The sequence below is a fragment of the Candidatus Pantoea carbekii genome (assembly GCF_000971765.1).
Lineage (GTDB): Bacteria > Pseudomonadota > Gammaproteobacteria > Enterobacterales > Enterobacteriaceae > Pantoea_A > Pantoea_A carbekii.
Genome location: NZ_CP010907.1, coordinates 710172 through 767842 on the forward strand (window position 1 = coordinate 710172; position 57671 = coordinate 767842).

General features: G+C 31.5%; 38 protein-coding genes, 5 tRNA genes and 2 pseudogenes (2 of these 45 cut by a window edge). 20 read left to right on the forward strand and 25 right to left on the reverse strand.

The features are described from left to right. The 12 genes from glmU to mnmG all read right to left on the reverse strand — a co-directional run. Window positions 1-450 carry the 5' portion of a bifunctional UDP-N-acetylglucosamine diphosphorylase/glucosamine-1-phosphate N-acetyltransferase GlmU gene (gene glmU / locus BMSBPS_RS02510; RefSeq protein ID WP_022564028.1) on the reverse strand. Its footprint begins 921 nt before the window's first position, so only the first 450 of its 1371 coding nucleotides appear in the window; it begins with the start codon at window positions 448-450; the stop codon falls past the left edge of the window. 170 nt (window positions 451-620) lie between these two features. Beyond that, window positions 621-1040: a F0F1 ATP synthase subunit epsilon gene (locus tag BMSBPS_RS02515; protein WP_044169927.1), complete on the reverse strand. Its 420-nt coding sequence runs from the start codon at window positions 1038-1040 to the stop codon at window positions 621-623. Beyond that, the gene (gene atpD, locus BMSBPS_RS02520; protein WP_022564030.1) at window positions 1031-2443 is read right to left on the reverse strand and encodes a F0F1 ATP synthase subunit beta; all 1413 of its coding nucleotides are present in this window, start codon (window positions 2441-2443) and stop codon (window positions 1031-1033) included. Before atpD ends, BMSBPS_RS02515 begins: the two co-directional genes overlap by 10 nt. Before the next feature lie 31 nt (window positions 2444-2474). Further along, entirely contained in the window at window positions 2475-3344 is an 870-nt protein-coding gene (gene atpG / locus BMSBPS_RS02525; protein ID WP_022564031.1) for a F0F1 ATP synthase subunit gamma, read from the reverse strand. 36 nt (window positions 3345-3380) lie between these two features. After that, complete coding sequence (gene atpA, locus BMSBPS_RS02530; protein ID WP_022564032.1) at window positions 3381-4922, reverse strand: F0F1 ATP synthase subunit alpha; 1542 nt, start codon at window positions 4920-4922, stop codon at window positions 3381-3383. Between the two features lie 14 nt (window positions 4923-4936). After that, entirely contained in the window at window positions 4937-5473 is a 537-nt protein-coding gene (atpH, locus tag BMSBPS_RS02535) for a F0F1 ATP synthase subunit delta (protein WP_044169928.1), read from the reverse strand. A gap of 12 nt (window positions 5474-5485) precedes the next feature. Beyond that, entirely contained in the window at window positions 5486-5956 is a 471-nt protein-coding gene (gene atpF, locus BMSBPS_RS02540; RefSeq protein WP_044169929.1) for a F0F1 ATP synthase subunit B, read from the reverse strand. A gap of 135 nt (window positions 5957-6091) precedes the next feature. Then, window positions 6092-6331, reverse strand: coding sequence for a F0F1 ATP synthase subunit C (gene atpE, locus BMSBPS_RS02545; RefSeq protein ID WP_022564035.1), 240 nt, complete (start codon window positions 6329-6331; stop codon window positions 6092-6094). A 50-nt stretch (window positions 6332-6381) separates the two neighbouring features. Next, the gene (atpB, locus tag BMSBPS_RS02550; RefSeq protein WP_046201149.1) at window positions 6382-7200 is read right to left on the reverse strand and encodes a F0F1 ATP synthase subunit A; all 819 of its coding nucleotides are present in this window, start codon (window positions 7198-7200) and stop codon (window positions 6382-6384) included. Between the two features lie 23 nt (window positions 7201-7223). Next, window positions 7224-7598 (reverse strand): ATP synthase subunit I, encoded by a 375-nt coding sequence (locus BMSBPS_RS02555; RefSeq protein ID WP_022564037.1) that lies wholly within the window; start codon window positions 7596-7598, stop codon window positions 7224-7226. Window positions 7599-7947: 349 nt separating this feature from the next. Next, window positions 7948-8577, reverse strand: coding sequence for a 16S rRNA (guanine(527)-N(7))-methyltransferase RsmG (rsmG, locus tag BMSBPS_RS02560; protein WP_046201150.1), 630 nt, complete (start codon window positions 8575-8577; stop codon window positions 7948-7950). A gap of 45 nt (window positions 8578-8622) precedes the next feature. After that, window positions 8623-10506 (reverse strand): tRNA uridine-5-carboxymethylaminomethyl(34) synthesis enzyme MnmG, encoded by a 1884-nt coding sequence (gene mnmG, locus BMSBPS_RS02565; protein WP_022564039.1) that lies wholly within the window; start codon window positions 10504-10506, stop codon window positions 8623-8625. A gap of 1038 nt (window positions 10507-11544) precedes the next feature. On the opposite strand from mnmG, the gene murB reads away from it, so the two are divergent. Further along, entirely contained in the window at window positions 11545-12582 is a 1038-nt protein-coding gene (gene murB, locus BMSBPS_RS02570; protein WP_046201214.1) for a UDP-N-acetylmuramate dehydrogenase, read from the forward strand. Further along, the gene (gene birA, locus BMSBPS_RS02575) at window positions 12579-13550 is read left to right on the forward strand and encodes a bifunctional biotin--[acetyl-CoA-carboxylase] ligase/biotin operon repressor BirA (RefSeq protein ID WP_046201151.1); all 972 of its coding nucleotides are present in this window, start codon (window positions 12579-12581) and stop codon (window positions 13548-13550) included. Before murB ends, birA begins: the two co-directional genes overlap by 4 nt. Before the next feature lie 85 nt (window positions 13551-13635). Here the strand turns inward: birA and coaA are convergent, their stop codons facing one another. Continuing rightward, complete coding sequence (gene coaA, locus BMSBPS_RS02580; RefSeq protein ID WP_044170053.1) at window positions 13636-14586, reverse strand: type I pantothenate kinase; 951 nt, start codon at window positions 14584-14586, stop codon at window positions 13636-13638. Window positions 14587-14973: 387 nt separating this feature from the next. Between coaA and BMSBPS_RS02585 the strand changes: the two genes are divergently transcribed. From BMSBPS_RS02585 to rpoC, 12 genes are all read left to right on the forward strand, one after another. Beyond that, window positions 14974-15046: transfer RNA gene (locus BMSBPS_RS02585), tRNA-Thr, on the forward strand. A 16-nt stretch (window positions 15047-15062) separates the two neighbouring features. Then, window positions 15063-15144, forward strand: a tRNA-Tyr gene (locus tag BMSBPS_RS02590). Between the two features lie 207 nt (window positions 15145-15351). Then, window positions 15352-15423, forward strand: a tRNA-Gly gene (locus tag BMSBPS_RS02595). 20 nt (window positions 15424-15443) lie between these two features. Then, window positions 15444-15516, forward strand: a tRNA-Thr gene (locus tag BMSBPS_RS02600). Between the two features lie 1202 nt (window positions 15517-16718). Further along, a complete protein-coding gene (gene secE / locus BMSBPS_RS02605) occupies window positions 16719-17102 on the forward strand; it encodes a preprotein translocase subunit SecE (RefSeq protein WP_022564044.1) in 384 nt (127 codons plus the stop codon). A gap of 1 nt (window position 17103) precedes the next feature. Then, complete coding sequence (nusG, locus tag BMSBPS_RS02610) at window positions 17104-17649, forward strand: transcription termination/antitermination protein NusG (RefSeq protein ID WP_022564045.1); 546 nt, start codon at window positions 17104-17106, stop codon at window positions 17647-17649. 126 nt (window positions 17650-17775) lie between these two features. Beyond that, window positions 17776-18207, forward strand: a complete 432-nt coding sequence (gene rplK / locus BMSBPS_RS02615; protein ID WP_022564046.1) for a 50S ribosomal protein L11 — start codon at window positions 17776-17778, stop codon at window positions 18205-18207. A 4-nt stretch (window positions 18208-18211) separates the two neighbouring features. Continuing rightward, complete coding sequence (gene rplA, locus BMSBPS_RS02620) at window positions 18212-18916, forward strand: 50S ribosomal protein L1 (RefSeq protein ID WP_022564047.1); 705 nt, start codon at window positions 18212-18214, stop codon at window positions 18914-18916. A gap of 379 nt (window positions 18917-19295) precedes the next feature. Further along, window positions 19296-19784: a 50S ribosomal protein L10 gene (rplJ, locus tag BMSBPS_RS02625; RefSeq protein WP_022564048.1), complete on the forward strand. Its 489-nt coding sequence runs from the start codon at window positions 19296-19298 to the stop codon at window positions 19782-19784. Between the two features lie 75 nt (window positions 19785-19859). Continuing rightward, on the forward strand, window positions 19860-20228 hold the full coding sequence (gene rplL, locus BMSBPS_RS02630; RefSeq protein WP_022564049.1) for a 50S ribosomal protein L7/L12: 369 nt from the start codon (window positions 19860-19862) through the stop codon (window positions 20226-20228). A 342-nt stretch (window positions 20229-20570) separates the two neighbouring features. Then, window positions 20571-24599, forward strand: coding sequence for a DNA-directed RNA polymerase subunit beta (gene rpoB / locus BMSBPS_RS02635; protein ID WP_022564050.1), 4029 nt, complete (start codon window positions 20571-20573; stop codon window positions 24597-24599). Between the two features lie 87 nt (window positions 24600-24686). Continuing rightward, window positions 24687-28928 carry a DNA-directed RNA polymerase subunit beta' gene (gene rpoC / locus BMSBPS_RS02640; RefSeq protein ID WP_046201152.1) on the forward strand — a complete coding sequence of 1414 codons (4242 nt, stop codon included), beginning with the start codon at window positions 24687-24689 and terminating at the stop codon, window positions 28926-28928. A gap of 130 nt (window positions 28929-29058) precedes the next feature. On the opposite strand, the gene thiE is transcribed toward rpoC, so the two are convergent. The 3 genes and pseudogenes from thiE to BMSBPS_RS02655 form a co-directional block, all read right to left on the reverse strand. Continuing rightward, window positions 29059-29727, reverse strand: coding sequence for a thiamine phosphate synthase (gene thiE / locus BMSBPS_RS02645; RefSeq protein WP_022564052.1), 669 nt, complete (start codon window positions 29725-29727; stop codon window positions 29059-29061). An 80-nt stretch (window positions 29728-29807) separates the two neighbouring features. Then, window positions 29808-31604: pseudogene (gene thiC, locus BMSBPS_RS02650) on the reverse strand (phosphomethylpyrimidine synthase ThiC); the annotation flags it as partial. Window positions 31605-31982: 378 nt separating this feature from the next. Then, window positions 31983-32477: an Rsd/AlgQ family anti-sigma factor gene (locus tag BMSBPS_RS02655; RefSeq protein ID WP_022564054.1), complete on the reverse strand. Its 495-nt coding sequence runs from the start codon at window positions 32475-32477 to the stop codon at window positions 31983-31985. A gap of 2166 nt (window positions 32478-34643) precedes the next feature. On the opposite strand from BMSBPS_RS02655, the gene BMSBPS_RS02665 reads away from it, so the two are divergent. Then, window positions 34644-34916: an HU family DNA-binding protein gene (locus tag BMSBPS_RS02665; RefSeq protein WP_022564056.1), complete on the forward strand. Its 273-nt coding sequence runs from the start codon at window positions 34644-34646 to the stop codon at window positions 34914-34916. 1629 nt (window positions 34917-36545) lie between these two features. Here the strand turns inward: BMSBPS_RS02665 and purH are convergent. Further along, window positions 36546-38138, reverse strand: coding sequence for a bifunctional phosphoribosylaminoimidazolecarboxamide formyltransferase/IMP cyclohydrolase (gene purH, locus BMSBPS_RS02670; protein ID WP_022564059.1), 1593 nt, complete (start codon window positions 38136-38138; stop codon window positions 36546-36548). Between the two features lie 519 nt (window positions 38139-38657). On the opposite strand from purH, the gene BMSBPS_RS02675 reads away from it, so the two are divergent. From BMSBPS_RS02675 to polA, 3 genes and pseudogenes are all read left to right on the forward strand, one after another. Further along, window positions 38658-38733: transfer RNA gene (locus BMSBPS_RS02675), tRNA-Ile, on the forward strand. 776 nt (window positions 38734-39509) lie between these two features. After that, the gene (locus BMSBPS_RS02680) at window positions 39510-40148 is read left to right on the forward strand and encodes a DsbA family protein (RefSeq protein WP_044169932.1); all 639 of its coding nucleotides are present in this window, start codon (window positions 39510-39512) and stop codon (window positions 40146-40148) included. A gap of 242 nt (window positions 40149-40390) precedes the next feature. Next, window positions 40391-43199, forward strand: a pseudogene (gene polA / locus BMSBPS_RS02690) (DNA polymerase I). A gap of 29 nt (window positions 43200-43228) precedes the next feature. Here polA and yihA read toward each other — a convergent pair. The 3 genes from yihA to glnA all read right to left on the reverse strand — a co-directional run bounded on the left by yihA (window position 43229) and on the right by glnA (window position 47063). Further along, window positions 43229-43834, reverse strand: coding sequence for a ribosome biogenesis GTP-binding protein YihA/YsxC (gene yihA / locus BMSBPS_RS02695; RefSeq protein ID WP_326972810.1), 606 nt, complete (start codon window positions 43832-43834; stop codon window positions 43229-43231). Between the two features lie 883 nt (window positions 43835-44717). Then, window positions 44718-44897, reverse strand: a complete 180-nt coding sequence (locus BMSBPS_RS04820; RefSeq protein ID WP_407638116.1) for a sigma 54-interacting transcriptional regulator — start codon at window positions 44895-44897, stop codon at window positions 44718-44720. A 753-nt stretch (window positions 44898-45650) separates the two neighbouring features. Further along, complete coding sequence (glnA, locus tag BMSBPS_RS02700) at window positions 45651-47063, reverse strand: glutamate--ammonia ligase (RefSeq protein ID WP_022564064.1); 1413 nt, start codon at window positions 47061-47063, stop codon at window positions 45651-45653. A gap of 389 nt (window positions 47064-47452) precedes the next feature. Between glnA and typA the strand changes: the two genes are divergently transcribed. Continuing rightward, on the forward strand, window positions 47453-49270 hold the full coding sequence (gene typA / locus BMSBPS_RS02705; RefSeq protein WP_022564065.1) for a translational GTPase TypA: 1818 nt from the start codon (window positions 47453-47455) through the stop codon (window positions 49268-49270). Between the two features lie 1607 nt (window positions 49271-50877). On the opposite strand, the gene spoT is transcribed toward typA, so the two are convergent. From spoT to BMSBPS_RS02730, 5 genes are all read right to left on the reverse strand, one after another. Then, window positions 50878-52977 (reverse strand): bifunctional GTP diphosphokinase/guanosine-3',5'-bis pyrophosphate 3'-pyrophosphohydrolase, encoded by a 2100-nt coding sequence (spoT, locus tag BMSBPS_RS02710; protein WP_022564066.1) that lies wholly within the window; start codon window positions 52975-52977, stop codon window positions 50878-50880. Between the two features lie 15 nt (window positions 52978-52992). Then, entirely contained in the window at window positions 52993-53259 is a 267-nt protein-coding gene (gene rpoZ / locus BMSBPS_RS02715; protein WP_022564067.1) for a DNA-directed RNA polymerase subunit omega, read from the reverse strand. A 55-nt stretch (window positions 53260-53314) separates the two neighbouring features. Continuing rightward, window positions 53315-53938, reverse strand: a complete 624-nt coding sequence (gene gmk / locus BMSBPS_RS02720) for a guanylate kinase (RefSeq protein ID WP_022564068.1) — start codon at window positions 53936-53938, stop codon at window positions 53315-53317. 968 nt (window positions 53939-54906) lie between these two features. Then, the gene (locus tag BMSBPS_RS02725) at window positions 54907-55512 is read right to left on the reverse strand and encodes a trimeric intracellular cation channel family protein (protein WP_044169935.1); all 606 of its coding nucleotides are present in this window, start codon (window positions 55510-55512) and stop codon (window positions 54907-54909) included. A gap of 363 nt (window positions 55513-55875) precedes the next feature. Next, window positions 55876-56739 carry a YicC/YloC family endoribonuclease gene (locus tag BMSBPS_RS02730; RefSeq protein WP_022564071.1) on the reverse strand — a complete coding sequence of 288 codons (864 nt, stop codon included), beginning with the start codon at window positions 56737-56739 and terminating at the stop codon, window positions 55876-55878. A gap of 637 nt (window positions 56740-57376) precedes the next feature. Here BMSBPS_RS02730 and pyrE point away from each other — a divergent pair. After that, on the forward strand, window positions 57377-57671 hold the start of the coding sequence (gene pyrE / locus BMSBPS_RS02735) for an orotate phosphoribosyltransferase (RefSeq protein WP_022564072.1). 347 nt of this gene lie beyond the right edge of the window; the window shows 295 of its 642 coding nt (coding positions 1-295); it begins with the start codon at window positions 57377-57379; its stop codon lies off the right edge, out of view.

A 57671-nucleotide genomic window follows, 5' to 3' on the forward strand; every position in this document is an offset into this window, starting at 1 on the left:
TACATCACCATGGTTACGTATAATACGACCGTATCCAGCCGGACTATCGACTATGGCAGTCAATAAACTAATACCACCATCAGGTTTCTCTTCGTATAATCGTTGTAATGTTTTTTTAGATATTAACGGTACATCACCGTAAAGAATTAAGATATCTTCATCATCAAAAAAAAAAGGCGCAGCTTGTTGAATTGCATGCCCGGTACCACGTTGTTCTTTCTGTAATATCCAATTTAATGATACATTTCTTCCCAGCGTTTCTTTAAGTAAATCCCCACAATAACCATACACAAGATGAATTTGTCGTGCGCCTATACATATAGCCGTATCAATTACATACTGTAATATGGGTTTACCTGCTAGAATATGTAATACTTTAGGAACATCAGAATATAAACGTCTACCTTTTCCTGCTGCTAAAATAACTATACTTATATTGCTTATAGACATAAAAATCCTGATTTTTTCATTGTATTATATAATTTATAATTATTCACATTACTAAAAACAATTAATTTTAAATTGCGTTACATACATTAATCACTTCCAGTGATAATAAAAAATTTCAGTATAAAATGCTAATTTTTCAATCCACATACTATTAATCGTATTCATATTCATTACATTGCTTTCTTTAATAATTCAATAACGCGCAGTTTTGCAATGGCTTTTGCCAACTCTGCAGCTGCTTGAGCATAGTCAAGATCTCTACAACTATTAGTGATATTTTTTTCTGCTTTATTTTTAGCTGCTAATGCTTTTGCTTCATCAAGATCTTGACCACGAATTGCTGTATCAGCTAATACAGTTGTATTATAGGGCTGTACTTCTAAAATACCGCCTGATAGATAAATATATTCATGTTCATTATTTTTTTTAACGATGTAAATCATTCCGGGTTTAATAGTAGTCAACAAGGGTGCATGGCCTGAATGAATACCTAAATCACCTTCACTACCTGATATTTGAATTCGCTTAACTAGACCAAAAAATATTTGTTTTTCTACACTGACTACATTTAAATGGAAAGTCATAATGATACCATAATATTTTTTGCTTTTTCCGTTGCTTCTTCGATTGATCCGACCATATAGAAAGCCTGTTCTGGCAAATGATCAAATTTACCTTCTAAAATACCCTTAAAACCATAGATAGTATTCTTTAGTGTGACGTATTTCCCTGGAAAACCAGTAAAAACTTCAGCAACAAAAAAAGGCTGAGATAAAAAACGCTGAATTTTGCGTGCCCGTGCTACTAATAATTTATCTTCTTCAGATAATTCATCCATACCAAGAATTGCAATGATGTCTTTCAAATCCTGATAACGCTGCAATATAGCTTGTATACCACATGCTACATTATAATGTTCTTGACCTACAACCAATGGATCTAATTGACGGCTAGTAGAATTAAGCGGATCAACAGCAGGATAGATACCCAAAGACGCAATTTGACGACTCAATGTAACGGTTGAATCTAAATGCGCAAAAGTAGTTGCAGGAGACGGATCTGTCAAATCATCTGCAGGTACATACACAGCTTGTACTGAAGTAATGGAACCCGTTTTAGTAGAAGTAATTCTTTCTTGCAATACTCCCATTTCTTCCGCCAATGTAGGCTGATAACCTACTGCAGAAGGCATACGACCTAATAATGCTGATACTTCTGTACCTGCTAAAGTATAGCGATAGATATTATCTATAAAGAGCAAAACATCACGTCCTTCATCGCGAAATTTTTCTGCCATGGTTAGACCAGTCAATGCTACACGTAAACGATTACCCGGTGGTTCGTTCATTTGACCGTATACTAAAGCTACTTTATCAATTACATTAGAGTCAATCATTTCGTGGTAGAAATCGTTGCCTTCGCGCGTACGTTCACCTACACCCGCAAAAACTGAATAACCTGAATGTTCAGCTGCTATATTACGGATTAATTCCATCATATTTACAGTTTTACCTACACCTGCTCCACCAAATAAACCAACTTTACCGCCTTTAGCAAATGGACAAATTAAATCAATTACCTTAATACCTGTTTCTAGTAACTCCTGAGAGCTTGATTGTTCTTCATAAGAAGGTGGTACACGGTGAATAGAGGATACCTCTACTTCACTTCCATCTTCTGCTTTTAATGCTCCTTTCATATCTATCGGTTGGCCTAATACATTCACTATACGGCCTAGCGTTGCTTTACCCACCGGAACTTGAATGGGTTTTTTTAAGTCAACGACTGTCAAATGACGTTTTAAACCATCTGAAGAACCCATAGCAATAGTACGAACTACACCACCCCCCAACTGTTGCTGCACTTCTAATATTAAATGCACAGCACCATTTTTAACTTCAAGAGCGTTATATACATGTGGTACTGAGTCCTGAGGGAACTCCACATCAACTACAGCACCGATAATCTGGACAATTTTTCCAGTTGTTGCCATATTTGAATCCTCTAGCTCATTCTATTACTAATCAGACTGCCGAGGCTCCTGAGACTATCTCGGTAATTTCCTGAGTAATGTTAGCTTGACGAGCTTTATTATAAACTAACTGTAAATCTTTGATTAAAGATATGCTGTTATCAGTTGCAGCTTTCATTGCTACCATACGCGCAGCTTGTTCACTAGCTAAGTTTTCTACAAGAAATTGATACACTTGAGATTCTATATAACGACGTAATAGAACATCTAGCAATGGTTTTGAATCCGGTTCATATAAATAATCCCATTTTTTAACTTTTATTTTTTCTGCTTCGCTTTCTGTAGATGTTAATGGTAATAATTGAGTAATCACTGGAATTTGAGACATTGTATTATTAAATTTATTACTGATAATATATAATTTGTCAGTAATACCTTCATCGTAAGATTTTAACATTATTTTTATCGGTCCAATTAAATCAGACAGAGTAGGCTTGTTACATATACCTGTCACTTGAGCAACAATATTAGCACTAATAGAACTAAAAAATGAAACACCTTTTGAACCGATTAAAGTTAAATCACTCTGAACGCCTTTAATAGACCATGTTTGCATTTCCAAAAGTAATTTTTTAAATAGATTAATATTTAAGCTACCGCAAAGTCCACGATCTGTGGAAATAACTAAATAACCAATACGTCTTACATCACGATTATGAAGATAAGGATGCTTGTATTCTAAACTACCTAGTAACAGATGATTGATTACTTTACGAATGGCATAAGAATACGGACGACTAATTGCCATATGTTCTTGCGTTTTACGCATTTTTGATGCTGCAACCATTTCCATTGCTTTAGTAATTTTTTGGGTATTTTTTACACTATCGATCTTAGTACGTATTTCTTTTACACCAACCATTCATTCTAACTCCTTAGAACTCAAGAATTTCAAGTATTACCAAGAACAGCTTTCCTTAAACGCTTCAAGCAGATTTTTTAGTTGAGTTTCAATGTGATCATTGAAGTTACCTTCGTAATTAATTTCTTCTATTAAAGAAGAATATTGTTGCTGCGCAAATTTTAATAACGCATCTTCAAAACTAGCAATTTTTGATAATTCAACATCATTTAAAAAATTATACTCAGCAGCAAACAAAATTAAACTTTGTTGAGCGAGAGACATAGGTGCATATTGTTTTTGTTTAAGTAAATTAGTTACTTTTTGTCCATATATTAATTGTTTGCGCGTAGTATCATCTAGATCAGAAGAAAATTGAGAAAATGCAGCTAATTCGTGATATTGTGCTAATGCAGTACGAATTCCCCCGGACAATTTTTTAATAATTTTGCTTTGGGCAGCACTGCCTACTCTAGAAACTGAAATACCTGGGTTAACAGCCGGACGAATTCCCGCATTAAAAAGATTAGACTCTAAAAAAATTTGGCCATCAGTAATTGAAATGACATTAGTAGGAACAAATGCAGAAACATCACCAGCCTGTGTTTCAATAATTGGCATAGCAGTGAGTGAACCAGTTTTACCTTTTATTGTACCATTAGTACAACGTTCAACATAATCAGTACTAACACGAGATGCTCGTTCTAAAAGACGAGAATGAAGATAAAAAACATCTCCTGGAAAAGCTTCTCGACCCGGGGGTCGACGTAACAATAAAGAAATTTGCCGATAAGCAATAGCTTGTTTAGATAAATCATCATATACAATTAGTGCGTCTTCACCACGATCACGAAAATATTCGCCCATCGTACAACCAGCATAGGGCGCAAGATACTGTAATACTGCAGATTCCGATGCAAAAGAAACGACTATAATAGTATTAAATAATGCACCATGCTCTTCTAATTTGCGTACAACCTGAAATATAGTGGATGCTTTTTGACCAATAGCTACATAAATACATTTAATATCGGTATTACGCTGATTTATGATGGTATCAATTGCCATAGCAGTTTTGCCGGTTTGACGATCTCCGATGATCAGTTCACGCTGGCCACGACCAATAGGAACCATCGCATCTATAGATTTGTAACCGGTCTGCACAGGTTGTCTTACTGATTCACGATCAATGACACCGGGTGCAATAACCTCAACTGCAGAAAAACCATCATGTTCAATATTCCCTTTACCATCGATAGGTATTCCTAAAGTATTTACTACACGACCTAATAAACCACGACCCACTGGTACTTCTAAAATACGGCCTGTACACTTTACTTTCATACCTTCTACAAGGTCACTGTAAGGACCCATTACTACCGCACCGATAGAATCACGTTCAAGGTTTAATGCAATGGCATAGCGGTTACTTTTTAAACTGATCATTTCGCCTTGCATAACATCAGTTAGGCCGTGTATACGAATAATACCGTCACTCACAGAAACAATAGTACCTTCGTTATAGGTTTCACTTGCGACATTAAACTGAGTAATACGCTGCTTAATCAGTTCACTAATTTCGTTAGAATTCAGTTTCATATGCCTTAGTCTCCTTAAGACTGCAAGACGTTTTTTAAACGCTCAAGACGGTTACGCACGCTGCCATCGATCACTAAATCATCTATGCGGATAATTATACCTCCTATGATAGACTGATCAAATGTACAATTTAATTTGATTTTACATGATAAATTTTTTTGCATAGAAAGATAAATGTTCTTTAACTGTCTATTACTTAACATATGAGTAGAAATCACATTAACTTCAATGATACCTTCATATGTATTTCGCAATTGAATAAATTGTTGTAATATAATAGGTAAAATTGATAAACGTCGGTTTTCTGCTAAAATTTTAATTAGATTTTGACCATTTTGATCAAGATAATTACCGCAAATTAAATTGAAAAGAGAAGATAAGGGTTCAGCTGCTACTAAAGTACCTGATAGATACGTTGCTATCTGTTGGTCAGAGGAAACAGCTGAAGCAAAAGTTAGCATGCATTGCCAGTGATCCACATTTTGATGTTCCACAGCAAAGTTAAAAGCTGCTGTAGCATAAGGGCGAGCTACAGTAATTAATTCAGACATCACCTACGATTCCTATAACTTAGAGATGAGTTTATCAATAATATCGCTGTCTATCGTTTCATCCATAGAACGTTCGATGATTTTATTAACACCAGTTAACACTAGCATTGACACTTTTTTATGTAATTCTTCACGCACACGCAACAACTCAACTGTAATTATTGATTGAGCCTGCGCAATAATACGCATACGTTCAGCTTCAGCTTCAATTTTAGCTTCATGCAAAATTTGAAGACGACTTTGATTTGCCTGTTCGGTAATCAGCAGAGCTTGATTTATTGCTTTATTTACTTTCTCGATTGCATCAGCATTTGCACGTTGTAAGTCTTTTTTTGCACGTTCAACAGAAGCAAACTCTTCAGCAATTTCTTTTTGACGTTTTTCGATGGCTGCCATAATAGGTGGCCATATATACTTCATACAGAATGCCACAAACAGAACAAATGCGATGGCTTGACCGAAGATTGTTGCATTAATATTCAAAGCAAAATACCTCACTTCTTAAATTAATTTAACTTCTTGCTATCTGAGTATTAGCGGAAAATTATAGAAACATGTTAAGAAAAGATTTTTAAGATTACTAATACTTGTTAAGTACCGCTCTGCTATGACAAAATATCAAGAAACAGCAAACATCAGATACATACCTAAACCAACAGCAATCATTGGAATAGCATCAACTAACCCCATTACAACAAAAAATTGTGTTCGAAGTAGAGGAACGAGATCGGGCTGACGCGCTGCACCTTCTAGGAACTTACCTCCCAGAAGACCAATACCAATTGCAGCACCGATTGCTGCCAACCCCATCATTACAGCGGCAGACATGTACAGTAAATCCATATTCACGTTTCCCATGACAGTCTCCAGTATTATTCTAGTTAAAAAAGCTTTAATATGTAAAACAATCAATGTACTTCAGATGTCATTGATAGATAAATAATTGTAAGGATCATAAAAATAAAAGCCTGTAACGAAATGATCACGATGTGAAAAATGGCCCATGGTACACTTAACATCCATTGTGACCACCAGGGCAATAAACAAGCAATAAGAATAAATATCAGTTCACCTGCGTACATATTACCAAATAATCGTAAAGCAAGTGAAATAGGTTTTGAAAACAAACTCACAATTTCTAGAATTAAATTTATAGGAATAAACAGCGGATGGTGAAAAGGCTGTAAAATTAATTCTTTAATAAAAACATTTAACCCCTTGATTTTTATGCTATAGAATAAAATTAAAGAGAATACACCAAGCGCCATAGATACAGTGATGTTCACATCGGCAGAAGGGACAACGCGCAATGCCGGCAGATCTAACAAATACTTTCCAGTAAAAGGCAATAAATCAATAGGCAATAAATCCATAAAATTCATCAAAAAGACCCAAACAAAAATTGTTAGAGCTAATGGAGCTATGATCTTAGATGTACCATAATACATCTCACGTACATTACTATCAACAAAGTTGACAATTAATTCAATAGCTGTTTGTATTTTATTAGGTACATTTGTTGTGATTTTTTTTGCTGATATATTGAATATTAATAAAAATATCCCTCCTAAAAATATGGAAAAACACATAGAATCTAAGTTTAATATCCAAAATTTTGAAGAAGAAATAGGTGAAATTAGTAGTTCAAAGGTACGAAGATCTAATTGCAGATGTTTCAGGTGATGATTAATATATAATTGTGGTGTTAAGATTTCTCTTGTAGCCATTTACTTTTTACCTTTATCAATTATTAATTGCGGCTGAATGCAATAATTTGTACTACGATCACTGATAGCCAAGTAATTACAAGTGGCCAAAAAACCGCTTTAAAAACACCTAGCATTATACCTAGAAAAATAAAGGTAATAATTAACTTGATAGTTTCATATAAAACAAAGTTCCATACAAAATATTTTTTTATGAACATCTGTGTTTGTAAACGCCACGCTAAACACATAAACAACATATTTGGTAGCCAAGCTGTTATGCCACCTGCTAACGCAGAAGTAGCCCAAGTAAATTCTTTTAAATTAAAGAGAAATCCGCTTGTCAAAAATGTAACTGGTTGAAATAAAAATACTATTCGAATGAATTTCATTTGATCATTATCGAGCAATGCTGACATGGCGTTTTAAATTCTCCGATCCGCAAACATGTTCAGATAATTTTTTATATTTGTTCATTTTACTAAGTTGTCGCAAGTAAGTCAAACAACGTGATATCATGAAATTATACGCATTACTAGTATAATTTCAATTGTTAAATGAGTGAGTTTTTTCAAAAATTCAATTTTTTATATGGTTTATCCCTTATATGAAAATAAATGAACTAGCGCTAAATCTCTAATACAAAAATTATAATTAATTTTTAGGGTATTATAATTTTGAAATTTAAAAATCAACCAACTCCATTGAAAAATGCATCGAATTTTATTCAGGTTATGTACATAGCTAAGACTAACAACAAAGTGTGGATTACTTAATTTCATTACTGCGTTTTATAATAATTAAATGACGCTCTGCATTTAATTCAGGAACCTGTAACGGGTGAATTTGTTCAATAACAAATGCACCGGATAACTTAGCGAATAAATTATATGTACATATACCTTTCAGCGCATAAAAACGGCCATGATCAGATAGTAGGTGATGACATAATTTTATCATATTCTCAAGAGGCGCAAAAGCACGACTGATTATTCCATCAAAAGATAATTGTGTAAAAAATTTTTCTACACGATTGTTTATAATATTAATATTATTAAGTGCTAGTTCATATTCAACTTGATAAAGAAATCGCACTTTCTTAGCGCGACTATCTAATAAAGTAAAATTTGCTTGTGGATGTACAATTGCTAATGGAATACCGGGTAAACCTGGTCCGGTACCAACATCAATAAAAAAATTGCCTTTTAAATAAGGTTTAACTACGATACTGTCAAGAATATGCCGTACTAAAATTTGTTGAGGATCGCGGACCGACGTGAAATTGTATAACTTATTCCATTTGCATAATAGTTCAATGTAAGTAATTAATTGTTGTTTCTGTCGGTCTGAAATGAAAATATTTATTGCTTTTAATAATGCAGAAAGTGTATTTAACATTCTTTAAAATTAATATTTAGAATATAGCAAGATATTGTAGTATAATCATGCAATCGCTAAAGTTTTTTTAATATGTATTAATAAAATAGAAATCGCGGCAGGTGTAATACCGGCAATACGGGACGCCTGACCAATTGAAGTTGGTTTATGAATATTAAGTTTTGCAATTACTTCATGCGACAGTCCTGCGATGTCATTGTAATTAAAATTAATTGGCAGTATAGTCTCTTCATTTTTTTTTTGACGTTCAATTTCTTTTTGCTGAAGTGTAATATATCCTTGGTATTTCACTTGAATTTCAACCTGTTCTGCTACTTCTTTATCTACAATAGCTGGACTGTACTTGTTTAGGGAAGTTAATAACCTATAGTTCATTTCAGGACGTAATAATAGATCTTCACCATTTACTTCTTTTGTCAATGGCGTTCTAAGTATCTTGTTCACTTCTTCTACATAACTTGATTGCGGATTTACCCATATGTTACGCAGACGCTGACGTTCTTTTTCAATCAATTCTAATTTTTTGTTATAACGCACCCAACGTACTTCATCTATCAATCCTAGTTTTCGCCCTATTTCAGTTAGACGCAAATCTGCATTATCTTCACGGAGCATCAAACGATATTCAGCACGTGAAGTGAACATGCGGTAAGGTTCTTCGGTACCTAATGTACATAAGTCATCAATAAGAACTCCAATGTAAGCTTGATCACGTCGTGGCATCCAACCTTCTTGGTCCAAAGACTGGCATGCAGCATTAAGTCCGGCTAATAAACCTTGAGCAGCAGCCTCTTCGTAACCTGTAGTTCCATTGATTTGCCCTGCAAAAAATAAACCGTGAATAACTTTGCTTTCTAACGTTTTCTGCAGATTACGCGGATCAAAAAAATCATATTCTATAGCATAACCCGATCGAATAATATTTGCATTTTCTAATCCTGTTATTGACCTAACAATTTTTATTTGCACATCCAATGGTAGACTAGTGGAAATTCCATTTGGATAAATTTCATTGCTATTTAAACCTTCAGGTTCAAGAAAAATTTGATGTTTATTGCGCTCACTAAATCGTATTACTTTATCTTCAATTGAAGGACAATAACGTGGACCTAGACCTTTAATTGCACCGTTATACATTGGGCTAAGATGAAGATTTTCAAGGATAATATTGTGTGTTTTCTCATTAGTATGCGTGATCCAACACGGTATTTGCTTAGGGTGTTGCGATATATCTCCTATAAATGAGAAGATTGGTACTGGTATATCTCCATGCTGTGAACAGAGAATATTAAAATTAACGCTTTTTGCATCAATACGCGGAGGAGTACCAGTTTTCAAACGTTTTGTAGGAGATGGCAATAATGAATGTAAACATTTAGCTAAAGCAAGCGATGCCGGTTCGCCTGTACGTCCAGCGCTATAAGTATCTAAACCAATATGAATCTTACCGTTTAAAAAAGTACCTACCGTAAGAATAACTGTTTTAGAAAAAAATTTTACTCCTATATCAGTGATAACGCCACAAACATGATGATTACGTATAATCAAATCGATTACTTCTTGCTGTAGTATGATTAAATTTGGCTGATGTTCTAAAAATGTGCGCATAGCTTGACGGTACAAATTGCGATCAGCTTGAGCACGAGTAGCACGTACTGCTGCTCCTTTACTAGAATTTAGAACTCTAAATTGAATACCAGCTTGATCAATAGCTTGTGCCATTTTTCCACCTAAGGCATCTATTTCTTTTACTAAATGTCCTTTACCGATGCCTCCAATTGCTGGATTACAAGACATTTGTCCAATTGTATTAATATTATAAGTTAACAGTAATGTTTTACGGCCCATCCGAGCAGCAGCCAGTGCAGCCTCTGTACCTGCATGCCCAGCACCAATTATAATAACGTCAAAAGGATTTGAAAAGAACATAGAAACCTCAAAAGTATTTACACAGATAAAAAACTAGAAAATTAATTCTGATTGCTAGTGCTATACATAAAAATTACAATAGTAACAAATAATTCGTAAGAAATATTTTCTGTTGATCAGCAGTGATTTTAATTATTAAATCTGCAATTCTATTACATATCTGTACATAAATTTTTACATACTCTGCCCATAAATGATATACAATTCATTTTTAGCTCTAATAATTAAGAAGTCCTTACATAAATAAACTAAGCCTAATTTATCCAGAGGCATTATAGATAAAATTAAATATGGAATCATAACTAAATTAAATTTAGTTTAATATAGTATTAACTAAACATAAATTAACTATCGATTATTTCGATTGTAACTATTGAAAATAAATGTAGTTAAATAACTTTGATAGTTTATAATTCCGAGTGTTTATTTATAAAATTTTTTTAAAATGAATAACAATATAATTATAGCAATTACCTTTAATCATTTTGTGTTTAGAAATGATTAAAGGTAACAATTTTAAATCTGGTACAATAAACATGCTATAAAACAACATAAATGACTTTATTTTTTTAAGTAATAAAATAATTTTTATTAACTACATATACAATTTATTATAGTTTTATTTTCAATAAAACTAAAGAACAATATTAATAAGCATAAATTTTTACGCGTAACGATTTTTAATACATTATAATTTTTAGATATTTGAAAATATGATTCAATGTTTTTGCTTAGATTCTTAATATTTTCAAATTTTATCATTATCTAACCTATAATATGCTTTTAAATTAACAACTGATTAAATGTTAATAATTTCTAAAGTTAAAGAAAAAAGAGTCTATTTTGGATACAGAAAATTAAATGCCTAATATAGTCAAATAAAGTTATTTAAATTCAATAAATTGATTGGCATAATCATTAAAGTGAATTTTTTTGAAAATTAAATTTGAAACACTATCATACATACAAGTAGTGTTCAATTTTACTTTTAGAATGAGATATAAAATACGCCTGGATTTAATCATTAAAGGCCGTCAAATGTATGTTTTTGATATATCGCTAAAAGCATTTAACACTTTTCACCTTGAAATCTTTACAAACAAACTTACTATAGTTCATTCATTTAATAGTATCATAGAAGCTTGGCGATTAAGCCAAGAAATTAATATGCCATTTATGATGTTAGGTGAAGGAAGTAATGTTTTATTTCTTGAAGATTTTAGTGGTCAGATAGTTATTAATGCACTTAAAGGTATTCATCTTGATGAACATGATGAGGAATGGCATATACATGTAGGAGCAGGCGAAAATTGGCACTCGTTAGTTAAATGGACTTTAAAAAATGGTATCGCAGGACTAGAAAATCTTGCATTTATTCCTGGAATGGTCGGTTCAGCAGCTGTTCAAAATATTGGTGCGTATGGAGTTGAATTTAAAAATTTTTGCAAATACGTTGATACATTACATCTTCCTACTCAACAGACAATGCGCTTATCTCGTCCAGAATGTCAATTTGGTTATCGTGATAGTATTTTTCAACATGCCATGAGAAATGAATACGTTATTGTTGCAGTCGGTCTATGTATTGAAAAAAGCTGGTTGCCAAAACTGAGCTACGGAGATCTTGTAAAACTTAATCCAGCAGAAATATGTGCCACGGACATTTTTAATGCCGTATACTATATGCGACAGAGTAAACTACCTGATCCCAAGATAATAGGGAATGTTGGGAGTTTTTTTAAAAATCCTATTGTTGGTCAAGAGAAAGCAATTACTTTACTGACTAAATGGCCAAGTATGCCATATTATCTTCAATCTAATGGTACAATCAAATTAGCTGCTGCTTGGTTGATCGAACAATGTAATTTAAAAGGATACAGTATTGGCGGTGCGGCTGTACATCGTAAACAAGCCGCAGTATTAATTAACAAAAATCACGCAACTCCGAACGACATTGTAATATTAGCAAGTAAAATAAGAAACAAAGTAGGTGAAAAATTTCATATTTGGCTAGAACCAGAAATTCGCTTTATCGGCGCTCAAGGCGAATGTAATGCCATTGAGGTATTATCATGAAAAATCATATTATACCGTTAAAGCTAGTAGCTCTTTTAGCTGATGGAAAATTTCACTCAAGTCAGCAATTAGCACATATATTAGATATCAGTAGAGCTGATGTTAATAAACATATCCAAACCCTCAAAAGTTGGGGATTGGATATGTATACTGTATATGATAAAGGTTATAGCCTGTCTACTTCTATTCAATTATTAGATCAAAAAAAAATATTTTCATATTTAAATCAACCCAATGTATCAGTCATTCCCGTTATTAATTCTACTAACCAATATCTTCTTGATCGTATAGATCAACTTTCTTCTGGCGATGCTTGTATAGCGGAATATCAACAAGCAGGACGAGGACGTCGTGGAAAAAAATGGCTATCTCCTTTTGGTACGAATTTATATTTATCTATGTACTGGTATTTTAAGCAAAAACCAGTTGCAACAATGGGTCTTAGTGTAGTAATTGCTATCGTTATAGCACAGATAATTCAGTCATTGGGTGCATCTGATGTACGTATAAAATGGCCTAATGACCTTTATCTTGATCACCGAAAATTAGCTGGTATTCTAGTTGAATTAACTGGTCAAACAACTGATTCAGTACATATTGTAATAGGTGTTGGTATGAATCTCTTCATGAATACACTAAATAATTTGAAAGTTAATCAGAATTGGATCAGTTTGCATGAAGTAGGTATGAACATCGATCGCAACGCATTAGCTGCAAAAATGCTTAATAGTCTTCGACAGACATTACCGATTTTTGAACAAAATGGCTTAAAACCTTTTATGATGCATTGGGAATCTTTAGATGATTTTATGAATCAACCTATAACATTGTTAATTGGTGAGAGTGAAGTACATGGTATTGCACGTGGTATTAATGAGCAAGGTGCATTACTGTTAGAAGAAAACGGAAAAATAAATTCTTGGATTGATGGAGAAATTTCTCTAAATGCAAGATTTGATATTAATTAAATTAGTTTCTTCATTAAAGACAAAAAACTATTTATAATTTTATTTCAACAATGTTTAATTGCAATAAGCTAATTTTAAAGAAAAATTATTTTCTTAAACGTATGCTTTGTACAGCATGATCGGCTGATTTAGTCATAATCAGGTTAGCCCGCTCACGTGTTGGTAGTATATTTTTTTTTAGATTTAGCCAATTAGTCTGCTTCCATAGCGATCGAGCGATATTAGTTGCTTTTTTTTTATGTAATTTAGAATAATTATGAAAATATGAATTGGGTTGACTGAATGCACCTTGACAGAATTTTAGAAAACGATGGATATACCAGCTTTCTAGTAAGGTTTCAGGAGCATCAACATATATTGAAAAATCCACAAAATCAGATACAAAGACGCGATGTGGATCGTGAGGATAATCCATGCCGCTTTGTAGAACATTCAATCCTTCAAGAATTAAGATATCTGGCTGATAAATAATTTTATCGCCACTAGGAATGATATCGTACATTAAATGTGAATAAGTCGGTGCAGTTACTTGACTAGCACCTGATTTCAAATCAGACAAAAAGTTAACTAAACGATGCATATCATAAGATTGTGGAAAACCTTTTTTTTTCATTAAACCGCGTTTTTGTAAAACTGAATTAGGATGTAAAAATCCATCCGTAGTAATTAACTCAACTTTACGATGTTCAGGCCATCTACTCAGTAATGCTTTGAGTACACGCGCAGTAGTACTTTTTCCTACTGCTACACTACCAGCAATACTAATAATATAAGGAATTTTTTGTTTATTTGTGCCTAGAAACTGCTCTAGTGCTGCTTGACGACGCAAATTAAAACTGATATAAAAATTAAGTAGACGTGAAAGAGGTAAATAAATCTCAGCAACCTCTTTTATAGAAAGGTCTTCATTGATTCCACGTAGTTGATCAATTTCATTTTGTGTTATAGTCATTGGTACAGAATCACGTAGTGCTGCCCATTGTTGGCGATTAAAGCGTAAATAACGTGTTGTTAAAAAAGTTGTTTTTTTAATCATAGGTAAATATTTAACCATAAGTTTTAGTTTCATTTACACATTGTAAATGTATCTTATAAAGCAACAACTAATTGAATACAGTTGTAGATTTCTTTTATAAGACTTGATTCATTTAAGTATTGAAAAGGTTATATAGAAAGAACAGCACTGCAGAAGGGGATAAAATTAGTAAAATTTTAAATAAAGTTGGGGTATAAAATAGGACTATGCGAGTATTTATAACATATAATATTTTTTGCATATTAAAACTGAACATAGTATAAATTTTCTAAATATACGAAAAATTAGTGCAGTATAGTATGTATAATACATCAGTGTACTTGCTAAGTATTTTTTAATAATATTTTCTTGCATCTTTTCTTAATATTTTATATAATCATGATTTTTGCCGGCTTAGCTCAGTTGGTAGAGCAACTGACTTGTAATCAGTAGGTCACCAGTTCAATTCCGGTAGCCGGCATTGTGATCAAATTCAAGGTGGGATTCCCGAGTGGTTAAAGGGAGCAGACTGTAAATCTGCCGTCATAGACTTCGAAGGTTCGAATCCTTCTCCCACCATCAAAATTTTTATTTTTCTAAAACAAGTTTTAAGCGACGTGTTTCTTAAATGTTTTAAGTAATTCAGTTTTTTGTTAAGATAAATCAAGGTATTTTTTTGATTTCTATGAATTTGTATTTCTACTTGAATAATTTTAATAAAACATTTATCTCGAGATAAAAATTTTTATTGTTTAGATAAACAAAGATATAGTTTAATGTCAGTATGCGGGCATGGTATAAAGGCTATTACCTCAGCCTTCCAAGCTGATGATACGGGTTCAATTCCCGTTGCCCGCTTTATTATTCATACTGCTGATGCTGATATAGCTCAGTTGGTAGAGCACACCCTTGGTAAGGGTGAGGTCCCCAGTCCGATTCTGGGTATCAGCACAATGTTTATGTTTTATCAGTTTGTCAATTCATTAGTTGCCGTAGATACAATTAGATTGTTAATTCAATGTGCTAATGTGGTGTCGGATATTTTAGATAGTTCAAAACACAAAAATCATTATAATGTAAAATTGTACGTGAATTTAGATAGTCATGCATTAGTGTATGTACACTATAATTTAATAAATATCGTATAGACTGTTACTATAGCCATTGGATGTATTTTTAAGTGTTTGTCTTAATTATAAGATTTTATTGATTTGATTATATATTATAATAATACTTTGGAATATCAAAACGTATAGAATTGCTATCAGTGCTTCTTAACATGCTGAATATGCAAATGCCACGAAATAATATTTTAAATATAAATTAGTTAAATAAACTAACCTTGATTTATTTTATTTAACTGCAGTATAGAATCATACTACTTAAATAACGATGCATGTTAGTTGCAGATTATAAATTCAGTAAGTCTTAAAGTAACAAGCGTCGATCAATTATATTATTATTAAATGCACAACGTAATTTATAGCGAAAACATAATCGAGTTAATATCAATATTAATACTTGTCAAAGTATGACTGTTAATGCAGATAAAAATTGTTGAATTTAATGGTGTATAATCTATTAGGTACTCTTTGGTTGAATTGAGATATATTACAAGTTCTACATGTCGTGAAGTAATAATATAGTTATTGACCTTATGGAAACAAACATATTTTAAGTCAATCATAAAATATTTAAAGTGTTAGCCGTCGATCATCAATTTTTGACGTAGAAAAAAATGTTTGCAAATTTTTAAATAATCTTAAACAGATGACAACTATGGAATTCTATATATATCATCACTAAAAGTTTCTAAAGAGAGATGGTATAAACAAATATTAACTAAACCGCATTTAAATAAATCGCATGCTAGATTTATCTCAACAGTGTAAAATTTTATCAAAAATAAAGACGATCGTACCGTTATTGATGTAGATCTACTTTCTAACATGTCCATTTAGTTTAATTTTCATAATTATTAAAATAATGTCTATATTATTAAATAATTTCAATTTTAATTCTTATATTTAGAAGTATAATTAATATATAAAAATTCAATGTTAAATTTTGATTATGGCTAACAATTCGTTCGGTTATAAGGACCTATGTTAGTAGGTGTAAAAATAGTTTTGAATTATTGTGGTGGTTAGTTTATGAGTGCAAATACCGAAGCACGTAAGAATACATATGGCTTGGAAATAATACAATGGTTCATGGTCATTATATTATTCATAGCAGCAATCGTTGGCAATTATATCTATCGTGATATAGTATTGCCTTTGCGACTGTTAGCTGTATTGATCTTAATTACCGTAGCATTAAGCATTGCTTTATTAACGAAAAAAGGTAAAGCAGCTGTAGCGTTTATACGTGAAGCAAGAACGGAAATGCGTAAAGTAATCTGGCCAACTCTTCAGGAGACATTAAATACTACGTTAATTGTAGCGATAGTTACTGCCGCCGTATCACTAGTTCTATGGGGGTTAGATGGTATGTTAGTACGTTTGATATCAGTTATTACTAACTTGAGGTTTTGAGATGTCTGAATCTCTAAAAAAACATTGGTATGTCATTCAGGCATTTTCTGGTTTCGAAGCTCGTGTAGCAAAGTCATTGCAAGAGCATATTAAACTACACAATATGGAAAAATTATTTGGCCAAGTTATTGTACCAACTGAGGAAGTAGTTGAAATTCGAGGTGGTTTTCGTCGTAAAAGCGAACGTAAATTTTTTCCAGGTTATGTGTTGGTTCAGATGATTATGGATGATTCTAGCTGGCACTTAGTTCGCAATATACCACGCGTGATGGGATTTATTGGTGGTACATCTGATCGTCCCGCGCCGATTAGTGATAAAGAAGTCGATGCTATCATGAATCGTTTGCAACAAGTAGGAGATAAGCCCAGACCTAAAACCCTTTTCGAACCTGGGGAAATAGTTCGTGTTAATGATGGTCCATTTTCTGATTTTAATGGTATGGTTGAAGAAGTAGATTATGAAAAAAGTCGCGTTAAAGTTTCCGTATCGATTTTTGGCCGTGCAACCCCTGTAGAGTTAGATTTTGCACAAGTAGAAAAAGGCTAATATTTTAAGTTTACATGTTAGTTTTATCTTCACATACTGACTACTAAACTGTAGTAGCAAAAAATAAGCAAATGATTATTTTAATGGGAAGCTTGTTTTAAGCATTCAACCCGCTCGAGGAAATATATGGCTAAAAAAAAGGTACAGGCCTACGTTAAATTACAAATCCCGGCCGGTATGGCTAATCCCAGTCCACCCATTGGCCCAGCTTTAGGTCAACAAGGTGTCAATATTATGGAGTTCTGTAAAGCATTTAATGCAAAAACAGAATTTTTAGAAAAAAGTTTACCGATTCCTGTAGTCATTACAGTATATAATGATCGTTCCTTTACATTTATTACTAAAACACCTCCGGCTGTTATTTTGTTGAAAAAAGTAATAGGTATTAAAGTTGGTTCTAGCAAACCAAATAAAGATAAAATCGGTATAGTAACGCGTTCTCAAATAAGAGAGATTGCACAAATTAAAGCGGAAGATATGACGGGTATTAATATAGAGTCTATGATTCGCTCTATCGAAGGTACAGCTCGTTCTATGGGTGTAATAGTAGAGGATTAAAGGAATGGCTAAGTTAACTAAACGAATGCGTGTCATTCATGATACAATTGACACAACTAAGCATTATGATATAAATGAAGCTATCTTTATTCTTAAAGAACTAGCTACTAACAAATTTGTAGAGAGCATAGACGTTGCTGTTAATCTTAGTATTGATGCTCGCAAATCAGACCAGAACGTACGCGGTGCAATCGTACTTCCACATGGGACTGGTCGTTTAGTACGAGTAGCTGTTTTCACGCAATTAGTCACTGCTGAGATTGCTAAAGCTGCCGGAGCCGATTTAGTAGGCATGGAAGATCTTGCTGAGATCATAAAAAAAGGTAATGTAAAGTTTGATGCTGTTATTGCTTCGCCAGACGCAATGCGCATTGTTGGTCAGCTTGGACAAATATTAGGACCACGTGGACTAATGCCGAACCCTAAACAGGGTACTGTAACTTCTAATATCGCTGAAGCTGTTAAAAATGCCAAATCTGGTCAAATTCGTTATCGTAACGATAAAAATGGCATAGTTCATGCTACGATCGGAAAAATAAATTTCAGTACTGAAAAATTGAAAGAAAATTTAGAAACTTTATTAAATGCATTGAAAAAAACAAAAGTAATACATTCAAAGGGTCCCTATATCAAAAAAATTAGTGTTTCTAGTACCATGGGGGCTGGTCTTACTATCGAACAAAACTCTTTAAATATAGTAGCAAGTTAATTTATTTATTGTAAATTTAAAATAATTTATTTAGAATAGATCTTCTTTTTTGCTTGAATACTCAAATATAGAAATCAAATTTATAGTAGTCTTTCTTATAAAACTTAAATATTCTACAATTCAGTAATTGAGGTTTTAGCTAGGGCTCTATCTCGTCCTAGCTTTGATATCTGAGTTTGCAGGAAAAATACTTATTTTTTTAGATACATTGCTAATGGCGTATATTGATTTAAATATTCTGCGTAGCTGGTAATAATACTAAAATAAGGTTCATTTCCTGCCTGGATCTGCTTACCTTGTAATTAAAGCTTGTTACTTTAAATAAGTGACAGATTTAAAATTTAAAAATTTTTCCTATTAAATCCAGGAGATCAACCGAATGACACTGAACCTTCAAGGTAAACAAGCAATAGTTGTTGAAGTTAGCGCAGTAGCTAAAGAGGCGGTTTCAGCAGTTATCGCCGATTTTCGTAGCGTCAGTGTTAATAAAATGACAGAATTACGTAAAGCGGGTCGTTCAAAAGGCATCTATATGCGTGTTATTCGTAACACGCTATTAAATCGGATTGTTCAAGGAACTTCGTTTGAATGTCTACAAGATACCTTTGTTGGTCCAAGCCTCATTGCATATTGTATGGAACATCCTGGTGCTGCTGCTCGTTTGTTCAAAGAGTTTGCTAAAACAAACGAACACTTTAAGATTAAAGCCGCAGCTTTTGAAGGTAAGCTTATCTCTGCTGAACAAATTGACCTTTTAGCAGCATTACCAACTTATGAAGAAGCAATCATACGTCTATTAATGACAATGAAAGAAGCAGCTGCAGGTAAACTTATTCGTATGCTGGTGGCTGTGAATGATGCTAAATAAATAACTTAATACTAGGTTTTTCTTAATTTACTTAGATAAAAGTATACCTTCTACCGAATTTTAGGAACAATTGTCATGTCTTTAACCAAAGATCAAATTTTGGAAGCTGTAGCTGCTATGTCTGTCATGGAAGTAGTTGAGCTAGTTTCTGCTATGGAAGAAAAATTTGGTGTTTCTGCTACAGCGTCCGCAGCTGCTGTAGCGACTGGTTCAGCTGAACCAATAGAAGAAAAAACTGAATTTGACGTTATTTTGAAAGCTGCTGGTATGAACAAAATTGCAGTAATTAAAGCTGCACGCAGCGCAACTGGTTTAGGTCTAAAAGAAGCTAAAGACTTAGTTGAAGCAGCACCTGTTGCTATTAAAGAAGGAATTAGTAAAGAGGATGCAATAGCTTTAGAAACTGTTTTAAAAGCAGCTGGTGCGGAAGTGGAAGTTAAGTAAGACAACTTATTTTTTGAAACCTGAGTAATCAAGAATTAATGGCTGGTGGCTAGAAATCACCAGCCTTTTTCACTAATAAGAAAAAGAGCTTTTTTATTACTTTTATCTTTTTGATATCTTTGTATTATAAATGAATTAATTTGTATTTTTTTATCAAAGAAGTGTTGATTTATATGAGGATTTTCAAAACGAGGAAATAATAGTTAAGAGGTATGATATTAAACAGATCTTATTTAAAGACAGTTATAGATTGGAACGAAAATTAAATACTGTTAGTGTTGCATGCACTGTCCCTGCAGAATGGACAGTCTAGTTCAACTTGTCAGTTAACTGAGGAACCCTATGGTTTACTCCTATACCGAGAAAAAACGTATTCGTAAAGATTTTGGTAAACGTAAACAAGTTTTGGATTTGCCTTATCTCTTGTCTATCCAGCTTGATTCATTCCAAAAATTTACTGAGCAAGATCCAGATGGTCAATATGGTCTAGAAGCAGCTTTCCGTTCTGTATTTCCAATTATAAGCTATAACGGTAACTCTGAATTGCAGTATGTAAGCTATCGTTTAGGTGAGCCTGTGTTTGACGTTGCTGAATGTCAAACTCGCAGCATCACATATTCTGCACCGTTACGTGTAAGATTACGTCTAGTGATTTATGAGCGTGAAATACCAGATAGTACTGTCAAAGATATTAAAGAACAAGAAGTATATATGGGTGAAATTCCGCTCATGACTGACAACGGTACTTTTATTATTAATGGGACTGAACGTGTGATAGTTTCTCAATTGCATCGTAGTCCTGGTGTATTTTTCGATAGTGATAAAGGTAAAACACACTCGTCAGGTAAAATACTGTATAACGCACGTATCATACCTTACCGCGGCTCATGGTTAGATTTTGAATTTGATCCGAAAGACAATCTTTTTGTTCGTATTGATCGACGTCGTAAATTGCCAGCTAGTATAATTTTACGTGCATTGGATTATACTACTGAACAAATTCTCAATTTATTTTTTGAAAAAGTGAAATTTGAATTTCATGATGATAAATTGCAGATGGAACTCATGCCTGAACGTCTTCGTGGTGAAACACTTTCCTTTGATATCGAAGCTAATGGAATGATTTATGTTGAAAAAGGCCGTCGTATTACGGCACGACATATTCGTGAATTAGAAAAAGATAATATTAAGATAATCAAAGTACCGATAGACTATATTATCGGTAAAATAGTTGCTTACGATTATATAGATCATAACACCGGCGAGTTGATTATTTCAGCAAATATGGAAATATCATTAGAATTGCTAGATAAATTAAAAGAATCTGGTCATAAATATATTCACACTATATTTACTAATGATTTGGATTACGGTCCATATATTTCTAAAACTTTACATATTGATCCAACTTATGATCGACTTAGTGCATTAGTTGAAATTTATAGGATGATGCGTCCCGGTGAACCACCCACACGTGAAGCAGCAGAGAATTTATTTGATAATCTTTTCTTTGTAATAGACCGCTATGATCTTTCTTCAGTCGGGCGTATGAAATTTAATTGTTCTTTATTGCGTGAACAAATACAAGGTTCTGGTGTCCTGAGTAAAGAAGATATCATTGATGTAATGAGAAAGCTTATAGATATTCGTAACGGCAAAGGTGAGGTAGACGACATTGATCATCTTGGAAATCGTCGTATTCGATCTGTAGGTGAAATGGCAGAGAATCAGTTCCGAATGGGGTTAATTCGCGTAGAACGTGCTGTAAAAGAGCGTCTTTCTTTAGGCGACCTTGATACTCTAATGCCGCAAGATATGATAAATGCTAAACCTATTTCTGCAGCAGTAAAAGAATTTTTTGGTTCAAGCCAGTTATCACAATTTATGGATCAAAATAATCCATTGTCTGAAATTACACATAAACGTCGCATTTCTGCACTAGGACCCGGTGGTCTAACTCGTGAACGTGCTGGATTTGAAGTACGAGATGTACATCCAACACATTATGGTCGTGTGTGTCCAATCGAAACACCAGAAGGTCCTAATATTGGTTTAATCAATTCGTTGTCTGTATATGCAAAAGCAAATGAATATGGTTTTTTAGAAACGCCGTATCGTCGTGTTACAAATGGGATAGTATCTCAGAAAATTCATTATCTTTCTGCTATTGAAGAAGGTAATTATGTTATTGCTCAGGCAAACGCTCTTTTGGACGAAAACAGTACCTTTGTTGATGAATTGATTATCTGCCGCAGTAAAGGTGAATCAAGTTTATTTAATCGGATGCAAGTGGATTATATGGATGTTTCTACACAACAGGTGGTGTCTGTTGGTGCTTCATTAATTCCATTTTTGGAACATGATGATGCAAATCGTGCGCTAATGGGTGCAAATATGCAGCGTCAAGCAGTTCCTACATTGCGCGCTGATAAACCATTAGTTGGGACAGGTATGGAGCGTACAGTTGCAATTGATTCTGGAGTAACTGTAATCGCCAAACGTGGTGGTATCGTGCAATATATTGATGCTGCTCGTATCGTAATTAAAGTTAAAGAAAATGAAGTATATCCGGGAGAAGCAGGTATCGATATTTACAATCTAATTAAGTATACTCGTTCTAATCAGAATACCTGTATCAACCAGACCCCTAGCATTTCTTTAGGCGAACCGATAGAGCGTGGTGATGTATTAGCAGATGGTCCTTCTACTGACCTTGGTGAATTGGCACTTGGTCAAAATATGCGTGTAGCATTCATGCCATGGAATGGTTACAACTTTGAAGATTCTATTCTTATTTCTGAACGTGTAGTACATGAAGATCGTTTTACTACTATCCATATTCAAGAACTAGCATGTGTATCGCGTGATACTAAACTAGGTGCAGAAGAAATTACCGCTGATATTCCTAATGTAGGCGAAGCAGCTCTTTCAAAATTAGATGAATCTGGTATTGTATACATCGGGGCGGAAGTTAATGGTGGCGATATTCTAGTTGGTAAAGTTACGCCCAAAGGAGAAACTCAATTAACACCAGAAGAAAAGCTATTACGTGCAATTTTTGGCGAAAAAGCTTCTGATGTAAAAGATTCATCACTGCGAGTACCAAATGGATTATGTGGCACTATTATTGATGTACAGATATTTACGCGTGATGGCGTAGAAAAAGATAAACGTGCAATAGCAATAGAAGAAATGCAGTTAAAACAAATTAAAAAAGATCTTTCTGAAGAATTACAAATACTTGAATCTGAATTGTTAAATCGCATAAAAAGCGTGTTAATCGCTGCTGGTATAGCAGAGCATAATCTTGATAAATTACCTTGTAAATCTTTAGTAGAATTACATGTAACAGATCAAGATAAACAGAATACACTTAAACAATTGTTCGAACAATATTCTGAGCTAAAACATACATTTGAAAAAAAAATTGAATCCAAGCGCCTTAAAATTACTCAAGGTGATGATTTAGCACCAGGTGTACTGAAAATTGTTAAAGTTTATCTAGCAGTTAAACGTCAAATTCAACCTGGTGATAAAATGGCAGGTCGTCATGGGAATAAAGGTGTTATTTCTAAGATTAATCCGATTGAAGATATGCCCTATGATGAATATGGTGTACCAGTCGATATTGTATTAAATCCTCTAGGCGTACCGTCACGTATGAATATTGGTCAGATTCTCGAAACTCATTTAGGTATGGCAGCAAAAGGTATTGGTGATCAGATCAATCTGATGCTTAAAAAACAAGAACACATTACTAACCTTCGTAATTTTATTCAACGTGCTTATAATCTAGGAACTGAAATTCAACAGAAAGTTGATTTAACTACTTTTTCCGATGATGAAGTATTACGTTTAGCAGAAAATTTGAAAAAAGGTATGCCAATTGCAACACCAGTGTTTGATGGCGCAAAAGAAAATGAAATTAAGGAATTATTAAAACTTGCTTCTTTACCTTCTTCTGGTCAGATTGTCTTATTTGATGGTCGTACTGGCGAAAAGTTTGAACGTGAAGTAACGGTAGGTTACATGTACATGCTGAAATTGAATCATTTGGTAGATGATAAAATGCATGCACGTTCTACTGGTTCTTACAGTTTAGTAACTCAGCAACCTTTGGGTGGCAAAGCGCAATTCGGAGGACAACGCTTCGGTGAGATGGAAGTGTGGGCATTAGAGGCATATGGTTCATCCTATACGCTTCAAGAAATGCTAACTGTTAAATCTGATGATGTTAACGGTCGTACAAAAATGTATAAAAACATTGTAGATGCTAATCATCAGATGGAACCAGGCATGCCAGAATCTTTTAATGTCCTATTGAAAGAAATTCGTTCTCTGGCTATTAACATCGAGCTAAAAAGCGAATAGATGCTCGAAAGTAGTGTTTACGGTGCGCATACCTGTACCTTATTCGAGTATGTGCCCTAAGAGTTCTCCTCAGACGGGAGCTAATCCGTGAAAGATTTACTTAAATTTCTAAAAGTACAAGATAAGGCTGAAGAATTTGATGTAATTAAAATTTCTTTGGCTTCACCAGATACGGTACGTTCTTGGTCTTTTGGTGAAGTTAAAAAGCCAGAAACCATCAATTATCGTACTTTTAAACCAGAACGCGATGGTCTGTTCTGTGCACGCATTTTTGGACCAGTAAGGGATTACGAGTGCTTATGTGGCAAATATAAACGTCTCAAGCATCGTGGTGTAATATGCGAAAAATGTGGTGTTGAAGTGACTCAAACTAAAGTACGTCGTGAACGTATGGGACACATTGAATTAGCTTCACCAACTGCACATATTTGGTTTCTCAAGTCTCTTCCTTCTCGCATTGGTTTATTACTGGATATGCCTTTACGTGATATTGAGCGCGTATTGTATTTTGAATCTTATGTTGTTGTCAAAGGTGGTTTAACCAACTTAGAAAAATGTCAGATTTTAACCGAAGAGCAATATCTCGATGCTTTGGAAGAGTTTGGTGACGAATTTGAAGCAAAAATGGGTGCAGAAGCTATACAAATATTATTAAAAAATATGGATTTAGAGCAAGAATGTGAAACTCTTCATAAAGAGTTAAGTGAAACTAATTCCGAAACTAAACGTAAAAAATTGACCAAACGTATTAAATTAGTAGAAGCGTTTATACAATCCAGCAATAAACCAGAATGGATGATCATGAATGTTCTTCCGGTTTTACCGCCAGATTTACGTCCGTTAGTACCACTAGATGGCGGTCGTTTTGCCACTTCAGATCTAAATGATCTGTATCGTCGTGTAATTAATCGTAATAATCGCTTGAAACGCCTATTAGATTTATCAGCACCTGATATTATTGTTCGCAATGAAAAACGTATGTTGCAAGAAGCAGTTGATGCTCTTTTAGACAACGGTCGTCGCGGTCGTGCTATCACGGGTTCTAATAAACGTCCTTTAAAATCTCTTGCAGATATGATTAAAGGAAAACAAGGACGTTTTCGTCAGAATTTGCTCGGCAAACGTGTGGATTATTCTGGTCGTTCTGTAATTACGGTTGGTCCATACTTGCGTCTACATCAATGTGGTCTACCAAAAAAAATGGCTCTTGAATTATTTAAACCTTTTATTTACGGTAAGTTAGAATTACGTGGTTTAGCTACAACTATCAAAGCAGCAAAAAAAATGGTTGAACGTGAAGAAGCAGTCGTATGGGACATTCTTGACGACGTTATACGCGAACATCCCGTTCTACTAAACCGAGCACCTACTTTGCATCGTTTGGGCATTCAAGCCTTTGAACCTGTTCTTATTGAAGGTAAAGCTATTCAACTTCATCCCTTAGTATGTGCAGCTTACAATGCGGATTTTGATGGTGACCAAATGGCTGTTCATGTACCATTAACTCTAGAAGCTCAGTTGGAAGCACGTGCGTTGATGATGTCCACAAATAATATTTTATCACCAGCAAACGGTGAACCCATTATTGTTCCCTCTCAAGATGTTGTCTTAGGTCTATACTATATGACACGTCATAAAGTAAATGCATCTGGGGAAGGTATGTTGCTAACTGGTCCAAAAGAAGCTGAACGTCTATATCGCAGTGGTCAGGCTGAACTACATGCTCGCGTTAAAGTACGTATAACAGAGTATATTAAAGATTCGGAAGATGTATTAGTTCCGAAAACCAGCTTGATTGAAACGACTATAGGTCGTTCGATTTTATGGATGATTGTACCTAAAGGATTACCTTATTCTATTATTAATGAAGCATTAGGCAAAAAAGCTATTTCTAAAATGCTAAATAGCTGTTATCGAGTTTTAGGTATGAAAGCTACTGTTATCTTTGCTGATCAAATCATGTATACTGGTTTTGCTTACGCTGCTCGTTCTGGTGCTTCTGTAGGTATAGATGATATGGTAATTCCAGAGAAAAAAGCAGAAATTATCACCGAAGCAGAGGTAGAAGTCGCTGAAATTCAAAAACAATTTCAATCTGGTTTAGTAACTTCAGGTGAAAGGTATAATAAAGTTATCGATATATGGGCTGCAGCAAATGAACGTGTATCTCAAGCAATGATGGATAACTTACAAACTGAAAATGTAATTAACCGTGATGGAAAAGAAGAAAAACAAGTATCGTTTAATAGCATTCATATGATGGCTGATTCAGGTGCACGTGGTTCTGCTGCACAAATTCGTCAGTTAGCTGGAATGCGTGGCTTAATGGCTAAACCAGATGGCTCAATTATCGAAACACCTATTACTGCAAATTTTCGAGAGGGTCTAAATGTACTTCAATATTTTATATCAACTCATGGTGCACGTAAAGGCTTGGCTGATACTGCTCTGAAAACAGCAAATTCTGGATATTTAACACGTCGATTAGTCGACGTAGCACAAGATTTAGTAGTCACTGAAGATGACTGCAATACCGTCGAGGGTATTATGATGACTCCTGTTATAGAAGGGGGTGATGTTAAAGAATCTCTACGTGAACGTGTATTGGGACGTGTAACAGCAGAAGACATATTGAAACCAGGTACGATGGATATTCTAATGCCACGTAACACTTTGATTGATGAATCTTGGTGTGATGCTATAGAGAAACATTCCGTTGATGCTCTCAAAGTTCGATCTGTTGTTAGTTGTGAAACGGATTTTGGTGTTTGTGCACATTGCTACGGTCGTGATTTAGCACGTGGGCATATTATTAATAAAGGCGAAGCTATAGGTGTCATTGCAGCACAGTCTATTGGTGAACCAGGTACTCAGTTAACAATGCGGACATTCCACATAGGTGGTGCAGCGTCGCGTGCAGCTGCTGAGTCTAGTATACAAGTAAAAAATCAAGGTACTATCAAACTAATCAATGCAAAATCAGTTACTAATTCTGTTGGAAAATTAATTATTGTTTCGCGTAACGTCGAGCTAAAAATGATCGATAATTTTGGTCGCACTAAAGAGAGTTATAAGGTACCTTATGGTGCAGTAATGGTAAAAAGTGATAATGAAAAAGCAACAGCAGGAGAAATTATAGCAAACTGGGATCCGCATACCATGCCAGTAATTAGTGAGGTATCTGGATTCATTCGTTTCATTGATATGATTGATGGTCAAACTATTATTCGTCAAACCGACGATCTTACAGGTTTATCGTCGCTTGTAGTACTAGATTCTGCAGAACGTACTGGTGGTGGAAAAGATCTTCGTCCTGCCTTAAAAATCATTGATGTTAAAGGTGATGATGTTCTTATTCCAGGAACTGATATGCCTGCACAGTACTTTTTGCCTGGTCGAGCAATTGTGCAACTAGAAGACGGAGTCAGAATTAGCTCAGGTGATGTATTAGCACGAGTTCCACAAGAATCTGTTGGTACTAAAGATATTACTGGTGGTCTTCCACGTGTAGCCGATCTTTTTGAAGCACGTCGTCCTAAAGAACCTGCTATTTTAGCAGAAATAAGTGGTATGATTTCCTTTGGAAGAGAAACAAAAGGTAAGCGTCGCTTAATTATTACACCAATTGACAGTAGCGATTCCCACGAAGAAATGATCCCTAAATGGCGACAACTGAATGTATTTGAGGGTGAACGTGTAGAACGTGGTGATGTTATATCTGACGGACCTGAGTCTCCGCACGATATCTTACGTTTACGAGGAGTGCATGCTGTAACACGGTATATTACCAATGAAGTTCAAGAAGTATATCGTTTACAAGGTGTTAAAATTAACGACAAGCATATTGAAGTCATCGTTCGTCAAATGTTACGCAAAGCAACTATTGTAAATCCTGGTAACTCCGAGTTTTTAGAAGGTGAACAGGTAGAGGTTTCTCGCATTAAAATTGCCAATCGTGATTTAGAAGCAGATAACAAAGTAGTGGCAACCTATACACGTGATTTATTAGGTATAACAAAAGCATCTTTAGCAACTGAATCTTTTATTTCTGCAGCATCATTTCAAGAAACCACTCGAGTATTAACCGAAGCAGCTATATCAGGTAAACGTGATGAACTGCGCGGTTTGAAAGAAAACGTTATTGTAGGACGTTTGATCCCAGCTGGTACTGGGTATGCTTATCATCAGGATCGTATACATCTTCGTGAAGTTTCTGATGAAGAAGATGCAATATCACAGCTAACGGTAGACGAAGCCTCCGCAAATTTGACAGAGTTGTTAAATATTAGTTTAGGTAGTGTAGAAGACAGTAATACAAACCAACAATAATTACATTATCATATATAGTATATATTTATTTTAATAAAAACCCTCCTAAATTTTTTTGAAAATTCTACTAAAAATTAGTATTAGTAAATATTAGTAGAGGAGGGTATCACATTATATTCTTATATACAGTTCATTCTGTATAGTTTGAAATAATTCTATTTTTAGAAGAAAACTGGCTTTTTTTTACTAATATAATTAGCTGTTGTGTTGCATTATACCAATTAGGGGCAAGAGTAATAGCGCTTACTACAGCAATACTACCTACACCTGTGTCTAAAACTTCAGATGCATTGGACATTGAAATACCACCAATAGCAACAGTCGATATATTTCGAAGATGCATCAAGTGGTTTTTAAGTCCTATTATGCCTTGTGGAGATGAGCGCATTTCTTTAGTTTGAGTGGGGAAAATATGTCCTAATGCAATATAGGAAGGACATATCGTTAATGCACGCTCTACTTCATGATTATTATGCGTGGATATACCTAATCTTAAATTTGCTTGGCTAATGGCATGTAAATCAGCATTGTCTAAATCTTCTTGCCCTAAATGTACACCATAAGCATGATATTTAATTGCTAAACTCCAATAGTCATTGATAAACAGACGAGCACCATACTGTTTTCCTAAAATGATGGCATTACGCACAATATTTTCAATATATTGATTTTTAACGTTTTTAATACGTAATTGAAGAGTACGTACACCACAATTCAGCAATCTGGTAATCCATTTTAAGTTATCTACAATTGGATATAATCCTAATTTTAGCGATGTGCTAGGAAAAGTAGGAGTCATATTTATCCCTTGATTTATGAATAGTTTTATACATCTGTATCTATTTTAGTATTATTATCAGAGTGATGAAAGGTAGAAATTTTACGTATTTTATGGGTAATATTCATTGAACAAAATTTCGGACCACACATGGAACAAAAATGCGTTTCTTTATTTAAATTTTTTAGTAACGTTTCATTATGATAAAGACGTGCAGTATCAGGATCAAGAGCTAAGTTAAATTGATCTTGCCAACGAAATTCAAAACGTGCTTTCGATATAGCATTATCGCGGATTTGTGCACCTGGATGACCTTTTGCTAAATCCGCCGCGTGAGCAGCAATTTTATAAGTAATTAGACCTTGTTTAACATCTTCTTTATTAGGTAATCCAAGGTGTTCTTTAGGTGTTACATAGCATAACATAGCACAACCGAACCAACCTATCATTGCAGCGCCAATACCAGACGTAAAATGATCATACCCCGGTGCTATATCTGTAGTTAAGGGACCAAGAGTATAAAAAGGCGCTCCATGACAACATTGCAGTTGTTCAGTCATATTACGACGGATCATCTGCATTGGTATATGACCTGGACCTTCGACCATAATTTGTACATCATATTTCCAGGCAATCTTAGTTAATTCACCTAATGTATGCAACTCTAAAAATTGTGCTTGATCATTAGCATCTTGAATAGATCCTGAACGTAGCCCATCACCAAGTGATAATGATATATCATAAATAGAACAAATTTTACAAATATCATGAAAATTTTGATATAAAAAATTCTCCTTATTATGGAACAAACACCATTTTGCCATAATTGAACCACCACGTGATACCAAACCAGTTAAACGGTGGTTAGTCATTGATATATAACTTAATAAAACACCAGCATGAATAGTAAAATAATCAACGCCTTGTTTAGCTTGTTCCAATAAAGTATCACGAAAAACGTCCCAATTAAGATCTTCAGCTATACCATTCACTTTTTCTAATGCTTGATAAATGGGAACAGTACCAATGGGTACTGGACTATTCCGTAAAATCCATTCACGTGTTTCATGAATATAGCGTCCTGTAGATAAGTCCATGACTGTATCAGCACCCCAACGTATTGCCCAAACTAATTTTTCAATCTCTTCTTCAAGAGAAGAACTAACAGCAGAATTACCAATATTCGCATTAACTTTCACTAAAAAATTACGACCAATAATCATTGGTTCTAATTCTGGATGATTAATGTTACAGGGAATAATAGCATGTCCACATGCTACTTGCTGTCGTACGAACTCCGGTGTAATATTTTTAGGCATATTTATATCAAAACAATAGCCAGCATGTTGTTTGAGTAGTACTGTATTACAAATACGTTCTCGTGCCATATTTTCACGTAGTGCGATAAATTCCATTTCTGGTGTAACAATACCTTTTCGTGCATAGTGTAATTGAGTTATGCCATTGCCTACCTTAGCGCGACGGACATTGGGTACATTTTGAAAACGCAAATTTTTTATTTTTTCATTCATAAAATGTTTCTGGCTGTAAGTAAAACTCAGCTCTTCAATCACTTCGCTATCGTTACGCTCAATAATCCAATTATGACGAGTTTTAGTTAATCCCTGATATATATTAATTTTTGCATCAGAATCACCGTAAACACTAGAAGTATCATATAGAATTATAGGTTCATTCTGTTCGTATACAGGGTTGTCTTTAGTACCACCTATATAAGTAGCGCTTAGTTCAATTTCACGCATAGGTACTCGAATATCTAGCCTACTGCCAGTAATCCAAATACGTTTAGAATTAGGAAAGGCGATACCTCGTAAAGAATGAATAAACTTTTGTGCATGAGCGCGTTTTTGGCGACGAGATTTTTTAGCAACAAACATGGCAATTTTCCTAAATTAAGGGGGATAGTATGCTTCTCCAGAGTTGAGGGAAAATTATAGATTAAATACTAGTGGACTAGTAAGAAGTTATATAAATCAAACCGTTGAATTGTACTGATTCTTTGCAGGTATTTTGACCACTGATAGAAATTTTGTAATTGTAAAAATGACACTTTCAGCACAATCATGGATACTCGGACAAGATATTATGATATTTGAAGTAGAGTTTATTTAAAGATAGATTGCATAATACAGAAATCAATATGTTTGATTAAAAACCATAAGACATTAAATATCCTTATATTACTACATAAATAATAAAATATTCCGTTAAAATTAAATGATTTTAAAAAATAAGCTTTTTAAATAAATTAACATCTAAGCTAGATGAGCAATTTTTGATTTATTAATTATTACTGTTTGTTTTGATTTTTTATTCCAAAAAAATTGAATTAGTAGATCTTCTATTACAAATCGAGATTCTAATATCTCACCTACTTTAGAAAGGGCATGGTTAAAAGTCATATAACTTTTATAATCAATAGGTTGATGTAAAAATTTATCATACAATTGCATTAAACATGCGGTATTTTTTTGCAAGAAATTATACATTTGAGTAACAGAATGCAATTGATAATTTTTAATGATACGTTCATATATACTAAAGTGTCCAATAGAAAGATAATCCAATAGAAGATAACAGAAGGTATCTAGCGCTTTTTCATTCAGCACACTAAAAATTGTTTTTTTAGTTTTTATACCGATTACATTATAGTATGTTTTTAGTAATTTTTGACGAATATATAACCAAGAACGAACTAACTGATTATTATTGCCTACATACTCAATTAAATTAATAAGCTGAGTAAACATACTAAGCTCCAATTAGAAATCGTAGTGATTTATTAAATCATTAAAAAATATGAAAATTTCAATTTATATAAAAAAGTTAATAACAATCTATATATTTTATTAAATTCGCATTACAAATACGTATTAATAAATGGTCGGTTTCAAAAATAAAAAATATAATAAACACATATAACAAATTCTATATTATTAATTATTTAGACAACGAAAAACCTATTTTAATAAAACAGTAACATCGAACATCTAAATAACAAACTGAAAAATGACAAATAAAAAACTTCTAGTAGCATGTTAAGTATTATTCTCTAATAACTCACTTACATACAATGATTATAATCGTTATATTATTATATTTTAATTTTTTAATAGCTCAGTTTATAATAGTATTATGATAATACCATAATACTATTATAGTATAGTTATAAAATAAATTTGGTCAAATATAAATTGGATCATTATCTGCTTACTGTTTTATATTCAATCAGTTCTTATAGCTATCTTTAACTATTTTAAGATTAAATAGCTGTTGATATGAATATGACATTAACTAATTCTCAAATAAGATTACATAATAATCTAATTTAGATATAAAACTAATCAAAACAGTATAACATTAATTATATATCGAAAATAATTTAGTAATATGATCATCAAATCCCCATACTATTTTATCGAATTATCTAACTAAAATTAGATTAACTAATTAAGTATTCATTGTAGAATTTTTAGTTCTATGATGAATTACAAGATAGAAAGATACTATTATGACTCAATTGAACAATCATGTTTATTCATTTGGCTTAATTACAAGGTTAGCTAGTTGTAACACCTATGGTAAGCTAGGCATTATTTACTAGAATATATGAGAATGCTACGTAATTAAAGTTAGTATTTTTTTGTATCGCTCTATACAACACCGAATTAATGTATGATGTTACACTTTAGCTATTGTAACCTATCTACTAGGTCCTGTAATTTTTTAGTGATATTGTTGCTATTACTAATTCTATAAATTTAGGATGATTCTTCGAAAAAAATTAATACCAACAATTTTTAAAATTTAGTTACTTACTGTAATACTGTTGAACCACGCTCTATTTCAAATACCGACGAGGAACTCTGTTATGTAATGAATTTATTACATATTATAGACTACCATTTACAAAATTAGATGCGAGACTGATCGGTGTTTTAGAAAGACTTTGAAATTTACAATTTATGTAATTGAACGCAATAAATAGCAAAACATTTAGTAAATAAAACAATACTTCATGGAAAACTAAAAAAAATTATTTGATTAGATTAATTAGAAAAAAATGTGATTCTTTATTTAAATATTGGCATTAGAGTAGATGTAAAATCTGTTATGATATTTACTGTACATGATGTACTAACAAAATGTTATTGTAATGAATTTTCATTCTATATATATAAAATACTTGATAATTTACTTTATACAAATGGAGAAAAACATATAGTGTTATTTTGTTTACAAAAAACGAAAACGCTGGTTAGAAAATGACAGAAATTGGTTGAGATGTGTTGGTGTCGATTGGGTAAGTAAGGTATCAGATACATGTTATTGAATGGTTCACAAAATTTACTACAGGGTAATATGTATTTTGCACGGATACGTTATGCGTCTACACTCTGTGGCTGCAACTTATATCTAAAAATTATTTTAGAAAATTCTACAAAGTAAAGGAGATGTTTTAACTTGATTCATGTTGATGATATCTATCAGGATATACTATTTCTCTATTTTTTTATTAAAGATGTGCATAGTTTTTGAGTACTTAGGATATATGAATAAGATCAGCCTTAGTTATTTTGACCTGTTAGTTCTGCGGACATAAATTGTTAGAATATTTTGCAAAATAAACATTTCTAACGTATTCTTATATATAATAAAAATATGTTTTTTAATTGTATTTCAAATGAAGTTAATTATGCTTGCAAGATTAATATGCAATTTGTTTTTAGAATAAAATGTGACTTTAGGTAAAATTAATGTGTTTAACGGCTGCACATTTGTATTCTATGTGGCATATATTTTGAGAAAATATTAAAATATCCTAACTAGCTATTTATAAAATGATTATAGCATACGATTTCGTATCGTATTTTTACTGATCGACTAAATTAAGGTATTTATTTAAAGGGTGAATTATGAATAAGACTCAATTGATTGACATCATAGCAGAAAAAGCAGGCTTGTCCAAAATTCAGGCTAAAGCTGCACTTGAATCTATCTTGGCTGCAATTACTGAGTCTCTCAAGGATGGTGATCCAGTGCAACTTATTGGTTTTGGTACGTTTAAAGTCAAATATCGCGCTAAACGGACTGGGCGAAATCCCCAAACTGGTGAAAAAATTCAAATTGCTGAAACACATATACCGTCATTTGCATCCGGTAAAAAATTAAAGAATTCAATTAAATAATGATATATGGCAAATAACCTATCTATAAACAGTAAGTAAAAGAAGAGATATTATTTATTGTAGTATCATGTCTATCATCATGAAATTGTTATTCAGCATAACTACCGTTAATTCCACTAATAAATATAATAGTAAATAATAAATAGATAAATTTTATAATATTGCGTTCTAATGGATTATTAGAATACTAACTTAGCCTACTATAATTAGTAGGCTAGAGATCCTATATGAGTTTAATAAATATTAATTTATGTAAAATAAATACAAGAATATGTTATGGCAGAACCAGCTATATTCTAGTGATATACAAAAATTTGTATATCACTACAAATATTTATAGCTAATTGATTTAAATATTACAAACTAGTATGATATTTTAATAGTAATGGCACAATAACTAATATAGCTATATTGAAACTTTAATCAGAAGATGTTTTAACTAATAAATAAATATTTTTGTTGCTATGATATCTTGACTTGTAGTAAAACATGGATAATAAGACATACATTAGTTAGCGTACGATGATTTTTTATTGGAATATGTGTTCGTTAAATCAAATATGTTACAGTTTGCAATTGTTTGTATGGGAAGGTGACAAATTTGATTACCGTTTTAAACTGGTTAGACAACCTAATATTACCAATATGTTTACATTAGTTTATGTTTTAAAATTTCATTCTAAAATTTTCTATTTTAGTTTTACTGCAGCAAATCGCTACAATTAATTCAACTAAATCAGATTTTAAATACATAATAAGTTGTATTATAGCATTACTCGAGCGACTCTTGCATTCAATTATTTTCACTTATTCCGTTTTATAAATAATTAGGATCAGGTAAAAAATTTGCAAATATATTTTTTTTTTGACTTTACATATTACTGAATACTAACAACATTATGTAATATGTTATATTTTTGCAACATTTATGATATTAGACGAATATGAATCGCCGTATAATATCATGAGTATTTTGCCAATATTGCTATTGTTATCATCCAATCGTTTATTATTTTAGTTAATGAGCATTAGCAACATATGATGGCGATAACCATTATAGTAAAACTTATCTTTTTTCTTTCAACAAAATCTTTAATAGAAATAAAGTGTGTTTCTCTAAAAATATTGTTGATAGCAAGTATTACAACTCTTCCTATTTTTAATTTTACAATAATCATTATACCTTTGCATAACATCAAACGATCGAATTGAATCATTGTTAGCCGATCTCTGCTTTCTAAATACTAGAGTCACTTTTATATAAAAATTTTGAGATTGGTAATAGAAATATGGTTTGTCGTAGAAATTTTTTAAATTTTATAGAGATATAAGTTTTGTGTTAGAGAAAATTTCTACGCAAATTCAGCTATCTGTTATAATATTAACCATGCTTACTAATAATAATGTTTTAAGATCTACGATTACTAGATTGATGGTATATATGTATTTTTATATAAACAGTAATACTAGCAACATTACATCTAGCATTATTTAGATTCTAATATAGATATATCAAATATTTCGGAAAATAGTATTTTATTAATTACAATGACGCAATATTCCAAATTATTGCGTATTTATCGGCATAAATACTAATGAAATTTCCATTTTTAATTTTTATTAAAAAATCTAATGACGAAAATGACGTATTTTAGTAAAAACCATAGTAATATTATGCTGATTAGCAGCATAAATAACTTCACGATCACGAACTGATCCGCCTGGCTGTATCACAGAAGTAATACCGAGACTAGCTGCTGCATCAATACTATCTCGAAATGGTAAAAAAGCATCAGACGCCATTACGCAACCTTTGAGTTCTAAGCCTTCTTCACAAGCCTTCATACCCGCGATTTTAGCAGAATAAATACGGCTCATCTGGCCTGCACCAATACCAATAGTCATATTATCTCGTCCGTATACAATAGCATTAGATTTCACAAATTTTGCTACTTTCCAACAGAATATCATGTCACGCATTTCTTTTTCAGTTGGTTGGCGCATAGTAACGACCTGTAATTGGTTAGCATTAATCATTGTTAAATCACGGTCTTGTACTAATAAACCACCATTAACTCTTTTGAAATCTAAACCAGCAATACGTCTCTGCCATTGACCATATATCAATACTCGTATATTTTTTTTAATTGCTATTATTTTTAGTGTAGTCTGTTTAATCGACGGGACAATAATAGCTTCAACAAACTGACGATCAATGATAGATTTTGCCGTAATTACATCTAGCTCACGATTGAAAGCGATAATACCTCCAAAACTAGAAGTTGGATCTGTTTTATAGGCATAATTATAGGAATCAAAAATTGATTTACTAACAGCTACACCGCATGGATTAGTATGCTTTACTATCACACAAGCTGGATCTGTAAATTCCTTAACACATTCTAGTGCTGTATCAGCATCAGCAATATTATTATAAGAAAGCATTTTTCCTTGCAATTGTTGTGCATTTGCGATAGATGCTTCTACTATATTTTCTTCAATATAAAAAGCGGCTTCTTGATGTTTATTTTCTCCGTATCGCATAATTTTGTGTTTTATAAAATTTAAATGTAATTTATTTGGAAAGCGTACGGGTTGCTGCTGTTGATTACTTTGTTCATTCATTAGTAAGACGTTGCTAAAATAATCAGCGATCCTATTATCGTAAGTTACAGTATGTTTGAATGCTTTAATAGCCATTTTCAAACAAGTATTTAAACTTAATGCATTTTTGTTGTTATCTAATTCTAGTATGATCATATCATAATCGCTCTGATCAACTATAACGACCACATTTTTATAGTTTTTAGCACCTGCGCGAAGCATTGCTGCTCCTCCAATATCAATGTGTTCAAATGCATCCTCTAAAGTACAATCAGATTTTGCAACAGTTTGAGCAAATGGATAAAGATTCACTACTACCATGTCAATGGCTTTAATAGCATATTGCTCCATAATTTTATCATCTTTACCACGTCGACTTAGGATTCCAGCGTGAACTTTAGGATGTAAAGTTTTAATACGTCCACCCATCATTTCTGGAAAACCAGTGTAGCTAGAAATTTCTGTAACACGTACACCCGCATTTACTAATAAATGTGCAGTACCAGATGTGGAAAGTAACTCTATTCCACGTTTGGACAGTGCTTTTGCAAATTCGAGAATACCTGTTTTATCTGAAACACTAATCAAAGCACGGCTTATAGGAGAACACTTTTGCATAGATTTTCCTTTTTGCTATTTATACGCAAACTAGTAAAACGTATTAATATTCACTTGCTTTATTTCTTCTGTTAACTATATGATCCGAAATAAATAGGTTTCTTGAAGTAAAGTTTTAATAAAATATAAAAATATTAAATGAAATTAAAAGAATAATATTTATCTAAATTTATTTTGCTATTTTATTAAATAATTTTTTATACGCATTGAAGATAAAGAAGTTATAACAGCGTTTTTTATAAAAAAATAAACGTGATTGGTAAAATAGAAAAATTTCAATTTTTTCTTGAAAATTACTAACATTCATTGTAGAATAAGACATTTTATATTGGATAGTTTAAATATAGGTTATAACAAGATAACTAGAGTTATTCATTGATAAAATTTTAAAAATTAAAGCAAAATTATTCAAGATGGTATGTTAATAATAATTTGAATTTACGGATGTAATTTGATAAATTATATTGTGTATTTTGCATATTATGTTTCTTGAAATTAAAAAACATATGGAATTTTAGAAGGCTTGTAGCTCAGCTGGCAGAGCACACCCCTGATAAGGGTGAGGTCGGTGGTTCAAGTCCACTCAAGCCTACCAGTTTTTTGTTTTGGTTTAAGTAAAATTAATATAAAAACCCCCATCGCAGAATTTTTCTGATTTGTAGGCGTGCTATGGATCAGTTGGTAGAACGCCTTCAGTGGTTCGATCCCGATGAGCTCTAATATCAACGAGTTAAGATCTTTGCAATTATAATTTCAACATATCAAATTATATTTTTAACAAAACCAGCTATACAGTCTGCTTATAAAAAAAAATTTATAAATTCTTTTTATTTGATAATATGTTATCAATTCCATCTAAATATTTTATTAAAATAAATTTGTAATTAACATAATAATTTGTTTTGCTTAATTGTACGATGTCAATCGTATATAGTTAATATGATAATATCAATACCTAAAACGTATTTTTACGTTAATATTTAGATTTTTTAGAATATTTTTTACAACATGATGAATTTTATTAAATATCATTAGTAGGCCGATCATTAAATTAGTAATTCAACCCAGCATTAACTAATAATATTTTTAATTAATAATTAATTAATTAAAAATATTATAGTAAATTTATTTACATTAGTAAATACTCTGTAGACCCTTTTGTTTTTAAAATAACATGATATTCTTAAAAGAAGGTATTATTTAATAATAATTGAGTTAAGCTAATAATAATTGGTAAATATAATTTATTCTTTTATTGAACTACATGCATATACTATTTTTACAATATGCTCTTTTAAAAGATATTCGATAAAAATTTAATATTTATTGAATAATTCAGAGCGCTTTGCCAAATTTAGAGGATATTTGCTAATGAAAAATTTTTGCTTTTTTCTGGCAGGGATATTGTTAATGTTTAATACGTTAGTACATGCTGATAATATTCAGAAATACAATATTTTATCAAAACCGGTTTATATCGATAGTAGCAAAAAACCGCAAGTTTTGGAGTTTTTCTCTTTTTTCTGCCCCCATTGTTACGAATTAGAGTCGCTATATCACGTAAAGGATACAATTAAAAAGAACTTATCTAAAGATGTTAAAATAAAAAGATATCATGTTGATTTTATTGGTGATGATCTTGGTCCAATTGCTACGCATGCATGGGCAATAGCCATGGTTCTAGGTATTGAAGATAAAATAATATTAAATATTTTTGATGACGTACAAAAAAAGAACATTATTACTGATCCAGAAAGCTTAAAACAAGCCTTTATAAAAGCCGCATCTATTTCTTCTAAAGATTATGATACAGCATGGGATAGCTTTATAGTAAAAGCCCTTGTGGCACAGCAACAAAAAGCTACATTAGATATTGATCTAAAAGGTGTACCAATTTTTTTAGTTAATGGGAAATATATGATCAACAACCACGCTATTAATGTTACTAACGTTAATCATATTGCTAATAATTATGCTAAGGTAGCAAAATTCTTAATTAAGAAAAAATAACTATAAACTTAAAATATTTAAACATAATTTTTACATTAAAATTAAATTTTTTTATCAATCTTGTGATTGATATCTATATATATATAAATTTTTTCATTAATTTGTGATGAGATTTAATATAAATATTATTATGTTATGATTTTTTCACACAAAGATGCAGATTGCATGTATTATGGAAGTTTGTTTTTATTAGTGTAATTCTATTAGCGTACTAATTATTAAAAAAGAACATATTTATTATCATGACAACTGAAAAAAATCCATTGATTCTAGTAGATGGTTCATCTTATCTCTATCGTGCCTATTATGTTTTTTCATTTTTTACCAATAGCTTAAACGAACCAACAGGTGCAATATATGGTATGCTCAATATGTTGAAAAATCTTCTAATACAGCATAAGCACTGCCAAATTGTTATTGTTTTTGATACAGTAGGCAAAACTTTTCGCAAAAAGTTATTTGAAAAATATAAGTCAAATCGTCCTCGCATGCCAGATAAATTACAGCAACAGATTAAGCCACTATATAATATAATTAGAGCAATGGGTATCTCTCTATTAGAAATTAAAGGAGTAGAGGCAGATGATATCATCGGTACATTAGCAGTACAAGCACAAAAAACAGGACGAACAGTACTAATTAGTACTATTGATAAAGATATAGCACAGTTAGTGACACCGAATATTATGTTAATGAATACTCGCATGAATACTATACTTGGACCTGAAGAAGTAAGAAAAAAATATGGTGTTCCGCCTTCATTAATTATTGATTTACTTGCTATGATAGGAGACAAAACAGATAATATTCCCGGGATACCAGGTGTTGGTCAAAAGACAGCAGAAACTTTAATAAAAATATTTGGCAATATTCATTCGATTTATAATAATCTAGATAAGTTGAATACTGTTGCTTTGCGTGGGATAAAAACTATAATTAGCAATTTTGAAAAAAACCGTGATCTTGCTTTTCTTTCCTATAAATTAGCAACCATTAAAACAGATATTGAAATCAAACTTTTAGATAAACAATTAATAATCCAAGAACCTAATATTGAAACGCTGAAGGCTTTGTTCAAGCGTTATGAATTTAAACATTTTCTAAATGAACTTAATTCAGGAAAATGGTTACAGAGAAAAAAAAACACCCACGAAACAAAATTTACGTACTTCTGATACAGCGACAGGAATTTTGGAATATCCATCGAGTAATAGTTCGTTTAATAATTATTTAACTATTTTAGATGAAGTAATGTTTAAAAAATGGTTGAATAAGCTAAAGGATGCCAGTATTTTTGCATTTTATCTAACAACTGACTCCAAAAATATATTTAATGCTAATATTGTTGGTATAGCATTCGCTATATTGGATGAAGCTGCTTATTTACCTGTTGGTCACAATTATATTAATGCTCCAGATCAATTAAATATACAAAGTGTATTAAAACAATTAAAATTTTTGCTAGAAGATGATAAAAAGGTGAAAATAGCTCAGAATATTAAATATAACCTCAGTATTTTAAAGAATTACGGTATCGAGCTAAACGGCGTTAAATTTGATACAATGTTAGAGTCTTATTGTTTAAATAGCATAAGCAATAAACATGATATTCAAAGTTTAGCAGCACGATGGTTAAATCATGAAACTATTGTTTACCAAAAAGAAAACAAAAAAGGAAATAAAACACTGCCGTTTAATCAAATTAATATTAACAAGGCTTCATATTATGCAGCTGAAAATGCAAATGTTATTTTAAAATTACATTTCAACATATGGCCAAAGTTAAAGCAAGAAAGAGGTCCCAAAAAAGTTTTTGAAGATATTGAAATACCTCTATCACGCGTCATATCACGAATTGAACGTAATGGTGTATTAGTGGATCAGGATTTATTGGTAAAATATTCCAAAGAACTTGCTACCCGTTTGATAACTTTAAAACAGACAGCATACAAACTAGTAGGTGAATCCTTTAATCTCTCTTCAAGTAAACAATTACAAAATATTTTATTTAATAAACAGGGAGTTAATCCGATTAAGAAAACTCCAAACGGTGCACCATCGACTAGCGAAGAAGTATTGGCTGTTCTAGCACTTAAATACCCTCTGCCACAAGTTATACTAGAATACCGAAGTTTATTAAAACTTAAATCTACTTATACTGATAAGTTACCATTAATGATTAATGCAGTTACGGGTCGATTGCATACATCTTACCACCAAGTAATTACAGCTACAGGAAGATTATCATCTACTGATCCTAATTTACAAAATATTCCAATACGTCGTAATGAAGGACGTCGCATTCGCCAAGCATTTATTGCGCCATTTAATAAACGCATTGTTTCTATAGATTATTCGCAAATTGAATTACGTATTATGGCACATTTATCGCAGGATCAAAGCTTGATGCACACTTTTAATATAGGCGAAGATATTCATCGTGTTACTGCATCAGAAATATTTAATGTAGAAATAAATAAAGTTTCTATTGATCAAAGACGTAGTGCTAAAACAATTAATTTTGGTCTTATTTATGGCATGAGTGCTTTCGGTTTATCACGTCAACTTAATATTAGTACAGATAAAGCAAAAACTTATATTGATTTTTATTTTAAACGTTATCCAAACGTATTGCGCTACATGGAAAATATACGCATGGCAGCAATAGAAAAAGGTTATGTAGAAACATTGATTGGTAGAAGATTATGGTTGCCAGATATTAAATCAAATAATACGATTCGACGTAAATCTGCAGAACGTTCAGCAATTAATGCTCCATTACAAGGTACTGCAGCAGATATCATTAAATTAGCAATGATTTCTATTGATAATTGGTTATTAAAACACAATGAGAATATTGTTAAAATGATTATGCAAGTCCATGATGAGTTGGTATTCGAAATTCAACAAGAATATGTTGACACAATAACTAAAAAGATTTGTTATTTAATGGAAAACTGTATAAAATTAGACGTACCATTACAGGTTGTAGTAAGTATAGGTCAGAATTGGGAAAAGGCAGATGAGAGCTATTATAAACATCCCATGTGAATTATTCTTAATATATTGCATGTAATATTTTATTTATGAAACCAATTATTTAACTTATTACGTAGTGTATCAATACCTACTTGTTCAATGGAGGAAAGTATGTCTATGTCTATATCTCCTCTAAATTCTAGCATAGCCTTTGCCACTAGTTTAATCTGTATATTACGAGCACTGACAGCTAACTTATCAGCTTTACTCAAAAGCAGCAGTATAGGAATATGATTTTCAGTAGTTTGTTTAATTATTTTTCGGTCTAAATTTGTTAAAGGACGACGAATATCCATTAGTAGTACCAATCCTTTTAACGTTTTTCTTTTTTGTATATATTTAGTTAAAATTGATTGCCAATTTTGCTTAATTTTATGAGCAACTTCCGCATAACCATAACCTGGTAGATCAACTATGCGTTTACCTTGAATAACTTGAAAATAATTAATTGATCGAGTACGACCTGGTTTTTTACTAACATATGCTAATTTTTTTTGGTTACTCAATATATTGAGTAGACTAGATTTTCCTGTATTTGATCTACCAGCAAAAGCAATTTCAGCACCTATATCAACCGGTAAATAATGGATATTTGTTATACTCAGCATAAATTGCGTACTATAATAATTTAGACTAGACAACGGCATACTCCTGATATAAATAAATATAACTTAACATACATTCATGATTGAATATTACATTATCATTATTCGATGGTGATTAGACTACAAATCAATAAATTACACTTTCACTGTATATAAGTATTAAAACTTAATTTATATACGAAAATTACATTTGCTGTAAGATACAGTCTTAAAATAATCAATCTATATTTGAATAATTTATAAATAAAAATCTTTAAATTACTTTTAGTCACAATTCTTACTTATTGATTATTAAAATATATAATTTTTATAGTATCTCAATTTAAATAATAAAAAATAATATTTATTTGGTGATATTTTCATTATGTCTTCTTTAAATATACTGATTTTATTTTATGAATATTTTCCTTTAACTTTAGTTAAATAAAAATCTGAAAATTGATCTTTTTATCAATTCAAAATATTTTATTGTATTTTAAATTGTTTGAATTTTCGTACCAGCATATTTCCTCCTCAACTTAGCAAGTGTGCTTTTTTCTGCTGATATCACTTGGTATAGTAGTATTACAGTACTAATAATTAATTTATATTCTAGCTCTGCTTGTTATTGTCAAGAAAATCTTGATGTTTGCATTGTAAATGCATAATGTATCCATTGAACAGTCACGAAGTCCAACATCTGACAGTCATTGAAAGGAGTAATGGACTAATGAATTTATTATAAATAATAAATTATCAGGTAAATCTTCAAGTAAGACTAGTTGCATTATGTTTAAACAATAACAGGTGTTTTTGATTAGCGTACATTATTACCGAACCAATACATACGAGTTAAAGCAGCTTCTGCTTTTAGATTTAAAATTTTTTTAAAGGATAGTTTGTGTGCTGCTGATGTATTTTTAAAAAATATGCCAGATGAGGTATATCATCGTTCAGTTCGCGTAATACTGCAAGATAAATATAAAATTATATTAAAATGGTAGAATAAATTTTCACGAAATTTATCTTCTTTTATATAAAGTTTAGTGTTCTGATGAGTTGTAAGAATCATACGCGCATCAACGCCAATAGGTGGGAAAATCCCCCTACCGATAAAATTGACTATTAGTTAATAATGAGTTTATCTATCGATAGAATACTATTATTAATCTGTTCAAAATGATCCTATCGAACCAGATTACTACCTGTAAAGACACCTTTTTCATGAACCAGTAGCTCAAATTCAATCCAATCTTTCGGAATAGTTGTCATGTTAAGTACAATAAATAGTACAATGCGAAATTTTGCTATAATTACCTACTATATTCCAAGAATTTTATTATTAAAATTTTTATAAACGAGATTTCAAATTCAAATTTGATATTTTAGTATTTTAGAGATAAATGTTAGTTATAAGAAAAAATTATTCTTAAATATAAAAAAATTTTTCTATCTGTAGTAATTACAATGTTTTTATCAAGTTATTAATTAACTGTGACTAATGAAGATTTTGGTATTTCATCAGACCTCATAATTAAGAAATTATCCAAAATTTTTAACTTAATTACCATTGTTCAGTAATTGCGATCTTTAAAAAAATAGTTTACCACAACTAAATTAATATATATTTTTGATCTTGATATCAAATAGAAGATGGTCTCTGTCTAATCTAAAATTTTAATTTTATACTGTATTACTACGATATAGCAAAGCCCATTGTTTAATGGGCTTTTGATATATTTAAAATTTTCTGTTTCTTTAATACTATAATAGCTATTATAGTATTAAAGTATTTTAAAAATATTTAAATTAATTTAATAAGATTATAATCTTCTGTGTATTAAATGGCATTTTTAATTTATTAGCATAACAGTTTTTATTACACGCTGTAGTATAATTCAAACTCTATCGGATGTGGTGTCATACGCAACCGATCGACGTCTAACTTACGTAATTCAATATATGCATTAATTGTATCATGAGTGAATACATTACCACGAGTTAAGAATTCACGATCTTTATCAAGCGCATTTAATGCTTCTTCTAAAGATGTCGCAACTTTTTGTATTCTACTGTTTGTTTTTTGGAGTGGTTTATAAAGGTTGTTATCTATAGCATCACCGGGATCTATTCTATTGATTACACCATCAAGACTAGCCATAAGCAACGTAGCAAATGCTAAATATGGATTTGCAGCTGGATCTGGAAAACGTACTTCGATGCGACGTGTTTTTGTTGAACTAGTTGCTATAGGAATACGAATTGCAGCAGAACGATTGCGTTCTGAGTAGGCAAGCATTACCGGAGCCTCATAACCTGCAACTAAACGCTTGTAAGAATTCGTAGTAGGATTAGTAAATGCATTAATAGCCTTAGCATGATTAATAATACCTCCGATGCAAAAAAGAGCAATTTCTGATAAACCACCGTATTCCTCTCCAGAGAACAAATTGATGCCATTTTTAAATAGAGATATATGGCAATGCATGCCAGAACCGTTATCTCCAAAAATAGGTTTTGGCATAAAAGTAGCAGTTTTTCCATGCGCCTGAGCAATATTGTGCACTACATATTTATAGATTTGAATCTCATCGGCTTTTTTGGTCATGCTATTAAAACGAGTGGCTACTTCATTTTGACCAGCACTGGCTACTTCGTGGTGGTGAGCTTCAACTATCAAGCCCATTTTTTCCATAGTAATACACATAAGAGAACGGATTTCTTGAGAAGAATCTACTGGCGGAACTGGAAAATATCCTCCTTTTAAAGCTGGTCGATGACCTTTGTTACCACCTTCGTAAATCTTAAGAGTGTTCCAATAAGCTTCAATATCATCAATAATAACGTGCGAACCTGAACTGGCAGATCCAAAACGGATATCATCAAAAAGAAAAAATTCGGGCTCAGGACCGAATAATGCGACATCAGCAATTCCAGAAGAACATAAAAAGTTTTCTGCACGCTTAGAAATAGATCGTGGATCACGATCATAACCTTGTAAAGTAATTGGCTCCAGAATATCACAACGGATAAGAAGAGTGGATTCTTTAAAAAACGGATCTATGATAGCAGTACTTGTATCTGGCATCAGCAGCATATCTGATTCGTTGATATCTTTCCATCCATTGATAGAAGATCCATCAAACATTTTTCCTTCTTTGAAAAAATTACTGTTTACTTGGTGAGCAGGAATTGTAACGTGCTGTTCTTTACCTTTAGTATCAGTAAAACGTAGGTCAACAAACTTAACTTGACGTTCATTTATGATCGAGAGAACGTGTTCAGAAGACATGCTCAATTCTCCTAAAATGGTCATTTTATTATGGCAAGAGAACTTCGTTGCTGAGAATGTATTTAGTTAGTGCTTAATGTATAAATATAAAACTATCTTTCTCTATTTTGTAGGCATCAAGCAAATTCGTCGATGCTTTTTAGCATATTTTGTTAATAGTTTTGCATTAATCTAAGTGAGATCTATAACCTGCTGATCAAAGCATAATTTTCCCTCGAAAATATTCAGATAATACGATTTGGTACTTTACTATAATATTAAAGATTAATGAATCTTAATTAATCCTTATTATTAGCATAAAAAAACATGCTTAATGAAGTCTGCAATAGTACTCATATCTTATGTATTTCGTGTACCATACTATAATTTGTAATATTTGAGGTAAAGTTGTGATCAAAAACTTACGTAATATCGCTATAATTGCACATGTAGATCATGGTAAGACCACTTTAATTGATCAATTGCTACAACAGTCAAGTACTTTTGATATTCGTATAGCGGCAACTGAGCGTATAATGGATTTTAATGATTTGGAAAAAGAACGAGGTATTACTATTTTTGCGAAAAATACTGCTATTCAATGGAATAACTACCGTATAAATATTGTTGATACTCCAGGTCATGCTGACTTCGGAGGAGAAGTGGAGCGAGTAATGTCAATGGTTGATTCTGTATTATTACTTGTCGATGCCACGGATGGTCCAATGCCTCAAACCCGTTTTGTGACAAAAAAAGCTTTTACTTATTCGTTAAATCCTATTGTTGTAATTAATAAAATTGATCGGCCTGATGCGCGACCAGATTGGGTAATAGATCAAATATTTGATTTATTTATTGATTTAAATGCTACTGATGAACAATTAAACTTTCCAATTATTTATACTTCTGCTATACATGGTATTGCAGGTTTAAGCTACACTAACATGGATCACGATCTGACGCCACTATACAAAGCGATTATTGACTATGTTCCTGCGCCTGATGTTAAAATTGATGCACCATTACAGATGCAAATCTCGCAACTTGAATATGATAGGCATTTAGGTATTATTGGTGTTGGTCGTATTAAACGGGGAAGTGTAACACCAAATCAGCAGGTCAGTATTATTGATAGTAGAGGTAAAATTCGAAATGGAAAAATTGGTAAAGTATTAAGGCATCTTGCTTTAAAACGTATCGAAAGTAATCTTGCAGAAGCAGGTGATATAATTGCAATAACCGGTTTAAGTGAACTTAAAATTTCTGAAACTGTTTGTGATCTACAAAAAGTAGAAGCATTACCAATATTGAACGTTGATAAACCGACAGTGACTATGTTTTTTAATGTTAATAATTCACCCTTCTGTGGACAAGAAGGTAAATTTATAACATCACGTCAAATACTGGAACGCCTGAATAAAGAACTAATACGTAATGTCGCGTTAAGCATTGAAGAAACTGAAGATACGGATACATTCCGTGTTTCTGGTCGAGGTGAAATGCATTTATCAGTACTAATTGAAAATATGCGTCGTGAAGGATATGAATTAGCTGTATCTCGTCCAAAAGTTATTTTTCGTGAATGTAATGGAAATAAACAAGAACCTTTTGAACATGTTACCTTTGACATTGAAAAACAACATCAAGGACAGATTATGATGACTATAGGTGAACGTAAGGGTCATTTAAAAAATATGTCTACAGATGCTAAAGGTCGCCGTATACGTCTTGATTATATTATTCCAAGTCGCGGTTTAATGGGTTTTCGCAATCAATTTATGACAATTACTTCTGGTAGTGGTTTAATATATTCTACTTTTAGCCATTATGATAATATGCAAAAATATGAACTAGGTCAACGACAAAATGGTGTATTAATTTCCAACGGACAAGGAAAAGCAGTGGCTTTCGCACTTTATAATCTTCAGAATCGTGGAAAATTATTTATAAGCCATGGTACACGAGTTTATGAAGGTCAAATTATTGGATTGCACAGTCGTACTAATGACTTAACTGTAAATTGTTTAACTGGTAAAAAATTAACTAATCTACGTGCAGCAGGCAGAGATGAAGCTATAATCCTCAGTCCCCCAATAGAAATGACTTTAGAACAGGCTATTGAATTCATTAATGATGATGAACTTGTAGAGGTTACACCACAATCAATTCGAATACGAAAACGTTTTTTAAAAGAAAATGAACGCAAATGCATGTTGCGAAAAAAATAAACAATACTATCATAAATACAATATCGTTATATATAACTTGTAAAGTTTTGTTACGTTTACAGTTTAAATTAAATATGTTAATATATTAACATATTTAATTTTGTATAGATCAAAATAATCAAGTTATAAAATATTATACTGAAATCTTTTATTATGTAAAATAATAGTGATAAGTTTTACTATGATGGTTTCTTGTTTTCAAACTGCTATTAAAATGTTCGTGTAATTTAAAATTATTCTATTAAATCTAATGTAATAGATATCAAATTTATAAAAATAAATTTTAATTACTTAAGAAATTTCTTCTTTTAAATAAAAAATAGAATTTTTATATCATTTCAAGGAGCTGTATTAAAAATAAGTATATAATTGACATATTGCTTTTGTTTGTAATTTTTATTCGTGTCGATCACTAAGTAAAGAGAATTAATCATAACAATCTCAATTTCAAAAAAATAAAATGGAAAAGAAAAAATGTATTTTAATTAGCTTGAAAACTATTGATAATTTTTTACTTACTGTTCAACTCAACGTTTATAAAATAGTAAATATCTTTTTGGGTTCTTTTTGACATTTGATTTTTTTAGATTGTTGTAAGACGCTGCGATACTTTCATTACAGTACATATTCAATATCTCTGCAGTGTTTGTTGTTTGCATGCATGCAAACAACAAACACTTTTGTTAGTTAGAACAATGTTTGCATACTAACTATAGTTGCTAAAATAATAATTTTTCTTGATTAAGATACATGTTAAGTAATTATTTATTTATCGCTAAAGTAAATTTTTTTAGCACTGTATACGTAAAATTAAATAGTTAAAATAATTAAATTACTAGCTTTCTCATAATTAAAAAATTTTTCATATTTCGTAATCTATATTAAATATAATTAATTAAAAATGTGCTATTGAACTATATTAAGTAAAATAGTGCCTTCACAAAAAATTATAGCAATTGAGAAATTATATGAAATTAAATTTTATGATTGCTTAATCAATTAGGCTGTTAAATATGGTCACTGATAATCTTGTAATTAGGTAATTAAGTATGAATTTTTCGAAATCCAAAATACACATTAAACATTTATATATTAATTTATTTCTAATTTTAAAATCAAATTAAAAATATAAAGATTAATGTAATATTAATATCATTTTTTAGATATTAGGATTTATTAATTTAAAATAATTTAATTAAGTGATATTGTAATGTTTTTTTTTCAAAAACAGCCAAATATTTTCATGGTTTATTAATACAATAATTAGTGTGTAATTTTATTATTTTAATATTAAAGAAATCAATAAAACTTCAATTATTTTAATAAATAAATTTGATTTAGTGGACTTTCTTTACTTAAAATTCAAGTCTAGAGAGATTTCATGATATTTAGTAAATATTTTTTTGTATTTGTCTTATGAATTCTATTTAATTTTTGATTAAGATTAAATGTTATTTTTTTTGATATGCTAATAAAAGTATATTTGCCTTGTAGATAAGAACGCTTATAAAACAGTAAATTTTACACTTTATTTTAAATAAACATACTATTTTTATACTATGTTCAATTGCTATTTTAAAAATACAATAAAATTTCAATTTATTATTTTAAATATGGTTTCTATGGACTTTAATTACATGGGGAATAATACGAATTTTACGTATAGTATTCGCTAAATGGGAGTGATTATGTGCTGTAAGACGGATAAAGGCAGTATATATAAAATCGTTAGATTCTTCCGTCTTTAAACTTTGAATATTGGAACCTGCGGTATTAATTGCTGCCGTCAAATGTGCCAATACACCTTGATGATTAAACATATCTACTTTTATTTCAGCAATAAATTCTTGATGAATTTTTTTATCCCATTCTCCCAAAAGAAATCGTCCAGGTTCATTCTGGTAACCGAAAATATTTTGACAGGATTCATTATGTATAATTAGACCTTTACCTGGATGAACATGTGCAACTATCGGGTCGTTAGGAATAGGACAGCAGCACGTTGCTAAAGTAATTAACATACTATCTTCTGTATGTTTAATAATTAATCTTTTTAAAGTATTGACATTAGGTAAAGGTGTTGTCGATTGCAATAAGTGTTGTGCCACTACTATACTTATGAGGTTACCTAAGCCAATTTCTGCTAATAAATCATCAATATTAGAGACTTTTGTACGTTCTAATTCCTTTTGAATGTTTTGAGCAGGAATTTTAGCTAATTTCTGATTATCACCCAATGTATGGTTGAGTAAGTAGCGACCTAATTTTATTGAATCTTCTCGTTTTAAATTTTTTAACGTCTGTCGAATTTTTGAACGTGCTTTGGAACTGACAACAAAATTAAGCCAAGCAGGATTAGGACGTGCTCGTGGTTCTGTAATAATTTCAATGGTTTGCCCACTAATAAGCGCTTGTGATAACGGATAAGATTGGCGATCTAGAAGAGCAGCAGTACATGTATTACCAATATCAGTATGTACAGCATATGCAAAATCTACAGGTGTTGCACCTACTGGTAATTCAATTATACAACCCTTAGGCGTAAAAACGTAAATTTCTTTCGGAAAAAGATCAGATTTCACACTTTCAATAAATTCAAATGCATTTCCTGAACTCTGTTGTAATTCTAATAAACTTCGAAGCCAACGTTGTGCACGAACTTGAGCCGTGGTACTAGTTTCTTTATAGGTCCATTGTGCTGCTACACCCATTTCTGCCATTTGATCCATATCTTCTGTACGAATTTGCACTTCTACTGGTACACCATATGGTCCAATCATCGATGTATGTAATGATTGATAGCCATTAGCTTTGGGAATAGCTATATAATCTTTAACACAACCTGGTCGTGGTTTATACAAACTATGTATCTGACCAAGCACGCGATAACAAGCATCAAGGTCTTTTACAATAACGCGAAAGCGATAAATATCTATTATTGAGTGAAATCGCTTTTCTTTTGAGGACATTTTTCGGTAAATAGAATACAGATGTCTATCTCTTTCAATTACACGACAGATAACACCAGCTTTCTTCAAGCAATGATCTATTTCAGAAAGTATTTTTTGAATCATATCGTTACGATTATTACGCACAGTTTTTACTATTTCTTTAATTATACGAAAACGGTTAGGATAAAGAGCTTCGAAGCCTAATTCTTCCAGTTCAGTTTTCAAATAAAAAATACCAAGACGATGTGCTAGAGGACTGTAAATATCTAATGTTTCCATTGCGATACGGCGTTTTTTATCAGCACGTAACGCACCAAGCGTACGCATGTTATGCGTACGGTCAGCTAATTTTATTAAAATAACACGAATGTCCTGAACTGTTGCCATAATCATTTTTCGAAAATTTTCAATCTGTTCTTCTTTTTTATCACGGAATTTTAATTTATCGAGTTTTGATACACCTTCTATTAGCTCAGCAACGCTTTTTCCAAAAAGTTTTTCCATATCTTGATAAGTAGCAGGTGTATCTTCAATGACATCATGTAAGAGAGCTGCCATTAATGTTTCATGATCTAATTTCATGTTAGCAAGAATGCAAGCGACTGCTATGGGATGAGTAATATAAGGTTCACCGCTATAACGTATTTGTCCTGCATGAGCTTCACGCGCAACAAGATAAACTTGTTTTAAACGCTTGATTTGCTCTTCAGGTAAATATATCTCAATCAGTTTATTGAGACTTTTAAACAGATACAAAGTTAACCTGCAGATTTAAACACGCCCTTCAGTAACAGAACTAATAGCTCTTAACTTAGCGGATTCATATTCTTGATACTCACTAATATTCAATGTTTTTTTATTAATTAGGCCTTGTTCAATTTCTCGTAAAGCTATCACTGTAGCTTTATCGTTTTCTTCAGGAACAAGTGGATCTTTAGCATTGACTTGCATTTGACGTGCACGGCGTGCAGCAATCAATACTAAGTCAAATCGATTACCAATTTTTTCTACTGCATCTTGAACAGTTACACGTGCCATAAATATGCTACTCCATAAATTGAAGAAATTAACTTTCATAATACTGAAAGTATTTTCAAACGACCAATAATTTACTAATTAAAGTATTATGTCGTACCTTTTGGTTATGCACACGTAAACGTTGTGCATAAATAATAGTTTTTAAATCAGTTAATGCTGATTCTAAATCATCATTAATAATTAAGTAATCGTATTCAGAATAATGCGTTATCTCTATAATAGCTTGTTTCATACGCTGAGTAATAACCTGTTCAGTGTCTTGAGCACGCCTATTTAGGCGTCGTGCTAACTCTTGTATTGAAGGTGGTAGCACAAAGATACTACATGTTAGTAAAAATTGAGTACGAATCTGTTTTGCGCCTTGCCAATCGATATCTAAAAAAACGTCAATACCACTTGATAAAATTTCTTTTACAGATTCACGTGAAGTACCATAATAATTACCAAATACCTTTGCATATTCAAGAAAAGCATCTTCTGCGATCATATTTTTAAATGTATGTTTTGAAACAAAAAAATAATCTTTTCCATCTGTTTCATTAGGACGTATACTACGAGTAGTATAAGAGATAGATAATTTTATATCCCTTAATAGCTGTTCTTTTAATAACCTCTGAAGGAGTAGAGATTTACCTGCTCCACTAGGAGCAGAAATAATATAAAAAGTACCTTGAATCATAATTATTTCAAATTGGATTAAAAAACAAAGTATATATATTAATAATAGCAGATAGTTATATTACTTAAAGTATCTAACATAAGATTTATGCTTTGTATATTCAAAATATTATTTTTAATAATTTGAAGTAACGCACAATATAATGTTAAAAACTATAAAATATTTAAATTTAATTTTCAATTATATTATTTGTTAAAATCAATAAGACATATTCATTTCTTAAAATTAAAATGAGCTAAAGGGATTAGAATAGCGATATTGTATTTGCTACATATTTGATATGTATCGATCTTGTTTAAACTAGACTTATATTATGACTTAGTATAGTATATTATATATCACACCACCAGTGTAATTAATGTAAATAAAAAATGATAGAGCTATAAAATAATTCCTGAATCTTCTTCAAATAATTTAAAATAAAAAATGATGATTTTAAAAATTAATAAACTATATTTCTACTTAAGGAAATATATAATTAATGAATTTCAAATATAAATTAATTGACAATTAATAAAATAGTATAAATATGATCAAAATATCTCTTTCAATAAGAAAAAACTTAGCGATATATTTTATTGGTTAAAAAAACATTTTTATATTCATTGAATCGTAATTAGGTTAGCAAGTCAACTGATTTATTTGAATCATTTAGTCGACTATACACGATCAAATTAATTATTAATGATAATATACAAAACCACGTTTTAATTAAGATGTATTATTATAGTAATATTACTAACAACTAACAGCCTGTTAAAAAGATTGAATAGAAATATAGAGCTATATATCAAATAATTAATTATTTTGAAATGATTAAACAATAATGTCAGTCTAGCGTATATTTAATATGATCAATATATATAGTGTTTTGTATTATATATAAATAATGAATAATTTATTTCTATATCTTGTAGATTAGTAACCTAGTTTTCCAATAAGATTTTAAAGATAAAATTATTGTTGAGTTAAGGATAATTGAAAATAGGCAGACAAAGACCAAAGCGTAGTACTAACAATCGTGCACAGAAACCGAATAATAATGTGATGATTACTATTGTTTGATGTGATAACGAAGTGCTTGATAATAAAATATAACACCAACCTACAATAAACGCGATACCGGCATATAATTCTTTCTGAAAGACTAGTGGAATTTGATTACAAAACATATCACGCAATACACCACCAAAAACACCAGTAATTACAGCAGCAATGGTAGCAATAATTGAAGCATGGCCAGCACTTAATGCCACCTGTGTACCTATAATAGAAAATACAACGAGACCAAGCGCATCGAGCATTAAAAATACATTACGTAAACAGTGCATTAATGGAGCAATAAAGGTAGTAGCTACTGCTGCTATAATTACAATTAAGATATATATTGGATGTTGTATCCAGCTAAGTGGATAATGTCCTAATAGAATGTCACGTACTGATCCTCCCCCAACAGCGGTAACAGAAGCTACAATAACTACACCAAATAAATCCATTTTGCGTCTACCTGCTGCAAGTGCACCTGTTATTGATTCCACTGTAATACCTATTATGTACAGAACAGTTAATAACATAGAATATATGTCCAACAAAATTGACGGTAATGCTAATAGTTTTTAACTATATATAAAAAACAAAATTATCTAATAATACTTTATATTATATTGATTTCAATTTTTATTATTTTGTTATCTATTTAGACATTCATGTGTCATGATTTTAACGACTAGAAAAGAAAAATTTTTATCAAATAAAACAAATAGTAACGTACTAATTTTTACTACAATATTACTTATAACTCCATTATTATAATAGTAATTTATTATCGTTAGCAGTAGTGAGTAATGTCATTTTTATGTTAATAGAATTAATTACTAATTATGTAATCTTAATTATTGAACAAAGTCATTAAGATTAATTATAGTAAATATTTTTAGTTATTCGATGTTTTGTATCTGTTCGCGCATTTGCTCAATTAATACTTTTATTTCAATAGCAGAAGAAGTTACATCAACATTATTTGATTTTGAAGCTAAAGTATTTGACTCTCGGCTAAATTCTTGCATTATAAAATCGAGACGTCGACCAATCGCCTCTTTTTTTTCTAAAATTTTAAAAGTTTCTTTTACGTGTATATCAATACGATCTAATTCTTCTGTTAAATCAATTCGCTGTGCTAGCATTACTATTTCTTGTTCTAAGCGATGCGTATCTAATTGCATCTTCACTTCTTCTAACTTAGAACAAAGACGTTCATATTGTGATTTGAGAATTTCTGGCATTTGCTTGCGTATTTTTTTTACTTCTTGTCTAATAGTTTCTAATCGTTTTTTGATTAGAATTTTTAGTTCGGCACCTTCATTTTTTCGAGCAGTAATATAATCAGTTAATACATTATCAAATGTTGTTATTAATTCCGTATTAATATTATCAATATTATGTTTTTGAGCTGACATTACATCTGGCCAGCGTAGAATATCTAATAAATTTACAATGCCATCTTTGCTACGCATTTGAAGCCATTTTGTAGCTTCTAAAAGTTGGTTTGCTAACGGTTCATTCAATTTTAATTGATAACGTGCAATGGGATAAGTATCAAAACGTAGAGTACATTCTATTTTACCACGCACTAAACGATTACGAATACGATCACGAATTATAGGTTCCAAATGGCGAAATTGTTCTGGAAGACGGATAGAAATTTCTAGGTAACGCTGATTTACAGAACGTAACTCCCAGGTAGCAGTTCCCCAAATACCTTTAATTTCATGAAGTGCATATGAGGTCATACTACTGACCATAAATTTATTACTCCTAATAAGCATCTTTGAAAAATTTAAATTAATAATTATATTAATTAAGTATATTGCTTTGATTATAAAATAATTTTACTTCAAATACATATCAGAAATAAATTAAGTAAGATTGTATAATAAAAAAATGAAAATTTCATTTTCAACTATCTTTACCATTTACAATTTCGTCATAAGTTTATGTGATTCATGAAAATGAAGTAATCAATCCATGTTAATTCTTAGTAATTTAGATGTCACCCATATATCTACAACGTCAATAAATTTATTTAAACTAATTAAAAAGTATTAAATGTATACACTAAAGCGTATGAATGTTATTTTATAAGATTACTTTTGCATTACAGTTACCATGCTGTGAATTTATTATATATAATTAAAAATACTTTTCAAATTTCTAAGTAAAAAAGCATTTTTTGTATTTTATTAAAAATAATATAGCGATATGATAAATAAATCAGCATATCCAATAAATCTCTGAGAATATCAGATTATTAAAAATATAAAAATTATATTTATTATGTATATGATATATTACTGATTATTGCGAAAGAATTTTATAAGGAAAATAATATTATTAAAATAGAAAAATTTTTCTATGTTTTAAAACATCATAAGGGATAAAATGCAAAATTACAAACATCAATTTATTGAGTTTATTTACAGTAAAGGAGCACTAAAGTTTGGTGATTTTACCTTAAAATCTAACCGTAAAAGTCCATATTTTTTTAATACAGGTTTATTTAATATGGGTCGTGATATAGCGCAGCTGGGATACTTTTACGCAAAAGCTATAATGGATAATAACATCAACTTTGATTTACTATTTGGCCCAGCTTATAAAGGCATCCCAATAGTGCTTACTACTGCGATAGCACTGTCTAATTACTATAACTATAATGTCCCTTATTGTTTTAATC

What these genes read in the sequence shown, in the direction of transcription:
- atpD (WP_022564030.1), bottom strand. Translation starts at nt 2,443, where the DNA reads ATGGCAACAACTGGAAAAATTGTCCAGATTATCGGTGCTGTAGTTGAT.
- atpG (WP_022564031.1), bottom strand. Translation starts at nt 3,344, where the DNA reads ATGGTTGGTGTAAAAGAAATACGTACTAAGATCGATAGTGTAAAAAAT.
- atpA (WP_022564032.1), bottom strand. Translation starts at nt 4,922, where the DNA reads ATGAAACTGAATTCTAACGAAATTAGTGAACTGATTAAGCAGCGTATT.
- atpH (WP_044169928.1), bottom strand. Translation starts at nt 5,473, where the DNA reads ATGTCTGAATTAATTACTGTAGCTCGCCCTTATGCTACAGCAGCTTTT.
- atpE (WP_022564035.1), bottom strand. Translation starts at nt 6,331, where the DNA reads ATGGGAAACGTGAATATGGATTTACTGTACATGTCTGCCGCTGTAATG.
- atpB (WP_046201149.1), bottom strand. Translation starts at nt 7,200, where the DNA reads ATGGCTACAAGAGAAATCTTAACACCACAATTATATATTAATCATCAC.
- BMSBPS_RS02555 (WP_022564037.1), bottom strand. Translation starts at nt 7,598, where the DNA reads ATGTCAGCATTGCTCGATAATGATCAAATGAAATTCATTCGAATAGTA.
- rsmG (WP_046201150.1), bottom strand. Translation starts at nt 8,577, where the DNA reads ATGTTAAATACACTTTCTGCATTATTAAAAGCAATAAATATTTTCATT.
- mnmG (WP_022564039.1), bottom strand. Translation starts at nt 10,506, where the DNA reads ATGTTCTTTTCAAATCCTTTTGACGTTATTATAATTGGTGCTGGGCAT.
- murB (WP_046201214.1), top strand. Translation starts at nt 11,545, where the DNA reads ATGTATGTTTTTGATATATCGCTAAAAGCATTTAACACTTTTCACCTT.
- birA (WP_046201151.1), top strand. Translation starts at nt 12,579, where the DNA reads ATGAAAAATCATATTATACCGTTAAAGCTAGTAGCTCTTTTAGCTGAT.
- coaA (WP_044170053.1), bottom strand. Translation starts at nt 14,586, where the DNA reads ATGATTAAAAAAACAACTTTTTTAACAACACGTTATTTACGCTTTAAT.
- secE (WP_022564044.1), top strand. Translation starts at nt 16,719, where the DNA reads ATGAGTGCAAATACCGAAGCACGTAAGAATACATATGGCTTGGAAATA.
- nusG (WP_022564045.1), top strand. Translation starts at nt 17,104, where the DNA reads ATGTCTGAATCTCTAAAAAAACATTGGTATGTCATTCAGGCATTTTCT.
- rplK (WP_022564046.1), top strand. Translation starts at nt 17,776, where the DNA reads ATGGCTAAAAAAAAGGTACAGGCCTACGTTAAATTACAAATCCCGGCC.
- rplA (WP_022564047.1), top strand. Translation starts at nt 18,212, where the DNA reads ATGGCTAAGTTAACTAAACGAATGCGTGTCATTCATGATACAATTGAC.
- rplJ (WP_022564048.1), top strand. Translation starts at nt 19,296, where the DNA reads ATGACACTGAACCTTCAAGGTAAACAAGCAATAGTTGTTGAAGTTAGC.
- rplL (WP_022564049.1), top strand. Translation starts at nt 19,860, where the DNA reads ATGTCTTTAACCAAAGATCAAATTTTGGAAGCTGTAGCTGCTATGTCT.
- rpoB (WP_022564050.1), top strand. Translation starts at nt 20,571, where the DNA reads ATGGTTTACTCCTATACCGAGAAAAAACGTATTCGTAAAGATTTTGGT.
- thiE (WP_022564052.1), bottom strand. Translation starts at nt 29,727, where the DNA reads ATGACTCCTACTTTTCCTAGCACATCGCTAAAATTAGGATTATATCCA.
- BMSBPS_RS02655 (WP_022564054.1), bottom strand. Translation starts at nt 32,477, where the DNA reads ATGTTTACTCAGCTTATTAATTTAATTGAGTATGTAGGCAATAATAAT.
- BMSBPS_RS02665 (WP_022564056.1), top strand. Translation starts at nt 34,644, where the DNA reads ATGAATAAGACTCAATTGATTGACATCATAGCAGAAAAAGCAGGCTTG.
- purH (WP_022564059.1), bottom strand. Translation starts at nt 38,138, where the DNA reads ATGCAAAAGTGTTCTCCTATAAGCCGTGCTTTGATTAGTGTTTCAGAT.
- BMSBPS_RS02680 (WP_044169932.1), top strand. Translation starts at nt 39,510, where the DNA reads ATGAAAAATTTTTGCTTTTTTCTGGCAGGGATATTGTTAATGTTTAAT.
- yihA (WP_326972810.1), bottom strand. Translation starts at nt 43,834, where the DNA reads ATGCCGTTGTCTAGTCTAAATTATTATAGTACGCAATTTATGCTGAGT.
- glnA (WP_022564064.1), bottom strand. Translation starts at nt 47,063, where the DNA reads ATGTCTTCTGAACACGTTCTCTCGATCATAAATGAACGTCAAGTTAAG.
- rpoZ (WP_022564067.1), bottom strand. Translation starts at nt 53,259, where the DNA reads ATGGCACGTGTAACTGTTCAAGATGCAGTAGAAAAAATTGGTAATCGA.
- gmk (WP_022564068.1), bottom strand. Translation starts at nt 53,938, where the DNA reads ATGATTCAAGGTACTTTTTATATTATTTCTGCTCCTAGTGGAGCAGGT.
- BMSBPS_RS02725 (WP_044169935.1), bottom strand. Translation starts at nt 55,512, where the DNA reads ATGTTATTAACTGTTCTGTACATAATAGGTATTACAGTGGAATCAATA.
- BMSBPS_RS02730 (WP_022564071.1), bottom strand. Translation starts at nt 56,739, where the DNA reads ATGGTCAGTAGTATGACCTCATATGCACTTCATGAAATTAAAGGTATT.